The sequence below is a fragment of the Streptomyces sp. NPDC090442 genome, assembly GCF_044769405.1.
Taxonomy (GTDB): Bacteria; Actinomycetota; Actinomycetes; order Streptomycetales; family Streptomycetaceae; genus Streptomyces.
This window is the reverse complement of record NZ_JBIVXW010000008.1, coordinates 55,690-110,627: the sequence shown is the minus strand read 5'-3', so window position 1 is coordinate 110,627 and position 54,938 is coordinate 55,690. Positions and strand designations below refer to the sequence as shown.

At 71.2% G+C, this 54,938-nt stretch carries 56 protein-coding genes (1 of these 56 running past the window's edge); 25 read left to right on the top strand and 31 right to left on the bottom strand.

All coding sequences use genetic code 11. From position 1 onward, the window contains the following. Window positions 1–355: the 5' portion of a hypothetical protein gene (locus ACIQU6_RS08640; RefSeq protein WP_403480898.1), read on the bottom strand. Its footprint begins 128 nt before the window's first position; only the first 355 of its 483 coding nucleotides appear in the window; it begins with the start codon at window positions 353–355; the stop codon falls past the left edge of the window. 197 nt (window positions 356–552) lie between these two features. Between ACIQU6_RS08640 and ACIQU6_RS08635 the strand changes: the two genes are divergently transcribed. Then, entirely contained in the window at window positions 553–2,397 is a 1,845-nt protein-coding gene (locus ACIQU6_RS08635) for a glycoside hydrolase family 15 protein (RefSeq protein ID WP_403480897.1), read from the top strand. Window positions 2,398–2,482: 85 nt separating this feature from the next. Next, entirely contained in the window at window positions 2,483–3,076 is a 594-nt protein-coding gene (locus tag ACIQU6_RS08630; RefSeq protein WP_403480896.1) for a YbhB/YbcL family Raf kinase inhibitor-like protein, read from the top strand. A 575-nt stretch (window positions 3,077–3,651) separates the two neighbouring features. On the opposite strand, the gene ppk2 is transcribed toward ACIQU6_RS08630, so the two are convergent. Continuing rightward, a complete protein-coding gene (gene ppk2 / locus ACIQU6_RS08625) occupies window positions 3,652–4,479 on the bottom strand; it encodes a polyphosphate kinase 2 (protein ID WP_403480895.1) in 828 nt (275 codons plus the stop codon). A 216-nt stretch (window positions 4,480–4,695) separates the two neighbouring features. On the opposite strand from ppk2, the gene ACIQU6_RS08620 reads away from it, so the two are divergent. After that, entirely contained in the window at window positions 4,696–5,379 is a 684-nt protein-coding gene (locus tag ACIQU6_RS08620; RefSeq protein ID WP_403480894.1) for a CBS domain-containing protein, read from the top strand. A gap of 25 nt (window positions 5,380–5,404) precedes the next feature. Here the strand turns inward: ACIQU6_RS08620 and ACIQU6_RS08615 are convergent, their stop codons facing one another. Continuing rightward, window positions 5,405–6,382, bottom strand: a complete 978-nt coding sequence (locus ACIQU6_RS08615) for a universal stress protein (RefSeq protein WP_403480893.1) — start codon at window positions 6,380–6,382, stop codon at window positions 5,405–5,407. Window positions 6,383–6,624: 242 nt separating this feature from the next. Here ACIQU6_RS08615 and ACIQU6_RS08610 point away from each other — a divergent pair, with 242 nt between their 5' ends. After that, window positions 6,625–7,302 carry a CBS domain-containing protein gene (locus tag ACIQU6_RS08610; RefSeq protein WP_403480892.1) on the top strand — a complete coding sequence of 226 codons (678 nt, stop codon included), beginning with the start codon at window positions 6,625–6,627 and terminating at the stop codon, window positions 7,300–7,302. A gap of 121 nt (window positions 7,303–7,423) precedes the next feature. Here the strand turns inward: ACIQU6_RS08610 and ACIQU6_RS08605 are convergent, their stop codons facing one another. Beyond that, window positions 7,424–7,939, bottom strand: a complete 516-nt coding sequence (locus ACIQU6_RS08605; RefSeq protein ID WP_403480891.1) for a hypothetical protein — start codon at window positions 7,937–7,939, stop codon at window positions 7,424–7,426. 247 nt (window positions 7,940–8,186) lie between these two features. Between ACIQU6_RS08605 and ACIQU6_RS08600 the strand changes: the two genes are divergently transcribed. Continuing rightward, entirely contained in the window at window positions 8,187–8,888 is a 702-nt protein-coding gene (locus ACIQU6_RS08600; RefSeq protein WP_403480890.1) for a response regulator, read from the top strand. 59 nt (window positions 8,889–8,947) lie between these two features. On the opposite strand, the gene ACIQU6_RS08595 is transcribed toward ACIQU6_RS08600, so the two are convergent. From ACIQU6_RS08595 to ACIQU6_RS08585, 3 genes are all read right to left on the bottom strand, one after another. Further along, a complete protein-coding gene (locus ACIQU6_RS08595; protein ID WP_403480889.1) occupies window positions 8,948–9,676 on the bottom strand; it encodes a helix-turn-helix domain-containing protein in 729 nt (242 codons plus the stop codon). 102 nt (window positions 9,677–9,778) lie between these two features. Then, window positions 9,779–10,645 (bottom strand): universal stress protein, encoded by an 867-nt coding sequence (locus ACIQU6_RS08590; RefSeq protein WP_403480888.1) that lies wholly within the window; start codon window positions 10,643–10,645, stop codon window positions 9,779–9,781. Further along, complete coding sequence (locus ACIQU6_RS08585) at window positions 10,642–11,310, bottom strand: CBS domain-containing protein (RefSeq protein ID WP_403480887.1); 669 nt, start codon at window positions 11,308–11,310, stop codon at window positions 10,642–10,644. The genes ACIQU6_RS08590 and ACIQU6_RS08585 overlap by 4 nt, the downstream gene beginning before the upstream one ends. Before the next feature lie 220 nt (window positions 11,311–11,530). Between ACIQU6_RS08585 and ACIQU6_RS08580 the strand changes: the two genes are divergently transcribed. After that, window positions 11,531–12,523, top strand: a complete 993-nt coding sequence (locus ACIQU6_RS08580; RefSeq protein WP_403480886.1) for an Acg family FMN-binding oxidoreductase — start codon at window positions 11,531–11,533, stop codon at window positions 12,521–12,523. On the opposite strand, the gene ACIQU6_RS08575 is transcribed toward ACIQU6_RS08580, so the two are convergent. Both ACIQU6_RS08575 and ACIQU6_RS08570 read right to left on the bottom strand, forming a co-directional pair. Continuing rightward, a complete protein-coding gene (locus ACIQU6_RS08575) occupies window positions 12,513–12,767 on the bottom strand; it encodes a hypothetical protein (protein ID WP_403480885.1) in 255 nt (84 codons plus the stop codon). The two genes, ACIQU6_RS08580 and ACIQU6_RS08575, sit on opposite strands and share 11 nt — an antisense overlap. A gap of 114 nt (window positions 12,768–12,881) precedes the next feature. Next, window positions 12,882–14,594 carry a GAF domain-containing protein gene (locus ACIQU6_RS08570; protein ID WP_403480884.1) on the bottom strand — a complete coding sequence of 571 codons (1,713 nt, stop codon included), beginning with the start codon at window positions 14,592–14,594 and terminating at the stop codon, window positions 12,882–12,884. 245 nt (window positions 14,595–14,839) lie between these two features. Here ACIQU6_RS08570 and ACIQU6_RS08565 point away from each other — a divergent pair, with 245 nt between their 5' ends. Next, window positions 14,840–15,298, top strand: coding sequence for a pyridoxamine 5'-phosphate oxidase family protein (locus tag ACIQU6_RS08565; RefSeq protein WP_403480883.1), 459 nt, complete (start codon window positions 14,840–14,842; stop codon window positions 15,296–15,298). A 144-nt stretch (window positions 15,299–15,442) separates the two neighbouring features. After that, window positions 15,443–16,300: a universal stress protein gene (locus ACIQU6_RS08560; RefSeq protein WP_403480882.1), complete on the top strand. Its 858-nt coding sequence runs from the start codon at window positions 15,443–15,445 to the stop codon at window positions 16,298–16,300. 38 nt (window positions 16,301–16,338) lie between these two features. Here ACIQU6_RS08560 and ACIQU6_RS08555 read toward each other — a convergent pair whose 3' ends face one another. Then, on the bottom strand, window positions 16,339–17,295 hold the full coding sequence (locus ACIQU6_RS08555) for a ferritin family protein (RefSeq protein WP_403480881.1): 957 nt from the start codon (window positions 17,293–17,295) through the stop codon (window positions 16,339–16,341). Window positions 17,296–17,709: 414 nt separating this feature from the next. Between ACIQU6_RS08555 and ACIQU6_RS08550 the strand changes: the two genes are divergently transcribed. The 3 genes from ACIQU6_RS08550 (at window position 17,710) to ACIQU6_RS08540 (ending at window position 22,459) form a co-directional block, all read left to right on the top strand. Then, on the top strand, window positions 17,710–20,631 hold the full coding sequence (locus ACIQU6_RS08550) for a LuxR C-terminal-related transcriptional regulator (RefSeq protein ID WP_403480880.1): 2,922 nt from the start codon (window positions 17,710–17,712) through the stop codon (window positions 20,629–20,631). Between the two features lie 284 nt (window positions 20,632–20,915). Continuing rightward, entirely contained in the window at window positions 20,916–21,563 is a 648-nt protein-coding gene (locus ACIQU6_RS08545; RefSeq protein ID WP_403480879.1) for a papain-like cysteine protease family protein, read from the top strand. Window positions 21,564–21,568: 5 nt separating this feature from the next. Continuing rightward, the gene (locus ACIQU6_RS08540) at window positions 21,569–22,459 is read left to right on the top strand and encodes a hypothetical protein (RefSeq protein ID WP_403480878.1); all 891 of its coding nucleotides are present in this window, start codon (window positions 21,569–21,571) and stop codon (window positions 22,457–22,459) included. Window positions 22,460–22,936: 477 nt separating this feature from the next. Here ACIQU6_RS08540 and ACIQU6_RS08535 read toward each other — a convergent pair whose 3' ends face one another. After that, window positions 22,937–23,380, bottom strand: a complete 444-nt coding sequence (locus ACIQU6_RS08535) for a MerR family transcriptional regulator (RefSeq protein ID WP_403480877.1) — start codon at window positions 23,378–23,380, stop codon at window positions 22,937–22,939. Window positions 23,381–23,466: 86 nt separating this feature from the next. Between ACIQU6_RS08535 and ACIQU6_RS08530 the strand changes: the two genes are divergently transcribed. Next, on the top strand, window positions 23,467–24,345 hold the full coding sequence (locus ACIQU6_RS08530; RefSeq protein ID WP_403480876.1) for an alpha/beta fold hydrolase: 879 nt from the start codon (window positions 23,467–23,469) through the stop codon (window positions 24,343–24,345). Between the two features lie 169 nt (window positions 24,346–24,514). After that, window positions 24,515–25,417 carry an NADP-dependent oxidoreductase gene (locus tag ACIQU6_RS08525; protein ID WP_403480951.1) on the top strand — a complete coding sequence of 301 codons (903 nt, stop codon included), beginning with the start codon at window positions 24,515–24,517 and terminating at the stop codon, window positions 25,415–25,417. A gap of 171 nt (window positions 25,418–25,588) precedes the next feature. Here ACIQU6_RS08525 and ACIQU6_RS08520 read toward each other — a convergent pair whose 3' ends face one another. After that, window positions 25,589–26,398: an MgtC/SapB family protein gene (locus ACIQU6_RS08520; protein WP_403480875.1), complete on the bottom strand. Its 810-nt coding sequence runs from the start codon at window positions 26,396–26,398 to the stop codon at window positions 25,589–25,591. A gap of 191 nt (window positions 26,399–26,589) precedes the next feature. Then, window positions 26,590–27,324, bottom strand: coding sequence for a S1 family peptidase (locus ACIQU6_RS08515; RefSeq protein WP_403480950.1), 735 nt, complete (start codon window positions 27,322–27,324; stop codon window positions 26,590–26,592). A gap of 390 nt (window positions 27,325–27,714) precedes the next feature. Between ACIQU6_RS08515 and ACIQU6_RS08510 the strand changes: the two genes are divergently transcribed. Continuing rightward, entirely contained in the window at window positions 27,715–28,593 is an 879-nt protein-coding gene (locus ACIQU6_RS08510) for a serine protease (protein WP_403480874.1), read from the top strand. A 432-nt stretch (window positions 28,594–29,025) separates the two neighbouring features. After that, window positions 29,026–30,138 carry a glutamate--cysteine ligase gene (locus ACIQU6_RS08505; RefSeq protein ID WP_403480873.1) on the top strand — a complete coding sequence of 371 codons (1,113 nt, stop codon included), beginning with the start codon at window positions 29,026–29,028 and terminating at the stop codon, window positions 30,136–30,138. 72 nt (window positions 30,139–30,210) lie between these two features. On the opposite strand, the gene ACIQU6_RS08500 is transcribed toward ACIQU6_RS08505, so the two are convergent. Next, window positions 30,211–30,438, bottom strand: coding sequence for a hypothetical protein (locus ACIQU6_RS08500; RefSeq protein WP_403480872.1), 228 nt, complete (start codon window positions 30,436–30,438; stop codon window positions 30,211–30,213). 425 nt (window positions 30,439–30,863) lie between these two features. Here ACIQU6_RS08500 and ACIQU6_RS08495 point away from each other — a divergent pair, with 425 nt between their 5' ends. From ACIQU6_RS08495 to ACIQU6_RS08485, 3 genes are all read left to right on the top strand, one after another. Next, the gene (locus tag ACIQU6_RS08495; RefSeq protein WP_403480871.1) at window positions 30,864–32,291 is read left to right on the top strand and encodes a family 2B encapsulin nanocompartment shell protein; all 1,428 of its coding nucleotides are present in this window, start codon (window positions 30,864–30,866) and stop codon (window positions 32,289–32,291) included. Between the two features lie 134 nt (window positions 32,292–32,425). Further along, on the top strand, window positions 32,426–33,388 hold the full coding sequence (locus ACIQU6_RS08490) for a Camphene synthase (RefSeq protein ID WP_403480870.1): 963 nt from the start codon (window positions 32,426–32,428) through the stop codon (window positions 33,386–33,388). Further along, the gene (locus tag ACIQU6_RS08485) at window positions 33,372–34,235 is read left to right on the top strand and encodes a geranyl diphosphate 2-C-methyltransferase (RefSeq protein ID WP_403480869.1); all 864 of its coding nucleotides are present in this window, start codon (window positions 33,372–33,374) and stop codon (window positions 34,233–34,235) included. Before ACIQU6_RS08490 ends, ACIQU6_RS08485 begins: the two co-directional genes overlap by 17 nt. Window positions 34,236–34,269: 34 nt before the next feature. Here ACIQU6_RS08485 and ACIQU6_RS08480 read toward each other — a convergent pair whose 3' ends face one another. Both ACIQU6_RS08480 and ACIQU6_RS08475 read right to left on the bottom strand, forming a co-directional pair. Then, window positions 34,270–34,974 (bottom strand): SDR family NAD(P)-dependent oxidoreductase, encoded by a 705-nt coding sequence (locus ACIQU6_RS08480; protein ID WP_403480868.1) that lies wholly within the window; start codon window positions 34,972–34,974, stop codon window positions 34,270–34,272. After that, window positions 34,971–36,020, bottom strand: a complete 1,050-nt coding sequence (locus tag ACIQU6_RS08475) for an amidohydrolase family protein (RefSeq protein WP_403480867.1) — start codon at window positions 36,018–36,020, stop codon at window positions 34,971–34,973. The genes ACIQU6_RS08480 and ACIQU6_RS08475 overlap by 4 nt, the downstream gene beginning before the upstream one ends. 161 nt (window positions 36,021–36,181) lie before the next feature. Between ACIQU6_RS08475 and ACIQU6_RS08470 the strand changes: the two genes are divergently transcribed. Next, window positions 36,182–37,261, top strand: coding sequence for an Lrp/AsnC family transcriptional regulator (locus tag ACIQU6_RS08470; protein WP_403480866.1), 1,080 nt, complete (start codon window positions 36,182–36,184; stop codon window positions 37,259–37,261). A gap of 30 nt (window positions 37,262–37,291) precedes the next feature. Here ACIQU6_RS08470 and ACIQU6_RS08465 read toward each other — a convergent pair whose 3' ends face one another. Then, window positions 37,292–38,677 (bottom strand): FAD-dependent monooxygenase, encoded by a 1,386-nt coding sequence (locus tag ACIQU6_RS08465; protein ID WP_403480865.1) that lies wholly within the window; start codon window positions 38,675–38,677, stop codon window positions 37,292–37,294. 83 nt (window positions 38,678–38,760) lie between these two features. On the opposite strand from ACIQU6_RS08465, the gene ACIQU6_RS08460 reads away from it, so the two are divergent. Further along, window positions 38,761–39,357 (top strand): TetR/AcrR family transcriptional regulator, encoded by a 597-nt coding sequence (locus ACIQU6_RS08460; RefSeq protein WP_403480864.1) that lies wholly within the window; start codon window positions 38,761–38,763, stop codon window positions 39,355–39,357. Window positions 39,358–39,600: 243 nt separating this feature from the next. Here ACIQU6_RS08460 and ACIQU6_RS08455 read toward each other — a convergent pair whose 3' ends face one another. The 7 genes from ACIQU6_RS08455 to ACIQU6_RS08425 all read right to left on the bottom strand — a co-directional run bounded on the left by ACIQU6_RS08455 (window position 39,601) and on the right by ACIQU6_RS08425 (window position 45,543). Continuing rightward, window positions 39,601–40,458, bottom strand: a complete 858-nt coding sequence (locus tag ACIQU6_RS08455; protein WP_403480863.1) for an alpha/beta fold hydrolase — start codon at window positions 40,456–40,458, stop codon at window positions 39,601–39,603. Continuing rightward, window positions 40,455–41,048 carry a TetR/AcrR family transcriptional regulator gene (locus ACIQU6_RS08450; RefSeq protein WP_403480862.1) on the bottom strand — a complete coding sequence of 198 codons (594 nt, stop codon included), beginning with the start codon at window positions 41,046–41,048 and terminating at the stop codon, window positions 40,455–40,457. The genes ACIQU6_RS08455 and ACIQU6_RS08450 overlap by 4 nt, the downstream gene beginning before the upstream one ends. Before the next feature lie 129 nt (window positions 41,049–41,177). Next, the gene (locus ACIQU6_RS08445) at window positions 41,178–41,432 is read right to left on the bottom strand and encodes a hypothetical protein (protein WP_403480861.1); all 255 of its coding nucleotides are present in this window, start codon (window positions 41,430–41,432) and stop codon (window positions 41,178–41,180) included. Between the two features lie 67 nt (window positions 41,433–41,499). After that, window positions 41,500–41,865 carry a hypothetical protein gene (locus tag ACIQU6_RS08440; protein WP_403480860.1) on the bottom strand — a complete coding sequence of 122 codons (366 nt, stop codon included), beginning with the start codon at window positions 41,863–41,865 and terminating at the stop codon, window positions 41,500–41,502. Between the two features lie 318 nt (window positions 41,866–42,183). Then, window positions 42,184–43,191, bottom strand: a complete 1,008-nt coding sequence (locus ACIQU6_RS08435) for a hypothetical protein (RefSeq protein WP_403480859.1) — start codon at window positions 43,189–43,191, stop codon at window positions 42,184–42,186. 59 nt (window positions 43,192–43,250) lie between these two features. Then, window positions 43,251–44,378, bottom strand: a complete 1,128-nt coding sequence (locus tag ACIQU6_RS08430) for a polyprenyl synthetase family protein (protein ID WP_403480858.1) — start codon at window positions 44,376–44,378, stop codon at window positions 43,251–43,253. 283 nt (window positions 44,379–44,661) lie between these two features. Next, window positions 44,662–45,543 (bottom strand): alpha/beta fold hydrolase, encoded by an 882-nt coding sequence (locus ACIQU6_RS08425; RefSeq protein ID WP_403480857.1) that lies wholly within the window; start codon window positions 45,541–45,543, stop codon window positions 44,662–44,664. 82 nt (window positions 45,544–45,625) lie between these two features. Here ACIQU6_RS08425 and ACIQU6_RS08420 point away from each other — a divergent pair, with 82 nt between their 5' ends. Further along, window positions 45,626–46,123 (top strand): CGNR zinc finger domain-containing protein, encoded by a 498-nt coding sequence (locus tag ACIQU6_RS08420; RefSeq protein ID WP_403480856.1) that lies wholly within the window; start codon window positions 45,626–45,628, stop codon window positions 46,121–46,123. Window positions 46,124–46,201: 78 nt separating this feature from the next. Here ACIQU6_RS08420 and ACIQU6_RS08415 read toward each other — a convergent pair whose 3' ends face one another. Beyond that, window positions 46,202–46,933: a dienelactone hydrolase family protein gene (locus ACIQU6_RS08415; protein WP_403480855.1), complete on the bottom strand. Its 732-nt coding sequence runs from the start codon at window positions 46,931–46,933 to the stop codon at window positions 46,202–46,204. 120 nt (window positions 46,934–47,053) lie between these two features. Here ACIQU6_RS08415 and ACIQU6_RS08410 point away from each other — a divergent pair, with 120 nt between their 5' ends. Beyond that, complete coding sequence (locus ACIQU6_RS08410) at window positions 47,054–47,545, top strand: MarR family winged helix-turn-helix transcriptional regulator (RefSeq protein WP_403480854.1); 492 nt, start codon at window positions 47,054–47,056, stop codon at window positions 47,543–47,545. 152 nt (window positions 47,546–47,697) lie between these two features. Continuing rightward, on the top strand, window positions 47,698–48,213 hold the full coding sequence (locus tag ACIQU6_RS08405; RefSeq protein ID WP_403480853.1) for a DUF6879 family protein: 516 nt from the start codon (window positions 47,698–47,700) through the stop codon (window positions 48,211–48,213). 72 nt (window positions 48,214–48,285) lie between these two features. Here the strand turns inward: ACIQU6_RS08405 and ACIQU6_RS08400 are convergent, their stop codons facing one another. Further along, window positions 48,286–49,434, bottom strand: a complete 1,149-nt coding sequence (locus tag ACIQU6_RS08400; protein WP_403480852.1) for an FAD-dependent oxidoreductase — start codon at window positions 49,432–49,434, stop codon at window positions 48,286–48,288. Between the two features lie 108 nt (window positions 49,435–49,542). Then, window positions 49,543–50,436, bottom strand: coding sequence for an NADP-dependent oxidoreductase (locus ACIQU6_RS08395; protein ID WP_403480851.1), 894 nt, complete (start codon window positions 50,434–50,436; stop codon window positions 49,543–49,545). Between the two features lie 71 nt (window positions 50,437–50,507). On the opposite strand from ACIQU6_RS08395, the gene ACIQU6_RS08390 reads away from it, so the two are divergent. Further along, window positions 50,508–51,077: a TetR/AcrR family transcriptional regulator gene (locus ACIQU6_RS08390; RefSeq protein ID WP_403480850.1), complete on the top strand. Its 570-nt coding sequence runs from the start codon at window positions 50,508–50,510 to the stop codon at window positions 51,075–51,077. A 136-nt stretch (window positions 51,078–51,213) separates the two neighbouring features. Then, window positions 51,214–51,627 carry a VOC family protein gene (locus ACIQU6_RS08385; RefSeq protein WP_403480849.1) on the top strand — a complete coding sequence of 138 codons (414 nt, stop codon included), beginning with the start codon at window positions 51,214–51,216 and terminating at the stop codon, window positions 51,625–51,627. 131 nt (window positions 51,628–51,758) lie between these two features. On the opposite strand, the gene ACIQU6_RS08380 is transcribed toward ACIQU6_RS08385, so the two are convergent. The 4 genes from ACIQU6_RS08380 to ACIQU6_RS08365 form a co-directional block, all read right to left on the bottom strand. Next, window positions 51,759–52,628 (bottom strand): GyrI-like domain-containing protein, encoded by an 870-nt coding sequence (locus ACIQU6_RS08380; RefSeq protein WP_403480848.1) that lies wholly within the window; start codon window positions 52,626–52,628, stop codon window positions 51,759–51,761. Between the two features lie 213 nt (window positions 52,629–52,841). Further along, complete coding sequence (locus ACIQU6_RS08375) at window positions 52,842–53,513, bottom strand: hypothetical protein (RefSeq protein ID WP_403480847.1); 672 nt, start codon at window positions 53,511–53,513, stop codon at window positions 52,842–52,844. A 20-nt stretch (window positions 53,514–53,533) separates the two neighbouring features. Then, window positions 53,534–53,929 carry a hypothetical protein gene (locus ACIQU6_RS08370; protein ID WP_403480846.1) on the bottom strand — a complete coding sequence of 132 codons (396 nt, stop codon included), beginning with the start codon at window positions 53,927–53,929 and terminating at the stop codon, window positions 53,534–53,536. A gap of 246 nt (window positions 53,930–54,175) precedes the next feature. Then, the gene (locus tag ACIQU6_RS08365; RefSeq protein ID WP_403480845.1) at window positions 54,176–54,934 is read right to left on the bottom strand and encodes a PE-PPE domain-containing protein; all 759 of its coding nucleotides are present in this window, start codon (window positions 54,932–54,934) and stop codon (window positions 54,176–54,178) included. Window positions 54,935–54,938: the final 4 nt, after the last annotated feature.

Here is a 54,938-nt window from a genome sequence, read left to right as displayed (position 1 = left end):
CGGACCGGTCAGAGGTGCCCGCGATCGGGCGGTGAGTGAGAGGCCGTGCGTGTGTCACGTCCGTAGCAGGACCGGCCAGTGCGGCGATCGCGTAGGCGCGGACCCGGTCGCGCAGTTCGTCCGCGTCCCAGGCCGCCTTCGCCCGGAAGCCCTGCAGCCGGTCAGGGTTGGGATGGTCCGTGAACTCAGCCAGCTGCCGCGTGTTCTTGCGCGGAACCTCGCTCTGCGGCCCGTGCACCATCGCGGTCAGGTTCTCCCGCGCCGCCGGACGCGCGAACATATCGTCCACCGAGGCGCACAGAGCCTCCAACTCCCCACCCAGCGCCCGGATCTCGGCCTCGTTCAGCTCGCCCATCGGCACCGCCCCCGGCGGCGGCATCAATCCCGCGGGCGGAGCAACGAGCCAACCGCCGTCACGGTATGTGAACAACGGGCTGTAGCACCAGGCAGGGAGGCTGTGATGGATGACCGACCGGCACCTGAGGTGGGCCTGCTCCCCCGGAGGTCGCTCACACCGTCCAGGCCGAGCCCGGGGCAGACGGGCCGCGGCCGGTGAGCGCGCGACCGATCGGTGACCATGCGCTGCTGTCCGACTGCCGCTCGGCTGCCCTGGTCACCTCCGACGGCTCGGTGGACTGGCTGTGCCTTCCCCGCTTCGACAGCCCGGCGATCTTCGCCCGGCTCCTCGATGACGACGCCGGCCACTGGTCCATCCGTCCCGCCGGACCCGCCGACACCAGCCGCCGCTACGTCGAGGAGACCCTCGTACTGGAGACGACCTTCCGCGCATGCGGAGGCACGGCCGTGGTGCGGGACGCGCTCGCACTGGGACGGCACGAGCGCGGACACGCACTCGGCGAGGCTTCCCCCGGAATTCTGCTGCGCCAGGTCACCTGCACCGAAGGACAGGTGACCTGCGACATCGCCTACGCGCCACGCCCGGAGTTCGGACTGATCCACCCGCTCCTCTCACCGGTCCCAGGCGGGCTTGCCGCATACGGGGGCGCTCACGTGCTCCTGTTGTCCAGCCCCGTCGACCTGACGGTCAGCGGTTCCACCGCACACGGCCGGTTCACCCTGCGGGCATCGGACCGCCTCGGCTTCGCGTTGCATGTCGGGCCGGCGTGGGGAAGCAAGCCGGTGCGCTGGCGAGCGGGGCGTATCAGGCGGCGCCTGAACGACACGGCCGAGGGCTGGCGCTCGTGGTCCCGGCTCCACCGCCGCTACGTCGGCCCCTGGCAGGACGAGGTAGCACACAGCGGACGCGTGCTGCGAGCACTAACCTTCGCCCCTACGGGGGCCATCGTCGCCGCCCCCACCACCTCACTGCCCGAGTGCGCCGGCGGCACACGCAACTGGGACTACCGCTACACCTGGGTCCGCGACGCGAGCTTCACCCTGCAGGCACTCGCCACCGCCGCCTGCGAGAAGGAGAAGGACAAGTTCTTCGGCTTCCTCGCCCGGGCCGCGGCGACCCAGCTCCACCGCGGGGTGAGCCTGCAGATCATGTACGGCGTCGGGGGTGAACGCGATCTGAGTGAGCGGCTGCTTCCCCACCTGGCCGGCTGGCGCGACAGTACTCCGGTACGAACCGGCAACGACGCCTGGAGCCAACGCCAGCTCGATGTCTACGGCGAACTCCTCGACGCCGCCCACGAGAGCCTCCCACCCGGAGAGCTCCTGGACCCGCCCACCCGCACCTTCCTGGTCCAGGCGGCCGACACAGCCGCCCGCCGCTGGACCGAGCCCGACCAGGGCATCTGGGAGAGACGCGGACCGAGCAGACACTTCCTGCACTCGAAACTGATGTGCTGGGTCGCCCTGGACCGCGCCATCTCCATGGCCACCGCCCTCCAGGCCCACGAACACGTACCCCGCTGGCGCCACGAGCGAGAGAACGTCCGTCAAGCCATCGAAGAGCGCGGCTGGAGCTCCCGTTCGGGAGCCTTCACCCAGGCGTTCGGCAGTGACGAACTGGACGCCTCGGCGCTGATGTTGCCCATCGTCGGCTTCCTGCCACCGCAGGACCCTCGCATCCGGTCCACCGTGCTGGCCGTCACCACCCACCTCACCGACCCCGACGGCCTGGTCCGCCGCTACCTCGGCGACGAGATCGAGGAAGCGGAAGGAGCCTTCCTGCTCTGCACCTTCTGGCTCGCCCACGCTCTCGCCCTGACCGGTCATCCCGTCCGTGCACGACAGGTATTCCAGGCAGCCCTCACACACGCCAACGACGTCGGCCTGTTCGCCGAGGAGTCGGACCCCGCCACGGGAGAAGCCCTCGGCAACTACCCCCAAGCTTTCAGCCACATCGGACTCATCAACGCAGCCCGCGCCATCCGCGACGCCGAGCAGCAACCCCCATCGCAAGGAGCCGAAGACCGGTTCCCGGCATGAATCGGGACTGCCGTCCGTACGCCGTCAGAGGGCGGGCCAGCGTGGATGCCTCATCCTGCGCGCCCGTCTCCCTACAGTGGGCGGCATGCGAGGACACCCAACGCCGGCAACCGCCGCGGCCACGGCGGTGCTGCTGGCGTGCGTTTCCTGCTCCGGCACATCAGAGCCCACCCCCGGCACCCGAACGTCCTCCACGGCCACCACACGCACCACCACTGCGCCCGCCGGACCCCTCACCCTCACCCGAGGGCAGGGATTCGACCGTACCGGAGCATTCACCTCGCTCATGACCTGCGACGATCCAAGGGACTACTCGCCAGGTCTGAACTTCGCGAACGTGCCGACCGGAACACGGGAACTCGCCCTGACCATGGTCGACCTCAACGTCCACAAAATTCACTGGCTCCAGCTTGCCATCCCCCCAACTGCCCACGGAATCAGCGCCCACCACCTCCTCCCAGGTGCCCGCGAGGCACTCAACGACTTCGGGGAGGCCACCTACGACGGACCATGCCCGCCCCACGGCGCCACCCACAGGTACCAGCTGACGCTGTACGCGCTCCACGAGCCGATGCCCACCTCCTTCGACGGCAGCACACCGCCCACCCGGACCCTGCAGGAGATCAAGCGACGAGCCTTCGCCTCAGCTCAGCTCGTGGCCCCCTACACACGCCACTGACACAGGACCCGATCGCCATCGACCGAACGGCGAGGACCGCGGACCGAATGTGTCTGAAAGATCGGGTAAGTCCGTGAGGTGGCGGGTTGGCTGGGACCCGGACCCGGGCCTCTGCTATCCGGGACGGACTGGGCGTGTACGAGAGGGAGCTGTCGGCTGTCGAGCCGGCCGAGGACAAGCGGGTGGACGAGGTCGTCGAGCGGCTGATGGACCGTGCCGACGCCTCAGGCGCCGGCGCTGCCGGGCGAGGGCGGGCTGCTGACGGAGGTCACCCGGGCCGTGCTGGAACGGGCCCGGGACGCGGAGATGACCGAGCACCTCGGCTCCGAGAAGCACGAGCGAGGTACGCGGCTACGACGGCGACCGACTTCTGGCACCCGAACTGCCTTCGGCGGCCGTGCGGCCGCGCGGACGGACGCGTTGGCCCGCGGTCTGACTCCGAGGCGGAAGTTTGTGACGGAGGATCAATTCGGTGCAGGGAACGGAGAGTTGCCGATACCGTTGCCGCTTCGCTGATGATGCCGTGCCGTTCGTGCCGTTCGTGCCGGGCGGTGCCGATTCGCCGAACTGCGGCGTCACTTCTCCAACTGGGCGGCGTGGTCGGGGACATAGGACTGGAGGTCGCGTGGTGGTCGACGGTAGCCGGTGGACGGCGGCCGGGCCGGCAGTTCCAACACCGGTGGTGGGACCTCGTGGTAGGGCACGGTCGACAGCAGATGGGCGATCATGTTGAGCCGGGCCCGGCGTTTGTCGTCGCTCTCGACGACGTACCACGGTGCCTCGGGGATGTCGGTGTGGATGAACATGTCGTCCTTGGCCCGGGAGTAGTCCTCCCAGCGGGTCAGCGATTCGAGGTCGATCGGGGAGAGTTTCCAGCGGCGGGTGGGGTCGTCCAGGCGTTGGCGGAAGCGTTGTTCCTGCACGTCGTCGCCGACCGAGAACCAGTATTTGCGGAGCAGGATCCCGTCCTCGACCAGCATCCGCTCGAAGACCGGGCACTGGTGGAGGAAGCGCTGGTACTCGGTTGGGGTGCAGAAGCCCATGACCCGTTCGACGCCGGCCCGGTTGTACCAACTGCGGTCGAACAGCACGATCTCGCCGGCTGCGGGCAGGTGCTCCACATAGCGTTGGAAGTACCACTGGGTGCGTTGGCGTTCGGTGGGGCGGGGGAGCGCGACGATGCGCGCCACCCGGGGGTTGAGGTAGGCGGTGACGCGCTTGATGGTGCTGCCCTTGCCCGCCGCGTCGCGCCCCTCGAAGACCACGACGAGCCGGGCGCCCTCGGCGCGGACCCACTCCTGGAGCTTCACCAGCTCCGTCTGCAACCGGTACAACTCGCGCTCGTACCGGGCCTTCGGCAGCTTCCCCAGTGCGCGGGGGCCGCCTTCCTGGTCGTCCGTCATGCCTCGACGGTACGAAGGGTTGCGCGGGTGCGGGCGGGCGGGGGAGCCGAACGAGGGGCACCGCAGTGTCGGCATCGCCATGGCGCGGGGAAAGGGCCGGACGGCCCTGTCTGGCGCGCGCGGCACGTCGCAGGCTGGTGAGTGATGCCGGACAGGGACGCCGCATGGCCCGGCGGCGACCGTGCGGCGCGGGGTCGCTTCCGAGGAGGCACGACCATGCCGAACATCCCGCGCAGGGTCAGCGACGTCATGACGCAGCCCGTGGCGGCCGTCGCTCGGGCGGCCGGTTTCAAGGAGATCGTCGAGACCCTGCGGCGGTGGCGGGTGAGCGCTCTGCCGGTGGTCTCGGCCGAACACCGGGTGGTGGGTGTGGTGTCCGAGGCCGATCTGCTGCCCAAGGAAGGGTTTCGGGAGGCGGATCCGGAACGGCTGGAGCGGCTGCGCGCGCTCGATGACGTACGCCGGGCGGAGGCCGTGACGGCCGGCGAGCTGATGACCAGCCCTGCCGTCACGGTGCGCGGCGACGCCACCCTCGCTCAGGCGGCGCGCACGATGGCCCGGGCGTCCGTCAAACGACTGCCGGTGGTGGACGGGAACGGGGTGCTGGTGGGCATCGTCAGCCGCGCCGACCTGCTGAAGGTGTTCCTGCGGTCCGACGACGAGATCGCGGCGGAGGCCCGGCAGGTGCTCGCCAAGCTGTTCGCCGCGCCCGCGAAGGACCTGCGCGTCGCGGTCGCCGACGGGGTGGTCACACTCAGCGGTCGGTTCCGCGACCGGTCGCTGGTGCCGGTGGTGGCCCGTCTGGTGCGCGGAATCGAGGGGGTGGTGGATGTGGAGTACGACGTGACGGGTGTGGCGACGGTCCCCGGACTCGCGTCGGCGGAGACCCCGTCCCTGTGATGCCGTGCGGCGCTCGGCCGGCGGATCACGGCCCTGCGCACGTGGGTTGAGCCCCAGGGCGGCGGCCGTTCGACGGTGGGCGTCGTGCATGCCCCTGGCCGTGCGGGACGACGGCGACCGGGGTGGGGCAGTGGCGCAGCACGGCGTGGGCGATGTGTCCGATGCGTGGGACCGAGGGCAGTGCCGTGAGGCGGTGGCGGCCGATGACGACGAGGGCGGCGTGACCGGCGGCGTCGAGGAGGTGGCGGGCGGGCTCGCCGATGACGACCTGTGCCGTCACCGCCACGCCCGGGTACCTCTCCCGCCACGGTCGCAGCGCCTGGTGCACGGATTCCCGCTTGTCGGCCGAGAGGTCGGTGCCGAACTTCAGCGCCGCGCCGAGCCCGTAGACGTAGTACGGCGGTGGGTTCCAGCCGTGCACCACCACCAGGGGCGCGGTGTGCACCGCCGCGGCCTCGAAGGCGAAGGTGATCACCTCGTCGCAGGGGCGACCGAGATCCAGTCCGAGGACGACGGGCGAGGCCGCACCGGCAGCCGGGTCGGGCGAGGGCAGCTCCGACTCCTCGCCCGGAACCGGATGTTCTGTCGAGGCGGGGGCGCGTACGAGGATCACGGGGCCCTCGGCGTGGGCGACGACGGCCATGGCCACCGAGCCGAGCAGGAACCCGGCGACCCGGCCCACCCCGACCGTGCCGATGACCAGTGCTTCGGCGTACTTGGCTGCCTGGCACAGCACGTCCCGCGGCAGCCCGATGACGTGGTCCGCCGTGATGTCGAGGCCCGGGTAGTGGCGTCGCAGTCGGTCGGTCACCTCCTGGGGCACCCCCTCCGACCAGCGCCGGGCGGCTTCCTCGCCGGCGGGTGGGGCGGAGGAGCAGGGCCACTCCCAGGCGTGGACCAGACGCAGGGGCAGCTCCCGCAGCAGGGCCTCGCGGGCGCCCCAGTCCGCTGCTGCCAGACTCGCCGGCGAGCCGTCCACACCGACGAACACGGGGTGCGCCATGGCCACCTCCCAGGGGACGGAGCTGCGAGCCGCGTCTCCCACACTGCGCGGCGCGCACGGTGCGCAGCAGGGGCCGCTGGTCCCGGAGGAAGGCCGGTCGGCCCAACCGGGCCGGGGGCGGTGGCGGGTGCCCCGGTCGGCGGGAGGAAGGGCCGGACGGCCCCTGCCCGGTCACGGGCGGGCCACCACACGCTGAAGGTGTCGCAGCCCCGTCGCGACAGCCGCCGGTAGGAGGAGGCGTCATGGTGCACGGTCCGCACACGGTCGGCGACGTGATGACTCAGACGGTGGTGGCCGTCGGCCAGGCGGCGCGGTTCAAGGAGATCGTCGAGACCATGGAGCAGTGGAAGGTCAGTGCGTTGCCGGTGCTCGCGGGGGAGGGGCGGGTGATCGGCGTGGTCTCCGAGGCCGATCTGCTGCCGAAGGAGGAGTTCCGCAGCGCCGACCCGGACCGGCTGGAGCAGCGGCAGCGGCTGGGCGACCTGCGGAAGGCCGGTGGTCTGACGGCGGGCGAGTTGATGAGCGCCCCGGCGTTGACGGTGCACGCCGACGACACCCTTGCCCAGGCGGCGCGCACGATGGTGCACAGGTCGGTCAAGCGGCTGCCCGTGGTTGACGGTCACGGGATGCTCCAGGGCATCGTCAGTCGCGCGGACCTGCTGAAGGTTTTCCTGCGCTCCGACGAGGAACTGGCGGAGGAGGTGCGGACGGAGATCGTCGACCGGCTGTTCACCGGAAGCGCCAGGGACGTCGAGGTGAGCGTCAAGGACGGCGTCGTGGCACTGCACGGTCCGATCCACGACAGCGCGCTGCCGCCCGTCGTGGCCCGTCTGGTGCGGGCGGTGGAGGGGGTGGTGGACGTGACGTTCGACGACGTGCACGTCGGACGGGGAACGGCGGAACACCGGGCGGCCCGCTGAGACGGATGTCGGGCGCGTATCCGCCCAGTTGGCAGGCAGGGCGCGCGTTTCCGGACGGGCGGCGGACTGTGGTGGACCTGCGGTGGGCGGAACGGGAGACCCGGAACGGGCGTTGGTACGTTCACTGCTGGTGGCGCCGCAGCCGCGCATCCAGCGCTTCCCACTCCTCCTCCCACTGGGCGTCACGCCTGCGGTCCAACAGATGCACGCCCGTCTTCTGCGCGCCGAGAAGCAGCAACCCGGTGCCGGCGGCGCTCACCGTGCCGACCACCACGCTCCGGGCGAGGGAGTCCGTCGGGGTGCTGGGGTCCGCAACCAGCGCTCCGCGCCGGTCCAGCCAGACGGTCGTCGGGTCGCCGACGTGCGCGCCGGGTGCCACGGCCGCCTCTCCCGTCCGCACCGTGCGGTCCGCGGCGGTCCAACGCACGGTCGTGTGCGCCGGGCCGCCCGGACCCGCCCCGGCGTCCAGGCCGATGCGGGCGGGCGCATCCCTCGTCACGACGGCCGAGACGCGATGCCAATCGGCCTGCTGCTGCCCGAACGCCGCGTCCACCGCATGGCCCGCCGCGACGCCCGCGGTCGGGACCCCCACGACGATCAACACCCAGGTGGCCAGGGCCAACCACGACTGCGCCACATCTGTGCCCCGCCGTAGCGGACCGGGGCGCCACGGTCGGTGCGCCTTCTTCCGAGACATCACACACCCCCATCACCTGCTGTTTCGACGCTCCCACGGGCAGGGCGGAGGGGAGGAGGGCCGAACGGGCACGATCAAGGGCCGGGGGGATGTCCGGGCCGGCCGGGCGGGGACCGTTCGGCCCTGGCACGTCGTCGCCGCCGGCGCCACCATGGACAGGGGCTCGGATTCACCGTCGGAGGGCCTCATGAGCGAGACGGACGCGTGCTCGGCGCAGCGGCCGATCCGGGTCTTCCTCGTCGACGACCACGAAGTCGTCCGGCGCGGGGTCCAGGACCTGCTCGACGCCGAACCCGACATCGAGGTGGTGGGCGACGCCGGTACGGCCGACCACGCGCTGGCCCGTGGACCGGCGCTGCGGCCGGACGTCGCGGTCCTCGACGTTCGACTGCCGGACGGGGACGGCGTCACGGTGTGCCGGGAACTGCGCTCGCGGATGCCGGGGTTGGCCTGTCTGATCCTGACCTCGTTCGACGACGATGACGCGCTGCTCGACGCGATCATGGCCGGGGCCGCCGGCTATGTGCTGAAGGAGATCAAGGGAGCGGACCTGGTCGCCGCCGTACGGACGGTGGCGACGGGACGATCGATGCTCGACCCGGCAACCACGGCGCGGCTGATGCGTCGCCTGCGAGCCGTCGAGGAGGCGCCTCCCGAGGAGGGGGTGCTGTCCAGCCTGTCGGCGCGGGAGCGGCAGATCCTGGAGCTGATCGGCGCGGGAATGACGAACCGTCAGATCGGTGCGCGGCTCTACCTGTCGGAGAAGACGGTCAAGAACCACATCTCCCGCATGCTGGCCAAACTCGGCGTCGAGCGACGCATCCAGGCCGCGGTGCTCGCCACGCGGAGCGTTCCGTCGACCGCCACGGAAGCGGGGCACGGTCGGTAGCCGGGAACCAGAGCGCCGGTGCCCGGCACCGGGTCCGGGCGCCTTGCCAGCCGCGGCGGTCACGCGTTCAAGTCGCCCCCGGCACCTGCGGTCGGCGGCACCGGCGCCCCCGGCACCCGGATGCGCCGTCCGCTGATGTGGGTCGGTCGGATGGCGATCCACTGATACCGGCCGCTGCCCACCCAAGGGGCCGAGTACGCCTGCTCCTCGAACCTGCGGGTTTCGTAGAAGCCGGTGACCACTTCGGCCGGCCCCACGGCGAGCACGCTCCACCCCTGGCTGAAGGCGTCGTCGAGGTGGTCCACCTCCAGCGCGGCCTGGTGGTCGGCCGCGGCGGACGGGCCGGAGCCCGCCTGGGTGCGGTAGACGATCACGTCGTCGATGACGGAGTAGTTGACGGGGAAGACGGCGGGGCTGCCGTCGAGGGTGACGGCCACCCGGCCGACGCCGTGCGTGGAGAGCAACTCCCGGCATTCGGTGGGGCCGAGCGCGAGCACCTCCGGACGCGCGCCGGCCTTGCCGAAGCCCGGGGGGAGATCGACGGTTCCGCCGGTCAACTCGGCGACCGTCGTGTTGAGCGCGCCGGCGAGGCGCAGCAGGAACCCGATGCCCGGCTCGGCCGGCTGCTCCTCGACGTACTCCAGGTAGCCGGGCGACGCGCCGGCCCGGGCCGCGACGTCCTCGCGGGTCAGCCCCAACTGCTGCCGGCGCAGCGCCACACGCCGCCCCAGATCGCTGCGCGGTCGCGCCGGCTCGGGACCGGAGCCGGATGCCTGGTCGGTCGTCATCGGGCACACCTTCCTTCGGCGAACGATTGCGTTCCCGTCCCCAACAGGTCCTCGCCCCCGCCGAGTTCGCGTGTCTGCCACGTTCCCGTCTTCGCCGTGGGCTCATTCGTGCGGCACGATCGCCACGGGGCACGGCGCGTGGTGGACGGCCGCATGGACGACATGGCCGATGCGCGGGGCCGGGCGGCCGAGGTGCGGGCGGCCGACGATCAGCAACTGGCATCCCGCCGCACCGTGCAACAGGGCCGGCGCGGGGCTCTCCAGCACCACCTGCTCCTCCACCCGCACGTCCCGGAACTTCTCCCGCCACGGGCGCAGCGCCTCGGACAGCTCCTCCCGCGCACATCGAGCCGTCTCCTCGGCGCCGGCCCGCTCCGCGGCGCCGTCCCGGTCGTGGCCGAACGGGGAAAGGCTCCGACCATGCACGGCACGGAGCGGGACGGCCCGCCGGGCGGCGGTCTCGAAGGCGAAGGCCAGCAGCCCCCCGCCGGCGTCGTGCAGGCTGACGCCGACGCCGATGCTGCCCGCCTCCTCGGCTGCCGCACTGTCCTGTTGGGCCCTCACCAGGACGATCGGGACCGCGACCCGCGGCACCAGGTCCAGACCGGTTTCACCCAGAGCGAACCGCGCCACCGGGCCGAGCCCGCGGGACCCCAAGGCCAGCAGGTCCGCCCGCCCGGCGGCCTCGGCCAGGGCGTCCAGCGGCAGCTCGCGCACCAGAACCTCCTCGACCGGTAGCCCCGGCTCCACCACCTCGACCGCGGACCTGGCCTCCTCGATGATGCGGTCGGGCCAGTGCGGCATCTCCCGCGCCCACGGGGCGGCACCGCGCGGTCGCGCCGGCAGCGGTTGCCAGGCGGCCAGGAGCCGCAGCCGGGACTGCCTCAGCCGCGCCTCGTGCGCCGCCCACTGCGCCGCGGCCAGGGCGTGCGGCGTGCCGTCCACGCCGACGGTGACGACGTTCTTCATCCCGGGGACCCGTCTTCCTCGGACGGGGCCGGCTTCAGGTCTTCGGCCACCGACACCACCCCGTCGACGCTCTCGCACATCCGCACCAGCACGGGAACCAGCAGCGGGTCCGCCACACTGCCGTGCAGGGCCACCTGCCCCCGCTGCACGTCGACGGTCACGCCCGACGCACCCAGGCGTGCCGTGCGCCCGATGACCTCCCGCCGGATCTCCTCCCGGATCGCCCCGTCCTTGCGCAGGAACACCCGCAGCAGGTCGGCGCGGCTGACGATGCCCAGCAGGGCGTCCGTCTCGTCGACCACGGGGAGCCGCTTGACGTGCTGCACCTCCATCAGGCGCGCCGCCTCCACCACGGTCCATTCCGGACGGGCGCACACCGCCGGAGCGGACATCAGCTCTCCGGCGGTGCGCCCCTCCGCCCGGGCCCGTTCCCACGCCTCCAGATGAGGCAGCGCCGTCAGTCCGGACAGATCGGGCCGGTCCGCCGCCTTCCGCAGCAGATCGGCCTCCGAGACGACGCCGGCCGGCCTGCCCAGCCCGTCGAGCACCGGCACGGCGCTCACCGCGTTGTCCGCGAGCGTCTGCACGATCTCCTTGAAGGGAGTGTCGATCCGCACGCTCGCGACCTTCCTGGTCATCAGCTCACCTATCGTGCGGTGCTCCATCTCCGGCTCCTTCCACGCGGTGACCGGCGGTGCGGCCGTATCTCCAGCGTGGCCGGTACGGTGCGCGGTCCGGCATGAGCCACTCGGCCCCATCGACCGGCCGGCCGTCCCCCGCGGGCCGACCGGCACCCGGTCAGGGCCCTATGGCCCCTGACCCCGACGAGGGCGCTCCGCGACGCTGGAGAGGACCCTGCCGATCTCCCCGCCCGGGAGGTTCCCGGTGCTCACTCACTCCACCCTCGACGACACGGCAGTCAGGTCGCTGGTGGCCGACGCGGTCACGGCGCCCTCGATGCACAACGCCCAGCCGTGGCTCTTCGAGTACGCGCGGGCGTCGCGCACCATGGTGCTCCTGGCCGACCTGGACCGGGCGATGCCGCTGGCCGATCCCACCACCCGCGCGCTCCATCTCGGTTGCGGCGCCGCCCTGTTGAACCTCCGCGCCGCCGCGGCGCACGCCGGCCACCGCACCGTCACCACGCTGCTGCCGGCCCCGCACACCCCCACACTCCTGGCCTCCGTGCGGTTCGACGTGCCGCACGGCCCCCTGGAGGTGGGCCTGGCCGGCCTCCACGACGCGATCCGCGTCCGGCACACCAGCCGCCTGCCCTTCACCGAGCGACGCATCCCGGCCGGCCTCCGCGCCGCCCTGGTCGACGCGGCGGCCGGGGAAGGCGCGGCGCTCACGTTCCCGACCGCCCCGCACCGTGAGGCGGTGCTCGACCTCATCCTGCACGCGGAGGGTTACGACCGCATGGACGACGGTCGCGAGGTCGAACAACGCAGTTGGACCCGCGACGCCTCCGCCGCAACGTCGGCGGACGGGATCCCAAAGTACGCCTTCGGTCCCGCCAAACGTGGCGGCGCGGCCCCGATGCGGGACTTCGCCGGCCGCCGCCCGATCCCCGAACGCCCCTACGCCGACTTCGAGAAGAGCCCGCAACTGGCCTTGCTCAGCACCACCCACGACACCCCGGCCGACTGGCTGCGCGCGGGCCAGGCACTCCAACGCGTCCTGCTCCTCGCCACCCGTCAAGGGCTCGCCAGCTCCTTCGCCACCCAGCCCCTGGAATGGTCCGACCTGCGCTGGCTGCTGCGCGACCCACGCTCCGGCGCCGGCCACGTCCAGATGATCCTGCGCCTTGGCTACGGACCCGACGGCCCGAGCACACCGCGCCGACCGGTGGACGAGGTCCTGACGATCACGCCATGAGCCCCGGGGCGCCGAGCAGTTCGGCCCAGCCGCGCTCCTCCTGACGGAAGCGGAGCCCCAGCACGGCGTGCGGGCCGTACAACGGCGGCTGCATTTGGCCGAGTTGTTCCATCGGCGGGGCGTCCGGCTCGTCGGTGAGGGCGAGTTGTGCGGCCGTGAGACGGGGCGCGTCGTCGTGGGGGCCGGGGCCGTGGCTAGGGCGCTTCTGACGGATCTCCGCGGCGTCGCGGCGTCTGGCACGCACGCTCGCTGCGTTGCCGAAATGTCCCCATAGCTCCGCTATGAAGACATCCCGGCGCCTTGCGATCGCACGCACCAGACGCCGCTCCTTCCTCCACGGAGATCCGTCAGAAGCGCCCTAGTCGGGGACGGGCGCCGACCAGACGAGGCGGGTGCCGCCGTCGTCCCGTGCGTCGACGGCCATGGCGCCGCCGACCTCCTCGGCCCGTTCGGCGAGGTTGCGCAGACCACTGTGTCGACTGGTGTGCTCGGGGATGCCCACCCCGTTGTCCGCGACGGTGAGGGTCAGCCGTCGGTTGCGGAGGACCAGGGACACGTCCGCCGCGCTGGCGCGGGCGTGCCGGGCGACGTTGCTGAGCGCTTCGCCGAGCGCGGCCAGGACCTGCTCGGCGAGCGCGTCCGGTACGTCGGTGTCCAGCAGCCCCGTCATGTGGAGGGAGGGGGTGAAGTCGAGGGTGCGGGAGGCTTCTTCCACTGCCGTGACGGTGCGTGCGCGTAGTCCCTGCCTGCCGGGTGTCGGGTCGCGGGGGCGGAGTCCGAAGATGGTGGAGCGGATGATCTTGATGGTCTCGTCGAGGTCGTCGACCGCGCGCAGCAGGCGCTCGCTCGCCTCGGGGTGATCGACGAAGCGGACGGCGCTCTGGAGGGTCATCCCGATGGCGAAGAGCCGTTGGATCGCCAGGTCGTGCAGGTCGCGGGCGATCCGGTCGTGGTCCCTGAGCAGGGTCACCTGCTCCGCGGCGCTGCGTTGCTCGTCGAGTTCCAGGGCGAGGGCGGCCTGGCCGGCGAACGTGAGCAGCGGTGTGGTCTCCGGGGCGGTGAACGGCGCGCGTCCGCGCAGCCGGGCCAGGAGGAGGACGCCGCGGAGCCGGGCGCGACTGGTCATGGGGACGGCGACCGCGGGTCCCAGTCCCTGCCAGCGGGGCGGGCCGGTCGTGACCCGCGGGTCGTGCTCGATGTCGGTGCTGATCAAAGGGCGTTCGGCGTCCAGCGCGGCGCCCGAGAACGAGCCGTGGCGGGGGAGGACCAGACCGCGGTGGGCGTCGGCGTCCACCCCGGACGCCACCTCCATGCGCAGGCGGTCGTTCCCTACCGGGAGGGCCAGGACCGCCAGGTCTGCGGAGAGGATGCGGGCGGCGTGGTCGACGATCGTCGAGAGCACGTCCTTCTTCCGGGCGCCTGGGAGCAGTTGGGACACGATGTCGCCGTTGGCCTCCAACCACTCCTGGCGGTGGTGGGCTTCCTCGTAGAGCCGGGCGTGTTCGACGGCAACTCCGGCGGCCACCGCCAGCGTTGCCAGCACCGTCTCGTCCTCGTCGGTGAAGGGTCCGCCGCCGCGCTTCTCGGTGAGGTACAGGTTGCCGAAGACCTCGTCCCGGATCCGTATGGGCACTCCCAGGAACGTGTGCATCGCCGGGTGGTTCGGTGGGAAGCCGTAGGACGCGGGATGCTTGCCCAGTTCTGCCAGTCGTAGCGGAACGGGACGGCGGATCAGCTCGCCGAGGATTCCGTGTCCCGCCGGCAGGGCGCCGATCGCCGCGAACTGCTCGTCGGTGAGACCGACCGGCAGGAACTGACCGAGCCTGCCGTCCGCACCGATCACCCCCAGCGCGCCATAGCGTGCGTCGGTGACGACGGCGGCGGCCTCGACGATCTGGCGCAGGACCTGCTGCACGTCCAACCCCGTGCCCACCGACAGAATGGCTTCGAGCAGGAGGTGGTGGGGCCCACCGGCCGTCGCCTGCACGGTGTGCAGGCGTTCCAGCAGGTCCTGCGGCAGCGTGTGCCCCAGCGCACGCAACCCGTTCGTCCGGCCGGATCGCTCTCCCACGACAATGCTCCGCTGTGCCGGATCCGGCTGACCCGGCCACACCACTCACGGTAGTGCGACGAGGTCCCACCGGGCATCCGCAGGGAAGGGGCTGGCCGGAAGGGCGGCCCTCCACCACCGGCTCGGGCCGGGGCGGCGACGTCCCGGCGGGCGGCGAGAGGCCCCACCAGGCGGGCCCGATCTGCCCAACGGCCGAGGTCCACCGGCCCTATGCCGCGCCGACGCGCTCCGCGGACGATGCGGGCATGGAGCGGGAGAACGGCTTGCGAATGCTGGATCGCCAGGAGTGTCTGCGGCGTCTGACGCTGGTGCCCATCGGACGCCTGGTCTACACGCACGAGGCGTTGCCCGCGGTCCTGCCGGTCAACTTCTCCCTGGACCAGGAGCACGCCGTGGTCCTGCGGACGTCCGCCGTGTCGCGCCTGGCGCACGCCGTCGACGGGGCCGTCGTGGCGTTCGAGGCGGACTGGTTCGACGAGGCGGCGCGGTCGGGGTGGAGCGTGAGCGTGATCGGACGGGCCGCGGTGGTGACCGATCCGAAGGAGCAGGAACGGCTGCGTGCGGTCGGGCTCCGCTCGTGGCTGGCGGTGGCGCAGGACACCTTCATCCGGATTCCCCCGGAGCTGGTGACCGGTCGCCTTCTGGAAGGACATCCGCGAGGCGGTGAGGGGCGGGGCGCGGCGTGGTTGGCCGATGTCTCCTGACGCGGCGGGGCCGACGCGTCGAGGGCGAGCCCGGACACGCCACCGCCCCTCTGCCGGCGTTCGCCCCGGGCACCCCGCCGGCGCCGACGGACCGGGCCACCGCGGCCCGGGCCCGCCCGACGAACGACTCCTTGGAGGTGCGACATGGACGGCCCGGTCGTGGTCGGGTTGGACGGTACCGGCAACAGCGCGCCGGCCGTGCGCTGGGGCGTTGCGGAGGCAACCGCCCGGAAGCTGCCCCTGCACCTCCTGCATTCCTGGTCCGCCGCACACTGGCCGGCCGCGCTCGCACGGGAGGAGACCGATCTGCGCCGGCACGGCACCGAGGTACTGGTGCGGGCCGAAGCGGTGGTGGAGGAGCTGCACCCGGGAATGCACGTCGTGCCCGAACTGGTCGGCGAGGAGGCGCCCGACGCGCTGGCCGAACGCAGCGGTACGGCCTCCCTCTTGGTGCTCGGCTCCCGCAGACACGACGCGATAGCGGGCTTCCTGTTGGGCTCGGTCAGCCTGCGGGTCCTCGGACGAGCGGAGTGCCCGGTGGTCACCGTCCGTGAGGACGAGCGGTCCCCGGTTCCCGCCCGGGAGATCGTCGTCGGCGTGCAGGAACCAGGCACCGACGAAGCCGTGCTGGACTACGCGTTCACCGCGGCCGAGGCCCATCGCGTGGGCCTCTGCGCCGTCCATGCCTGGACGCCCGGCACCGCTCTCGGCGGACTGGTCGCTCCCCCCGCCGACCACCGGGAGGACGTCGTGCGTGCCGCGGACGAGCGCGAACTGCTCCGGGCCGAACTGGTCCCGTGGCGGGAGAAGTTCCCCGAGGTCCACGTGGCCGAGCGGGCAGTCGAAGGGCGGACCGCCCCCGTCCTGTTGAGGGCTTGTTCGCGGGCCGGCCTGCTGGTCGTCGGCCGTCAACCACACCGTTCGCCCATGCCTCTCGGCCCGGCCGTGCTGGCCCTGCTCCACCACTCCTGCTGCCCGGTCGCCGTCGTGCCGCGGAGGTGAGCCGCCGTGCGTGCCGTGGACGTCAAGTCGTAGGAATGTCAGGGGAGTTGGGTGCGGGCGGTTTCGAAGGCGCGGGCGTGGTCGGCCTCCGTCTTGGCGTTGTGGGTGAACAGCTCCGCTGCCTTGGCGTCGCCCGCTGCCCTGGCCTGGCGGGCATAGGCGGGGTACATGATGCGGGACTCGTACTGTTCGATGTTGAGTGCGGTGCCGAGGTTCTCGCGGGCGGAGCCGACGGCGCCGGCCAGTTGCGCCTCGCCGGCGAAGTGCTCGCGCAGTGCGGTGTCGGCCGTGACACTGAACAGGCGGGCCAGCGCCGGGTTGCCGTGTGCGGTCGCCGCCTTGGCGAACTGTGCGTACCTGGCCGACGCCATGGCCTCGCTGTGCTGTGCGGTGCTGAGGCTCTGCCTGGTTCGGGCCGCGCGGACCTTGGGCGCTCCCGCCCGGACGGTCACGGGCCTGACGCTGGGGGGCGCCGGGATGGTGCCCCTGCCGGTACGGATGACCTCCAACGCCCGGGCGGACGCGGCCTGTTGGGCGCTCTGGTCCCGGGCGATCTCCTCGAAGAGCCGGGCGGCGATGAGGTCACCGTCCTGCCGGGCCTGACGGGCGAAACCGGGGTACATCGTATGCGATGCGGACTCCTCGTCCTTCATCGCGGATCGCAGGTTGGCCGTGTTGCCGCCGATCACCTCGCGGAGCTCGGCCTCCTTCGCGAAGTGCTCCCACAGTGCCGCCGCCGCAGTGCGCTGGAACAGTTGCTGTACCGAGGGCAGCCCTTGGGCGCGTGCCTGGTCGGCGAAGAGGGAGTAGGTGGCGTAGGCGTACGCCTCGCCCTGCATCGACGCATCGAGGTCGGCACGGGACTGCGCGTGCAGCCCGGGAGCCAGCTCAGGGGTCAACAGCGCGGCGGCGCCCGCGGGCACGCTGACCGCCACCGCCAGGGCGCCCGTCGACATCGCACGCATGGACACGGCGCGCATCGAGAAAGGGATCATGCGGACCTCCACACTCGGGCCGGAGAGCTCCCCAAGGCATCACACCAACGAGTGGCACCCCGGGCTATCGCGATGCGGCGATCGGGTGACGCGCATCGTTACCTACCGTGACAAAACCCAGGTGAGAAGGGTGCTGCCGCGCGCCGGAGCCCGCTGGCGCCGAAAACCGTGTGCCTGGGCCGATTGCCGGATCCCCTTGAGCCGTTGATCGCGCCGCCCGCGGTGCTTCCCCGGTGGCGGGGGAGTGGGGCGGGGCGGCCGGGGCGGGTGTCGTCCCGTGAATGTTGACTTCTGAACAACATGGCATGAACATGATGGAGCTGTTGGGTCGGTGGATCGACGGGTCGGTTTCCGGCAGAGGGTGCGAGGGGCGCTGCTTCCCGGGCTCTCGGAACCCTGTGAGGATCGCCTGTGGTGGGAAATGATCCCGGGGATCCGGGCGATCCCGGGGCGCGGCAGGACATGGAGCGCGCCGCCCGTCTGCACCTCGCGGACGGTGGCAGCGCCGTTCTGCACGGCCCCACCGGCATCGGTACCTCACATATCCTGGGCGGCCTCGTCGACGCCGCCCGCGCCCGCGCCGAGACCGTGCTGTACGCCCAACCCGCCGCGCCCGAAGGTGGGTTGCCATACGCGACGCTCGCCGATCTGCTCGACCCGCTGGCCGACGAGGAGTTGGCGCGGCTGTCCGCGCCGCAACGGTCCGCGCTGCGCGTCGTGCTGCGCCGCGAGCCCCCGGTGGCGGATGCGCCGGACCCGCTCGCCCTGCGGCTGGGCGCGCTCGCGCTGCTCCGCGGACTGGCCCGCGGCGGCCCGGTGCTCCTCGCCGTCGACGGTGCGCACTGGGTGGACCGCCCGAGCGCCGAAGTCCTCTGGTACACCGCGCGCCGCCTGCGCGCGTCCGGGGTGCGGGTGCTCACGGCGGAGACCTCCGTTCGCGGGCAGGGGGCGCTGGTGGGTACGGCCTTCTGTCCCGACCCCGTGCGGGAGTTCGAGGTGCCGCCGGCGGGCCTGTCGGAACTGCGGGAGATGCTCGGCGACCGGGACGGCCCCGCGCTCCCCGGGTGGCTGGTCCGCCGGGTGCACGAGGCGTGCTCGGGGAACCCCGGCGAAGCCCTGGAGATCGTCCGGGCGATGGACGGTCAAGCCCAACTTCCCGCCCGTGAACGACCGTTGCCCGTACCGGCCCGCATCCGCCGCGAGCTCGCGAAGCGGCTGGCGGGCATCGGACCGGAAGGCCGGGAGGTGTTGCTGACGGCCGCCTGCACCCCGCGGTTCAGCGCCGGCCTGCTGCGTTGCGCCGCCGCCGCAGGCACCGCGCGGCCCGCGCTCGACGGCGGGCGGGGCGACGACACGGCTGTCACGTCGGGCGGCCGTCCCGCGGGGCGGTCCGCCCGTGACCCGGTGACCCGCGCGGTCGAGCACGCCCTCGCCGCCGGTGTGCTCGTCGCGGACGAGGACGGCGACTGTCTCCGGTTCGCCCACCCGCTGTTCGCCTGCGCCGTGTACGGCGGCGCCACCGTGGCCGAACGGCGGGCCGCACACGCGAGGTTGGGGGTGGTGAGCACCGACCGTGCCGAGCGCGCCCGCCACCTGGCGCTGGCCGGTACGGAACCCGACGAGGAGGTGGCGGCGTTCGTGGCCGACGTCGCCGAAGAGGCCGCCAGGCACGGCGCACCCGAGGCGGCGGCCGCCCTGGCCCGCCTCGCGGCGGCGCGTACCCCGGCACGGTTCGCCGGTCGCCGCTGCGAACGCCTGCTGGTCGGCGCAGCGCACGCGTACGCGGCGGGGGACCACGAACTCTGCCGGGAACTGGCCCTGGGTGCCGCGACCGACGCCGACACCCCGGGCCGTCACGTACGCGCCCGCATCCTCCTCATCACCGCCGCCGACCAGGCACTTTCGGGCCTGGACGAGGTCTTCGCGGAAGCCTTCGCGCACGCCGGCGGTGCACCCCGCGACCGGGCCCGCCTGCACTACCTGCGTGCCTGCAAGGCCCATATCGCCGACGGGGACGCCGGCGTCACCTGGGCGGAGGCCGACCGGGCCGCGTCCTGGGCGCGGCGTGCCGGCGACCGCTGGACCGAGGTGTTGGCCCTGGGGCTCCAGGCGTTCGTCGGGACACTGTTGGGCCGCACCGACGCCCCCGAACCACTGGCCCGCGCGCTGGCCCTGCCGCAGGACATCAGTTGGTTCGGCAGCCACAACGGGCCCCGGGCGATCAAGGCCAGGTTGGACTTCTTCGCCGACCGGCTCGCCGAAGCGGGCGCGGAACTCGACGCGTTGCTGCTCCGCGCGAAGACGTCGAGCGACGCCGAGGGGAGGATCTTCCTGCTGTGCGCGGCCGTCGACGTGGAGGTGCGGGCCGGTCACTGCGGACGGGCGACGGCCGTCGCGCGCGAAGCGCTCGGACGGGCCCGCGAGTTGGGCGCACACCTCGGGCAGGCATGCTATTCGGCGGCCGTCGCCGAGGCCGCGGGCGGCGACCTCAACCGGGCCGCCGCGTTGGCGCAGGAGAGCGTCCGGGTGGCGGACGCCGAGCGGGACCTGATCTATCTCCCGCTCGCCCTCTGCCTGTTGGGGCAGGTCCGGATGCGGGCGGGGGACGCCTGGGCGGCCGTGGACTGCCTGGGTCGGGCGCGGACCATCGCCCGCCGCCGCGGCATCGTCGATCCCGTCCCGGTGCCGTGGACGGCGGACCTCGCCGAGGCGCTCATCGCGGCCGGCGAGCACGACCGGGCCGCCGCGGTCGTCGACGAGGTGCGCGACACCGCACTCCGACTGGGGCGGACCGGCGCCGCCATGTCACTGCTGCGGGCCGAGGCGCTGGTGCGCGCCGGTTCCGGCGATCTGGCCGGGGCGGTGTCGGCCCTGCGGGAGGCGGCCGAACGCCATCAGGGCCTGGGGCTGCCGTTGGAACACGGCCGCGATCTGCTGGCGTTGGGCAGCGTGGAGCGGCGTCGACGGCATGTCACGGCGGCCCTGACCTGCTGGCAGGACGCGGCGGCCGTGTTCGAGCGGGCCGAGGCGCACCCCTGGCTCGACGGGGCCCGTGCCGAGCTGCACCGGATCACGGGCAGTGCGGAGGCGGCGGGCGGTGGCGCGGCACCGACGCCGTGGTGGCGGGCGCTGACACCGGCCGAGCGGCGGGTGGCGCAGATGGCCGGCGACGGTGCCACCAACCGTGAGATCGCCGCTCAACTGTTCCTGTCCGCCAAGACGATCGAGTCGACGCTCACCCGCGTCTACCGCAAGCTGGGCATCCGCTCGCGCGCCGAGCTGATCGGACTGTGCCGGCACACCGCACACGCACCGGAGAACGCCCCGCTGCGGTGAAACCGGCGACAGCACCCGCTGGACTCCGGCTCCCCAACAGCCCCAACCATCAGTCAAGTTGGCTGTTCCTGGCGCCATAAGGGGGATACCGGAGATCCCCTTGCTCTGAGGTCAAGGGGGTTCCCGGCCGGGTCCCGGCGACCCCACCGTGGCCTCGTTCGTCTCCAGTCGGCCGACGAGTTCCCGCCCACACCGGAGGTGCGGTGCGGCCCCACGACACGACCTCGACGGCCCCTCCCCTCATCGTGGCCCCGGCGTCATCAGCCGGGCGAGAAGGAGTCTCCATGATTCTGCGGAATCGCCGGACACCGCTGAGAGCCACCCAAGCGCCCCCGACGCCGCGGCGGTGTCGCCCCAAGGCGCTCGCCGGGCTCGCGGCCGCCGCCTGCCTGGCCCTGCCGCTGGCCGGGACGGCCGCGGCCGCGGCCGCGCCCGCCGAACAAGCACGGAGCCACGACTCCAAGCTCGACTTCACCGAGCTGACCCAGGAGCAGGACGAGTGGTGCTGGGTGGCGACGGGCCTGTCGGTGGCCCAACACCTGGGCTATGGAAAGGACACCGACCAGAACACGTTCTGCAACCTCGCGCACGGACAGGACGGCGGTTCTTCCTGCCCCAACCAGCCCGGCGAGCTCACCGACGTGCAGAACGCCTGGTCCGGCCTCGGCATGAGCCCCGGCAACGTCACGGGCGTCGTCCCCTTCTCCACGGTCACCTCGTCCATCGACGCCAACTCCCCGGTGGAGGTGGGCATTTACTGGACCGCGGGCGGTGGCCACGCAAACGTCCTGTACGGCTACGACTCCGCCAGCAACACGATGCTGTACGCCGACCCCTGGCCCTCCAACCCCCGCTACGGCGAGATGGACTACTCGACCTACGTCAGCAACGGCCAGTTCAACTGGGCCGAGTCCCTGTACGGAGAGAAGTGAGTGCGATGACCGACAACTCCCCCTCTCGCCCCCACCGCATCGGCGGCGCGGCACTCGCCGCCGGTCTCTGCGCGCTCACGCTGCTACCCGCCACCACCGCCTTCGCCGCCGACAACTCCAACTCGCCTTCCACACTGGCTGGTTCAGTGAGCGCGGCCGACCGTGCCGCGGTCGATCGGACGCTCGGCAGCCGAGCCACCACGGACAGACTGGCCTCCTTCTTCGTCCACCTGCGCGAGCACCTGGCATCGAAGCGCGGCACCATAGCCGACGCGAAGGTGACGCCGCAGGACGCCGCGGCACAGGCACCGGAACTGGTCGGCTCCGCGATGCCCGTCTACTCCTTGGACCCCGGCTTCGTCCGCGGTGACCAGGCAGCGGCGCCGGTCGCCCGCTTCTCCTACCTGGCCGCCGAGGCCCGTTCGGCGACCGGCCAGGAGGCGACGGTGTGGACCGTGCGCGACGCCCGCACGCACAAGTGGGTCGTCGCCAACATCCTCTCCGGCGCCGACGAGTTGACGTACACGCACCGGGCCGGGGGCGCCGCGGTCTTCACCGAACCGCAGATCGCCGCCTGGTACAAGCTGTCGGGGAACCGGGTACTGCCGCTCAACGACAGCGCCCGGCAGTCGGTCGGCACCCATGGGGTGACGGCGCAGGCGTACCGGAAGCTCGTCCACACCCGGTACGCGGACAAGTTGGCCGGTTCGGAGTACCAACGCTCCGGGAAGCTCGGCGGTTTCTCCCCGCGCACGGGGTCCGTCGCGGCCGCCGCGCCGAACTCGGCGCCCGACTCCGCCGTCGCGGCGACCGCCGCGGCGGCAGGCGGCGGCCTCCTCCTCGGCGGTGGCGCCTACCTCCTCCACCGCCGCCGTCGCGGAGCAACTCCCGCGTAACATCCGCGCGCAACGCTCCTGCTCACCAGCCCGTGCCCGGCCCGCCTACCCTTCCCCACCCGCCGGCGGACCGGGCGCGGGCGTGGTGCGGCGGGCGCGGCGGACCCCAGGCTCCGCCGCGCCCCCTCCGATTGGCCATCAGGAGGGTGGTCAGCATGACCGCTGCGGGGCCGATTGGACAAACCGGGTCCGGAGCCGATACCGCGCCCGACAACATCCGGGCAAGCTCTACCCAACACGCTCTACCACGCGCCCAGTTCGACCCACCGGCCCGTCCGGTCCCGCGAAAGGACTGACGAAGACTTCGCTCGGTCAGGTGATGTTCCGACACTTTGATAGGAGTACGGCGGTTAGGGCTGTGGCAGTGCGCAGTGAGCGCCCGTGGACTGGGGCCTCCGGAGGTGCGAGGGGTCGCGCCGCCGCCGGTGAGCGCGGCGATAGCGTCGGCGCCCCACAGCCCGGGGCGCCGTACGCATTTCAGGGCCCGAACGTCTCACCGGCATCGGGTGGCAGGGGAGTTGCTCGCGGCGTCACGTGCTTCCCCTCGCGCAGGGGGACGCTCACGGCGTATCTCGTGCAGGCATCGCACCGGGTGAGGAGCGTGTGCTCGCAGTTGATCACGTGTACGAGGAAGCGCTCGGCATCCTCAAGTCGCGTGCGTTGCGCCCGGATCCGGTGGAGTTGCCGCGCGATGGCGTCCCCTCTCTCGGGTTCGGCTCGATGCAGAACCTGTCGGATCTCCGGCAGGCTCATGCCGACGCTCTGGCACGCCCGCAGGACCCGCAGGCGGTGGAGCTGCTCCTCGCTGTATTCGCGCTGGCCCGACGGCGTGCGGTCGGGCACCACAACACCCATGTCGTCCCAGTGCCGCAGCACATGCACCGCCACTCCGAGACGGTTTGCGGCCTCTCCGATCTTCATGAGGCCATCATCGCTCCCTCCCTGCTTGACCTCAGGTCGACCTGAGGTTCTAGCTTCCTCGCATGAGTACGAGGAGGAGCATGGGGATGAGCAAGAGCACGTGGGAATCGCGGCTGCCGGAACCCGTCCACGTCACCGTCGACGGGGCGAGCATCGCCACCTACGTACTGGCTCCCGAGGGCCGGGATCCCGTCGGGGACGTGGTGTTGTGCCACGGCACGCCGTGGTCGGCGGAGGTATGGGCGGAGGCCGCACGACACCTCAGCGGCGACCACCGGGTGTTCATGTGGGACATGCCTGGCTACGGCCGGTCGACGAGGGACCCGTCGGTGCCGGTGGACCTCGCCTCCCAGATGTCGCGGTTCGCCCGGCTGCTCGCGCACTGGCGCTTGGACCGGCCACACGTCGTCGCACACGACATCGGAGGGGCCGTGGCCCTCGGGGCGCACCTGCTCCACGACGCCGAATACGCCGGCCTGTTCCTCTGGGACGTGGTGACACTCGACCCATGGGGGTCGCCGTTCTTCCGACTGGTCGCCGACCACGCAGACGTGTTCACGAAGCTCCCCGCCGCGCTCCATGCGGCCCTGGTCAAGGAGTACATCGCCGGAGCGGCGCGCCACCAGTTGGCCCCTGCCCGGGTGGACGCACTGAGCCAGCCGTGGCGGGGAACGTCGGGCCAGCCGGCCTTCTACCGCCAGATCGCTGCCCTCCGGCCTGTCCACACCCGGCCGGTCGTGGAACGCCTGCGGCAGGTGCGCTGCGCGGTGACGATCGGCTGGGGCGAGCAGGACCCCTGGATTCCCGTCGACCAGGCAACCCGGTTGCAGGACCTGCTCCCCGGAAGCCCACCCGTGGTCACGCTGGACGAGGTGGGACACCTCGCCCCGGTCGAAACGCCGTCGCGGGTGTGCCTGGCTCTCGGCGACTGGCTCGCCCGATCGACCCATGCACGTCCCTCGTAGGGGAGTTGTGCGGCGGGCGAGCCGGCTCCCTTGACGCGTACGCGAGCCCGCCCGGCAAACGGTTACGAAAAACGATCGTCCGTTACGTACGGTGTTGGTAGCGGAATGAGCAGCGTTCGCCGTGGGCGCGCGGCACGTGCGACACCCGGGGGCGAGATCGGAGCGGATGATGAAGGCAGCGTGTTTCCACCGGTTCGGGGGCCCGGAGGTCCTGCAGATCGTGGAGCTCCCCGATCCGCATCCGGGGCCCGGCCAGGTCCGGATCGCGGTGCGTGCGGCCGGCGTCAACCCCAGTGACTGGAAGAAGCGCAGGGGCCTGATGGATGAGGGGCTCCCGCAGACACTGGGCCACGAGGCGGCGGGCGTCGTCGACGCACTCGGTGAGGGCGTGGCGGACGTGGCCGTCGGGGATCGGGTATTCGGCTTCTCCGCCGAGGGGGCGGCCCAGGCCGAGTTGGCTGTGCTGTCCCACTATGCGCCGATCCCCCGGTCGCTGGGCTTCGCCGATGCGGCCGCGCTGCCGGCCGCCATCGAGACGGCCACGCGCGCGCTTGACCAACTCGGCGTCGCGAGCGGCGGCACGCTGCTCGTCAACGGGGCCTCCGGAAGCGTCGGTAGCGCCGCGGTGCAACTCGCCGTGGTGCGCGGGGCCCGCGTGATCGGCACCGCCAGCCCGGCAAACCACGACTACCTCCGCTCTCTGGGGGCCGACCCCGTCGCCTACGGGGAGGGCCTCGTCCAGCGGGTTCGCGCGCTCGCTCCCGAGGGCGTTGCGAGGGCGCTCGACGTCGCCGGGAGCGGTGTGCTGCCCGAGCTCATCGAGCTCGCGGGCGGACCGGAGCGGGTCGTGACGATCGCCGACTTCGCCGGTGCGCGGGAGCACGGGGTGACGTTCAGCCGCGGGGACGCCGGCCGCGCGGTCCATGTGCTCGCCGAGATCGGCGAGTTGGTCGAGGCCGGGCGCTTCTCGCTCCCGGCCGCACAGACCTTCCCGCTCGCCGAGATCGCGGAGGCACATCGCGCCGGTGAGGACGGCCATGCGCGCGGGAAGCTGGTGCTGCTGGTGGGCTGACGCGTCCGTGGTGGGGTGATCCGGCCAGGGAATGCGGGAGGCGCGAGCAAGACGGCGTGACGACGAAGCCCTCTCCCCCCGGCGCCATCCTGCGGGCCCCGGCCCGCTCCTTCGCCAAGCGCCCTACCACCGTGCTGGCCCGGCCCTGAAAGGCACGCCCCTGCTCGACGGCTACCGTTCCGTCTCCCCGCGCCCGCGCCGCGTGAGCCAGACCCGGAAGCGGTGCCGGGACGCGTCGTCCGAGCCGTAGGAGCGGTCGTCCTCGTCCGGCTGGCCCACCACCGTCCAACTCACCGCGGAGACCGCCGGCTCCAACGAGAGCCGGCTGAGGGCCGCTTCGAGCAGGGAGTCGTCACGCCGCTCGGTGGTGAGCTCCGCGGCGACCGTGACCTTCCCCTCCTCCGCGTCGCGGCTGAACACCGAACGCAACAGGAAGCCGGGCCGCGCAACGGACTGCACGAGCAAGGCCCTGATGTGCGCCTCCTCTGGTTCGGCGCACACCGCCTCGAAGTAGTAGTCGGTGGTGACCTCGGCACCGCCGCGCGGCTCACGGTCCAAGTGCCGGCCCAGCGGCCGCAGCAGCAGGTTGGCGCCCACCACCGCGGCCGTGCCGAGCCCCGCCACCACATACAGCCCCGAACCGGCCAGGGCGCCCACCGCGGCCGAACACCACAACGTGGCCGCGGTGTTGAGCCCCCGCACGCTCAGCCCGTCCCGGATGATCACACCGGCGCCGAGGAAGCCGATGCCGGAGACGATCTGGGCCGCGACCCGCGAACCGTCGTACCCCACAGCACTGGTGGCCTGCGCGAAGCCGTAGTTGGACAACAGGACGAAGAGCGCGGACCCGGCGGCCACCAGCGCGTTCGTCCGCAGCCCCGCCATCCGGGCCCGCCACTGCCGCTCCAGCCCGATCGCGGCGCCGAAGCCGAGCCCGGCAGTGATGTTCTCCACCAGCAGCCATTCGTCGATGACGGCCATGGTCCGCGCTCCTCGTCCGTTGTCGCTCTTGTTCCCTTTCCCGTGCCGGCTCTTGTATCGGCAGTCCGCAGGCGGGTGCTGAACCGCCGGACGTGTCGTAGAGTCCACCTCCGCACGGGAGGCGCACCGCGGTGCCGGGCGTCGGCGGCGTCGCGCCCGCCCCGCCCTGCCTCACCCCGCCCCGCTCCGGGCTACCGCCGAGTGACCGAGCGGATCCAGGCGAGCTGCTGGGAGACCTCCCCGGCCTCGGCGATCTGCTCGCGGTCGGAGCCGTCGAAGACGCCGAGCAGGGTTTCGGCGCCGTTGCGGGCGATGCTCATCACCGGCCCCCCGGAGTCGCCGCCGGCGGGAATACCGGACACCTTTTCCATACAGAAGTCCGAGCCGCCCGGCGCGGTGTGACCCGCGCACCGCGGGTCGTCCTGCCGCACGACCCGCAGGTCCGACTGCTTGAGCACGGGGGACTGGCAGGAGTTCTCGTCGCCGGCGCAGGTGGCGCCCCACCCGTACTGGCGCACGACCTGGCCGGGATGGACGCCGGACGTGGCCAGGGGCGCCGTGCGGATCTTCATCGGGGGGACCTTGATGAGCATCATGTCGGCGTGCGCGCTTCCCACGCGTTTGCCGGGAACCGGGCGGACCGTGGTGCCCTTGCGCATGTCGAGGTTGCCGACCCGGAACGAGATCCGCTTGTCGGCGACCGGCTGCGCCTGCTCGAAGAAGCAGTGCGAGGCGCTGATGATCCACTGGGGCGCGACCGCCGTCCCCGTGCACGCCGGTTTGCCGTCAACGAGCATGCGCACCGCCCACGGCCCGTAGGTGCTCTTCGACCCGCCGATGACGGCGGAGGCCGGCGCGGACGACATCACCGCGCCTGTCACCAGAAGTAAGGCGGCCAGTAGCGACACGCGTACGCGACCGGTCATGTGCAACAACTCCTCCTGTCGGAACATGTATTGGAGGAGATGCCCCGCCGCGCCGAAAAGTTCCGGACGCATCGAACGGAGCGACCCGGTGGGGGTGGAGGCGCTGAAGCAGGCGGGCCGGGTGGCCCCTCTCGGTGAGCCCCGTGGGGTCGCGGGCCCGTACGGGGCGGTGTCGAGGGCGTCGGGGCGCGTAGTTGGCTGGGCGGGAATGGGGATCCTGACGCGGGAAGCCCGGTGGGATCGGCGTTCCTCGAACCGCATCGATTTCTCATCGATTCACGAAGGTCATTGCCGTGGGGCACGCTTCGGCACACAATGCGCATGTCAAAACCGGAGTGGCGGAGGCGACCGCCTCCGTGGAACTCCGGACCAGAGTTGAGAGGACCCCACATGTCTCGACCTCTCGTCGGCGCCCTGGCCACCACCGTGTTGGGCGCTGCCGCCCTGGTCACCGCCGCAACCCCGGCGGGCGCCGCCCCGGTCGGCGCCGCCGCCCACAAGCCGAAGCCCCCGCACACCAAGGCGGTTGACTTCGCCGGCACCGTGGCGCTGGACGACTGCTCCGGCTCGATCGTCAAGATGCCCAGCTCGCAGCCGAACGACCCGGCGTTGGTGATGACCAACGGTCACTGTCTGGAGAGCGGGATGCCGTCCGCGGGCCAGGTGATAGTCGACCAGCCCTCCAGCCGCGACTTCACCGTGCTGGACAAGTCGGCGGGTGACCTCGGCTCGCTGCAGGCGACCAAGGTCGTCTACTCCACGATGACCGACACCGACGTGACGCTGTATCAAACCAGCTCCACCTACGCGCAGATCGAGCAGAAGTACGGCATCAAGCCGCTGGAGATCTCCACCGACCACCCCACCAAGGGCGCCGGCATCACCGTCGTCTCCGGTTACTGGAAGAAGACGTACACCTGCGGCATCGACGGGTTCGTCCCCACCCTCAAGGAGGGTGACTGGACCTGGAAGGACTCGGTCCGTTACACCGCGGAGTGCAAGGTGATCGGCGGCACCTCCGGGTCGCCGGTGGTCGACAACAGCACCGGCAAGATCACCGCCATCAACAACACCACCAACGAGAGCGGCGAGCGCTGCACCCTCAACAACCCGTGTGAGGTGGACGCGAACGGCAACGTCACGATCCACCAGGGCACCGGTTACGCCGAGGAGGTCTACACCATCCCCAAGTGCTTCGGCGCCGGCAACACGTTGGATCTGAACGGCGCGGGCTGCACCCTGCCCAAGCCGTCGGGCGTCCGCCGCTGAGGACGCCGACTGACGGTCGGTGAACGCCGCTCGGCAGGCGGCCGGGTCCCGTGCACGGTGTGCGCGGGACCCGGCCTTGGGCGCGGCGGTCGGCGGCGCGACCGGGCCGGGTCAGCGCACCAGAAGCCACATGCCGGGCGCACTGTCCTTGTTCGGCCCCCTCAACGCCGCCCGACGTCAGACGGCGCGAGGCCGATGCCCGTAGCGGGGCACAACACCGCTACGACAGGGCGGGTTTCGAGCGCGGGTTTCGTCCGGACGAGGCGGCTCACCGGTCCCGCACCGCCACCAACAGATCTGTGGCAAGTTGAATACTGTGTCTTCCGGGACATTGATGGGACATTGAACCCTGTGTCTTCGGAGATGAAGCCAGTCACCGGTGAACTGACCGCTCCTGACGTCGCCCCCGCGCCCGGGTGTCGCGGAGGCCCCATGACCGTCGGGGTCGAGGAGGAATTCCTCCTGATCGACCCCGAGACGCGCACCCTGGCACCCGTCGCGGAAGCCGTCATCGCCAAGGCGTCGCCACTCCTCGGCGACCGCGTCACCCCCGAACTGACGCTATATCAAGTCGAATCCCGCTCCGAACCACACACCAGCCTGGCCGACCTCGCCGAGCAACTACACGCCATGCGACTGCACTTGGCCCAGGCCGCGACCGCCAGCGGCGCGCGGCTGATCTCCAGCGGTGCCCCCGTCCTCCTCCCGGCCGGCCCCCCGCCGCTGTCGTCCGGCGAACGGTACGTCCGCAGTGCCGCCCAGTTCGCCGCCCTCGACGACGAACAGGTCTCCTGCGCCTGCCACATCCACATCGGCTTCGAGAACCGCGACCAGGCCCTGCACGTCAGCAACCACCTGCGCCTCTGGCTGCCCGCACTCATCACCGTGGCCGCGAACTCCCCGTTCTGGGGCGGCCGCGACACCGGATACGCGAGCTGGCGCACCATCGCGTGGAACCGGTGGCCGGTCGCCGGCCCTCCGCCGTACTTCGCCTCCACCAGTCACTACGACGATCTGGTCGCCACGCTGATCAGCACGGGCGCCATCTTGGACCACCGAGGCGTCTACTGGGACATCCGTCCCTCCCACCACCTGCCCACCCTGGAAGTCCGGGTCGCCGACGCCGCACTGACCGTCAACCACACCGTCCTGCTCGCCGCCCTCGTGCGCGCCGCGGCAGGGACGGCCCTGAATGCCGTGCGCCGTCGCGAGCCCGTGGCCCGGCCCGAGCCGCACCTCATGCGGGCCGCCCACTGGCGAGCGGCCCGCGACGGCCTCGCCGGCCAAACCGTCAACCTCAGCCACCCTCACCACCGTCTGGAGCCCGCCCAGCACCATCTGCGCGACTTCCTGACGTGGCTACGCACCGCCCTGCACCGTCACAACGACCTACGACACCTCGAAGCCCTGGCATGCCACCTGCAACACCACGGCACGGGCGCATCGCACCAACGCCGCGCCTACCAAAGACGCCACCGCTTCACCGACGTCGTCGACGACCTCGTGACCCGCACCCTCACCCCACCCGTTTCCCGACAGTCCTAGCGGCACGGGCGAGTCATGACGCTGGGCCCGCCGGAGGTCGACGCCTGAAAGTCCCTGCTGCACAGGCGAGTTCTACAGGGCCTTGCCGAGCACATCGTTGATCGCCGTATACACCTCTAGCCGGGTGTACTCCGTCGTGGTCCGAGGGTTCTCGGCGTATTTCGCGGCCTGTTGCGCGGCGTAGTCCCTGGCTTCCTTGAGTTTCGACTTCGGTACGACTTCGCTCTCCGTGAGGTCGGGGCACGCTCCTTCAGGGGCGCCTTTTCCCGACCCCGCGATGTCGCTGGATTCTTCGGGCACGTTCGGATCTCCTCTTGAGTGGCTTCGATGCTGCCACGTGAACGTTTGCCGGGCGCGAGTCCTCGCAAGCGCGGCACCGCTCATGTGGGTGCTGCCGTATCGATCCCCCGCCTCTTTGTTCGGCACGAGCTTGCGCATGCCGCCCGGCGCCGAGCCACGGCGAACGCCGCAATGCGATCGTCAGCAGCAGGCCACGGGTCCGCAACCGCAACGCGACCGGGAGTTGCGCCGGGCACGGGGGCGGCATCGCGATACGCCGAATGGCCCGTATCCCGTTGCCGCGCGCCCCGGGTCTGCCTTGACTGGTAATCACTGGGCCAGGCCCGCAGTGCCGTTCTCCGCGTCGACGCCATCAGGTCGCTCACGCTCTGCCGCGCCGGATGTCACGAGGCGGCCAACACCCGTGCCGAGAAGGGGAATTAACCATGCCGGAATCCATATCGGGGACAGAAGACCCTCCGGTCGCGCCATCGGCGCTGGGCATTGCGGCCGCCCGGAATCTCGCCCACACGGCCAAGTCCGTTCCGCAGATGCAGGGCATTTCTTCCCGATGGTTGTTGCGCATCCTTCCCTGGGTGAATGTTCCCGGCGGTACGTACCGGGTCAACCGGCGCCTCGCCTATACGATCGGCGACGGCAGGGTGAAGTTCGACAACGCGGGGCTTCGCGCCCATGTGATACCGCAGACGCTGCGCGAGATCGCACTGTTCCGGGACTTCCCTGAGGAAGCGATATCGATACTCGGTGCCCTGTCCGATGCCTTCGAGCAGCAAGAGGTGGAACCTGGAACGGTGTTGGCCCGGGCGGGAGGCAAAGGGGACCAACTGGTCCTCATCGTCCGCGGCAAGGTCGAGCGCATCGGCGCCGGCAACTACACGGAGTCGGTCTCGCACGGCGTACTCGCCGAAGGTTCCTACTTCGGCGATCAGTACCTCACCGGAAAAGGGTCCTGGGAGTTCACCTACCGGGCCATGACCGCCTGCACCCTCCTGACCCTCCCGCGACGCGCCTTCCGGCAGCTGCGTTCCGCCGCACCGGAGTTGAGCGCCCACGTCGACGCGTACCTCTCCCGACCCCGGCCGGCGATGACGCGGCGGGGCGAGGCGGACATCGCGCTCGCGTCCGGCCACCACGGAGAGGCGCCGGTGCCCAGTACGTTCGTGGACTACGAGGCGTCACCCCGGGAGTACCCGCTGAGCGTCGCCCAGACCGTGCTGCGGATCAACACCCGGGTCGCCGACCTCTACAACGGACCACAGGACCAGACCGATCAGCAGTTGCGGCTGACCATCGAGGCCCTGCGCGAGCGGCAGGAGCACGAGATGGTCAACCACCCCGACTTCGGGCTGCTCCACAACGCCGACCCCCAGCAGCGGATCTCGACCCGGCACGGGCCGCCGACGCCGGACGATCTGGACGAACTGATCTCCATGCGACGGCAGACCAGGTTCCTGCTCGCACACCGCCGTACGATCGCGGCCTTCGCGCGGGAGTGCACCCGCGCCAAGATCTGCCCGCCGGGCACCGAATTCCACGGTCACCATGTGGTTGCCTGGCGCGGCATCCCGTTCCTGCCCTGCAACAAGATCCCCATCTCCGCGAACCTCACCAGCTCGGTGCTCGCACTGCGCACCGGCGAGGACAACGGCGGGGTGATCGCCCTCCACCAGACCGGTCTCGCCGACGAGTACGAACCGGGCCTGTCCGCCCGCTTCATGGGGATCGACGACCGGGCGACGCTCTCCTACCTCGTCAGCACCTACTACTCGGTGGCCGTCCTCCTGCCCAGCGCACTGGGCATCCTGGAGAACGCCGAAGTCGGCCACTACAACGAACCCCCGGACGCACTGTGAGTCCGCTGGGCGGCCCCACCGGCTTGGGCACCTCGGCCGCCCGCCGATTCGCGCCACGCCCGTCAACTTCCCTCGACGGTAAGGTTGTTGAGTCGCTCGACCTCCACTGCCCACCCCCACGCCGCCACGATCCGGTGACCGCGGACAGGATCAACGAACGCCTCGTGGCCTGGGCCGACCGCATCGGCCTCTACCACGGCCGGCTCGAACGGGTACGCGCGGCGGACTTCGGCAGCCTGGCCACCCTGTGCTACCCCAGCACCGACGACCTGGACCGGCTCACGGTACCGGCCCGCTGCGCGCTCGCCATCTGGGCCATGGACGACCACTACTGCGACGACCCCGGCCTGGGAGCCGAGCCCAGCCTCCTCGGTTCCCGCCTGGCGACCGCCGCCGCGGTCCTCGGCAAGGTCCGCCTCCCGGACCGCCACGAGGGCGAGTTCGACGACGCCACCCGCACCGACCCCGTCCTGGTCGCGCTCCGATCCGCCGTCACCTACCTGGGACACCTCACCACCCCCACCCAGCTCGACCGGACCCGTCACAGCCTCTGCTACCTGTTCACCGCGCTGGCCCAGGAAGCCTCCTGGCGCGCCACCCACCACCGGCCGCGGGTATGGGAATACCTGGTCAACCGCCAGGCCAACAGCTTCCTGCCGTGCATGACCGTGATCGACGCGATCGGCGGCTACCACCTCCCGGCCCATCTCTGGGCCGACCCACAGGTGTACGACACCGTCGGCATCGCCGGCCTGGCAAGCTGCGTGGCCAACGACATCTACTCCGTCGACGTCGAAGACCACGGCGCCGGCGAGGACTTCAACCTTCCCAGGGCCCTCGTCGAGGAGCGTCGCTGCACCCCGAAGGAAGCACTGGTCCTGAGCGCCGAACTCCACAACGACCTCATGCAGCGCTTCCACGAGCAGTCCGACGCCCTGCGGCGCCGCGGCGAACCCGAACTGCGCAGCTACCTCGACGGCGTACGCGACTGGTGCGCCGGCAGCCTCGCCTGGCACCGCTCCAGCCCCCGCTACCACCCGCGAACGTCCCCGGACCGACCGCCTACGACAAGGACAGAGCATGGCCACCACACCTGACCGGAACGCCGCCGTCCTGCGCACCGACTACCAGAAGGCGGTCGCCGAGTACTGGGACACCCACCAGAACGACAGCGTCAACCTGCTGCTCGGCGACGTCGACGAGCTCTACCACCACCACTACGGCATCGGCCCCTACGACCCCGCCGTACTGGACGCGGCCCCGCCGGACCGGGAACAGCGGATCATCCGCGAACTCCACCGCATGGAAAGCGCACAGGCCGACCTGCTGCTCGACCAACTCGGCCCCGTGGCACCCGACCACCGCCTCCTGGACGCCGGATCCGGACGCGGAGGCACCTCGTTCATGGCCCACCGGCGCTTCGGCTGCCGGGTCGACGGCGTCTCGATCTCCCAGTACCAGGTCGACTTCGCCACCGCCCAGGCCGAACAGCACCACGTTGCCGACCGCGTGCGCTTCCACTTCCGCAACATGCTCGACACCGGACTGGCGAACGCCTCACAGCACGCGATATGGACCAACGAGACCACCATGTACGTCGAACTCGGCGAAGCCTTCGCCGAGTTCGCCCGCGTCCTCACACCCGGTGGACGCTATGTCTGCATCACCGGCTGCTCCAACGACCTCACGGGAGGGCGCTCCAAGGCCGTCAGCCACATCGACTCGCACTACACCTGCAACATCCATCCCCGGAGCGCCTACTTCAACGCCCTCGCCGCCCACGGCCTCGTCCCCATCGCGGTCACCGACCTCACCCCGTTGACCATTCCGTACTGGGAACTGCGCGCCCGCTCCTCCCTGGCCACCGGCATCGAGGACGCCTTCCTCACGGCTTACAAGGAGGGCAGCTTCCACTACCTCCTCATCGCGGCCGATCGCGCGTGACCCCGGAGGGGACGAGGCCGGACGCCTCGGCGCTTCACCAGGCGACTGTCCGGCCCCGGTAGTCGAGGTACTGCAGGCCGGCCCGGCCGCGTTGGGCGTCGACGACCGAGACGAGGTGGGGGACGCTCTCGTCGAGGGTGAGGCGGGCGTCGGGGCCGCCGAGTCCGGTCTTGACCCAACCAGGCGCCATCAGCAACAGCGTTCGGTGGTCGTCGCGGTGCCGGGCGGCGTAGCTGCGCATGAGTTGGTTGAGGGCGGACTTGCTCGCTCGGTAGATCTCGAAGCCACCGCGTTCGTTGTTGGCGACGCTGCCCTGGCCGGAGGACATGATGGCCACGGTGCCGTGGGAGTCGACGAGCCCACCGAGCGCCTCGATGACCCGCATCGGGCTCAACGCGTTGGTGACCATCAGGCGGGTGAACTCCTCCGTCGTGACGTCGGCGCTGGTCTCCTCCTGGCGGTTGGTGACGCCCGCGTTGACGAAGAGCAGATCGAAGCTGCGGGCAGCCAGTCGGTCGCGCAGTGCCCGGACCTGCTCGGGCGAGTTGATGTCCACCCGCTCGATCTCCAGCCGGCCACCGGCGGAGTCCTGCAACTCGTGCAGGGCGGTGCGGCCCGGGCCGCGGACGGTCGCCACGACGCGGGAACCCCGGTCGAGGTACTCCGCGGCGATCGCACACCCCAGGCCGCGCGAGGCGCCGATGAGGAGAACGGTGGGGTTCGGCGAGGCCGTGTTCATGGCCGCTCCTTGACGTGGTGCGCAATCCCCGTCGCCGGCTGGTTGTCCGCCTCGGAGGGAAGTCGGTCGAGGCGGTAGAGGGACTCGGCGTTGGCGTGGGCGATCTTGTGTCGATCGTCGGGGTGGGGAAGCGTGTGGAGGAAGTCGGCGAGGGTCGCGGCGTCGAACCGGTGGAACGGGTAGTCCCCGGAGAGCAGGATGCGGTCGACGCTCGTGTAGTCGAGCGCGTGGCGGAGCAGACGCGGGGTCAGCATGCCGCTGGTCGCGATGTGGATGGTGGTGGCGAAGTAGTCGGCGACCCGCCGCTCCAGGTGGGTTGCGACGTGGGAGAGACTGTCGACCCGGTCGAGCGCGAACAGGAGCGTCTCGCCCCAGTGCCCCAGGACGACCTGGAGGTCCGGATGGCGGTCGAAGGTGCCGCGCAGGATGAGACGCAGCGCCGCGAGTCCCGCTTCGATGTGCCATCCCCAACCGAACGTGGCCAACGCGAGGTCGAGGCTCGGGTCGAACCCGCGGTAGGAAGCCGCTCGGACCGCGTCCGGGGGAATCTGCGGATGGAGGAACACGGGACGCCCCAACTCGGCGGTAGCCGCCAGCAGTTCGTCGTTGGCGGGGTCGTCCAGCGGGCGCTCGCCGCTGCGGCCGTAGGACATGATCCCGACGTGTCCGGGCGCGTTCGCGGTCCGCCGGAGCTCGGCCACCGCCGCGTCCGGGTCTGACATCGGCAACGTCGTCATGGCCCTCAGGCGGGTCGGGTGGCGGCGAACGGCCTCGCTGGCGCGGTCGTTCGCCTCCTGACTCAGCGCCACCGCCTCCCGGGCCGGAAGCCCATGCGTCCCCGGCGGCGCGACCGACAGGATCTGGACATCGACGCCCGCCGCGTCCATCGCCTCAACTCGCCCCGCCTCGATGTCGAGCAGCCGCGCGGGGATGTCCCCGCGGTCGTTCAACGCCACGCTCTCGTCGCGCGCACCCACCGGCCGCGACCGCAGTGCCTGGTCGATGCCTGCGGTGGTCCAGTGCTCTTCGATGGCGACGACTCTCATCGCTTCACGCTCCTGTGCCCGGCTCCCCGCGGCAACCGTGTACGGCGCATCGTGCGCTCCTTCCGTTGTGTCTGTGCGCACCTTCCGTCGTGCACGTCCAAGCCTCGGCGATGCCCGGTGCACGGCGACCCGGAATCGGCGCCGTCTGTAACATCACGGCCATGGTGCGCCACGAGATCGCAGATTCCGTCACTCTCGATCCTGATGATGTGCGGATCCTTCGCTCGCTTCAGGTCGATCCCCGGGTCGGATTCGCGACCATGGCGACGGTCCTCGGGGTCTCCGAGCTGACCGTCGCCCGCCGCTACCGCCGCATGCGGCGGGCCGGGCTGATCCGGGTGATCGGGGTGGTGGACCCGGGGGCGCTCGGGCAGAGCCGGTGGATGGTGCGCCTGCGGTGCCGGCCGGGCAGCGGTGCGGCCATCGCCGAAGCGCTCGCGCAACGCGACGACATCGGTTGGGTCGCCCTGAGCGCGGCCGGTTCCGAGGTCACCTGCGCCGTGCGGTCACGCTCGGCGGAGCAGCGCGACGACCTCCTCGGCCGCCGGCTTCCCCGCACCGCCGCCGTGCTCGACCTCCAGGCATCCGTGATGCTCCGTCAGTTCCTCGGCGGACGTGGGCACTACTGGGCCGCGCTCACCGGCACGTTGAGCCCCGAGCAGGAGTCCGCCCTCGGATCCGGGGCCGGTTCCGGTGTCGGATCGGGCGATCGGCCGTTCACCGAGCAGCCGGTCGTGCGTGCGCATCCGTCACAGCTCGACACCCATGACGAGAGACTGCTCGCGACCCTCGCCGTCGACGGGCGGGCCAGCCACGTCGACCTCGCAGCCGCGGCCGACCTCACCCCGGGCCGAGCGTCAAGACGCCTACAGGCACTGCTCGCCAACGGGGTGGTCCACATCGACGTGGAGATCGCACCCATCGCCCTCGGATACCGAGCCCGAGCGAACCTCTGGATGCGGGTCCATCCGGCCGAGGTCAAGACCGTCGGGCGGGCGATGGCGCAGATGCCGGAGGTGGGCTTCGCCGCCGCGGTCTCCGGACCGCACAACCTCCACGCGGTCGTCCACTGTCACGACCTCGACAGACTCTTCGAGTTCAGCACCGAACGCGTGGGAACCCTGCCCGGCGTCGAAGGGATGGAGATCAGCCCGATCTCCCGTCAGATCAAGCAGGCCGGAACCCGACTGGACGGTGACCGCCTGAGCGAGGCGACCGGCGGCGACCAGGGGCGTCCCTGACGCCAGTCAGCCCCCGGTCCCGGCGTTCGTTCAGTGGCGTCGGCCGATGTAGCCGTCGGGGCGGATGAGGAGAGAGGTGCCGTCCGAGGCGTCGTAGGCGCTGTAGGCGTGCCCGTGGGTGTCGATGACATGAGGACTGGTCGAGGTCTGACCGGGACGCAGGACCGCGTAGGCGTGGGGTGTGTCCGGTGCGGGTGCGCCGAACGTCAGTTGGGTGGCGTGGGGGCCGCGATAGAGGTCGAAGAGTCGTATGGTGCGGCCGTCGGAGTCGGTGACGGGTGCGTCCGGTGCGCGGTCGCCCGCCACGATCCGGCCCTCGGTCGTCCGGTAGGAGATGTCCAACTGGCGGGTGTTCGCGCCGCGTTCATGGGCATCCGCGGCTCCCTCCCGGTGCTTGCGCAGGAGTTCGGAGCTGACCGCGAGGACGTTCTGAGCGGTCGCGCGCCGCTCGGCCTCGTAGCTGTCGAGCAGCTCGGGCGAGCCGTCGGCCAGCTTCCAGCCGAGGTTGTAGGCGTCCTGCACGCCCGTGTTGAGCCCCTGCCCGCCGGTGGGCGGATGCACATGGGCGGCGTCGCCCGCGAGGAAGACCCGGCCCACCCGGAAGCGCTCGGCCAGGCGGATGTTCGGCCGCCAGACGGTGGACCAGGTCAGCCGGGTCAGCCGGACGCCCGCGCCGCATGCGTCCAACTTGCCCTGGAGGGTGTCCAACGACGCCTCGTCGTCGTCCTCCAGGAGCGGCGCGTTGAACTGGAACAGTCCAGGCGTACCGGGCAGCGGGCTCAGGCCGACGCCGGCCCACGGGGTGTCCGCGCGGGCGAACCAGTAGCCCCAGGCGTGGTCCAGTCCGTCGGCGGCCACGTCCCCGAGCAGCATCCGGACGGTCTCGTCCGTCGTCCCCTGGAAGGGGACGCCCAGAGCCCTGCGGACGGTGCTGCGCCCGCCGTCGGCCCCCACCAGGTAGGAGGCGCGTACGGTCTCGCCGGTGGACAGGCGCGCCGTCACCCCGTCCTCGTCCTGGGTGAAGTCGACCAGCGCCGTGCCGAGTTCGACACGCACGCCGAACTCGGCGAGCCGGTCCCGCAGGACGCCCTCCGTCTGGGACTGGCCGAGCACCCAGGCGTTCGGGTACGGCACGTCGGGGGTCGCTTCCAGGCGTTCGGCCGTCCGCCGGTCCATCACGTGGGTGCCGTCGAGGTGTACGCGGACCGTTGCCACCGCGCGCCCTTGTGCGAGGACCGCGTCGAGAACGCCGAGGTCCTCGAAGACCTCCAGCGTGCGGGGTTGGAGGCCGTCGCCCCGCGAACCGGCGAAGTGCTCGCTCGCCTTGTCGATGACGCGTACGCCGAGCCCGCGCCGGGCGAGGTCGATGCCCAGGGTCAGGCCGGTGGGACCGGCACCCGCAATCAGAACGTCCATGATCGGACCTCGTTTCTGAATCAGAATTCAGTGAATGTGGATTCAGTATGTTCGTTGGTAGGGTTCCGAGTCAAGGAGGTGCCGTGAAGCGCAAGGAAAGGGCCGCGGAGACCGAGGCCGCACTGAAGGTGGCGGCCAAGCGGGTCTTCGCCGAACGCGGCTACCTGAACACCAAGATCACGGACATCACCGCCGAAGCCGGACGCGCGGCGGGCTCCTTCTACAACCACTTCGCCGGCAAGGAAGCGCTCCTGGAGGCGCTCATGGCCGACATGTCGGCCGAGAGCGACACCCTGGCCGGCGCTCCGGGACACCTGTCGGACTTCACCGATCCGGCGGCGGTCCGCGAACACGTCGCGATCTACGTGCGCCTCTACCGGGAGCACGCCGCGACGATGCGCGCCATGCAGGAGGCCGCATTGGTCAGCGAGGACTTCGCCGCGTCGCTGGCCAGGTTCGAGGCGGGCGAGATGGCCGACATCCTGGGCCACGTCACCTGTGTCACCGATGCCGGTCGCGCCCTGCCCGCCTCGCCGGAGACCTCCCTGCGCATGGCGTTCGACCTGATCCACGCCTTCTTGCGGGCCCGTCAGCAGCACGCCGACCAGGCCGGCGACGAGGAGGCGACCGAGGCTCTGACCCGTTTCGTCTACCGCGGGTTGAACGGCTGCGACTACTGACTGCTGGTCAGCCCCGGCGCGTTGCGGCCGGGGCTTGGCAGTTGACGGGCTAGGGCGCTTCTGACGGATCTCCGCGGCGTCGCGGCGTCTGGCACGCACTCCCCCACGCCTTAAGGGCGCGGGGGGACCCCCTGCGGCGTTGCCGAAATGTCCCCATAGCTCCGCTATGAAGACATCCCGGCGCCTTGCGATCGTACGCACCAGACGCCGCTCCTTCCTCCACGGAGATCCGTCAGAAGCGCCCTAGCGCCGGACGTCCGAGCGCCGGAAGGTCTCGCGCAGGCGCTCTTTGAACGGGGCCGGGTGGGTGGTCAGGCCCGTGTGGCCGCCGGGGAAGTGATGGGGTTGCGTGCCGAGTTGTTGGGCGAGGGCGGCGGCCGCCCGGTGGGGGAGTTCGCCGTGTGAGTCCTGGCCGCAGGCGAGTACGAGCCGGTCCGATGCCGCCTTGAGGCGGTGGATGTCGGGGACGTAGGCCATGAAGCCGGGAACGATGCGCTCGACGAAGTACGGGAGGTTGGCCATCGTTCGCTCGGCTCGGGCCGCTGCCTGGGGCGGCAGCTTCATCTCGGGTTGCGGCTCGGGGGCGTGGTCGTCGCCCTCCTTCTTCAACCCCGCGGCGAAGACCGCCATCGCCGGCATGAGCCCCTGCGCGCGGAACGTCTCCTTGACGCGGGCCAGGAGCGCGCGGTGCGTGGCGGCGTCGGGCAGGACCTCGACGACGGGGGGTTCGTGCGCGACGAGGCGTTCGATGCGTGCGGGGTGGGTGGTGAGCAGGTGCAGGGCGGCGATGGCGCCGGAGCTGGCGGCGAAGACCCGGGCCGGCTGGTTGGGGGAGAGCAGGTCCAGCAACCGGCGGGCGTCGTCGGCGTGTTCGGCCACGTGCTGCTCGGCGTCCGGGTCGTGCAGGGGGCTGTGGGATATGCCGCGCGGGTCGTAGGTGGCCACGGTGTAGTGCGCGGCCAGGTCGTCGGCGACGGCGTCGAAGGAGGCCGTGCCGCCGCTCCCGCCGGGGATCAGCAGCAACAACGGTCCCTGGCCGCGTACTTGGTAGGAGAGGGTCGCGCCGTCGACGGGCAGGGTGCCGGTGGTGGGGCTGGTCATGACAGGTCTTCTTCTTCCGGTGTGGGCCAGTTCTTCAGGAGGGTGTGGAGGGCGTCGAGGTTGCGCGCCCAGGAGCGCCGCGGCGGACGGGCATGGCCGAAGCCGCCGGTGGCCTCCAGGGCGACGAAGCCGTGGAAGGTGCTGCGCAGCAGCCGGACCGCGTCGGTCAGATCGGGCTCGGTCAGTCCGTAGCCGCGCAGCATGCCGTAGGTCAGCTCGATCGCGCGTCGCGGGCCGGGCGCCTGCTGCGCCAGCTCGGGGTCGATGGTGAGGGGGGCCTGCGTCGCCGTGTAGCGGCCCGGGTGCTGATGGGCGTACTCCCGCCAGGCGTTGGCGAACGCGACCAGCGCGTCCCTGCCTGACCGCCCGGCGGTCGCCTCCGCGATCCGCAACGTCTTCTCGTCCGCCGCCAGCAGCGCGATCCGGCCACGGAGGTCCTCCAGGCTGCGGACGTGCGTGTAGAGGCTCGCATCCCTCACACCGAGTCGTCGTGCCACCCGCGACATGGTCACCTGGTCGAAGCCGACCTCGTCCGCCAACTCGGCACCCGCGATGGTCACTCGCTCCGTCGTCAGTCCCGCCCGCGCCATGGATTCTCCTCACGTCCTAGGGCCCCTAGGTATAAGCTAGGGGCCCTAGGAAGCGCAAGCGGGAAGATCTTGACGGTCGCGGCCCCGGACGCGCGTCCGGGGCCGCGGGACCGCCTCAGGGGCGGTGGCTCAGTACCGGACCTGGCCGCGGTATCCGACGGGGCCTTCGTCGGGGAACTGGGCGGTTCCCGCGAAGCGGCTGCCGTCGTCGAAGAAGGTCACCGACCCGTTCCCCGCTTCGCTGCTCCACGTCACCGACGTTCCCTCGGCGGGACGGCCGTCTTCGGGGACGATGTGGTCACGGTTCCTGATCTTGATCGACAGCGGCGCGTCCGTCTGCCAGCCGCCGCCCTCGGTGTGGATTTCGGTGTCGTAGGTGGCCATGGTTCCTCCCATCTGTTGCGGGCGTTTGGCCCGCGTCTGGTCGTCTGTGCGGAGTACCGGTGGTGGCTCAGCCGCCGGAGGAGATCCGTCGGCAGTCTCGGCCTTGCGGCCACGTCGAACCTTCGACCCAGCCGGTCAGGCGGTAATACGCTGCGTCGTTGCCGCGGACAACGACGACATCGGAGAGCGGGCCCCGGCATCTGCTGTTGCACCGCTGCGCAAAGAGGTTGGGCAGTTCCGCCCGCGCCTCCTCGCAGACGATGACTTCTCGGGCCTGTAAGGAAGAGGCACCGGTCAGCGTGGGGGTGTGGGGTGCGGCGGCTGCCTGTGCGAGGGGTGTGCCGGCGATCTGGATGACTGCTAACGCACCTGCGGCGAGGGTCAGGGTTATGGCTCGCAGACAGGTGCGCAGGGGTTTTCGTGCCGTGCTCATTTCGGTCTCCTTCGGGGACAGGCGGGACACGATCACCTTCTCCGGACGCCTGCCGCGGAGGCCGTACTCGGGACTGCACGACGTTCAACGGTGAGCGATATCCAGGAGGTTCGATCACCCACGTCATCGGGAGACTCGCGCCGGAGACTTGACCCAAACCACTCCTGAGGTAGGCGCGTGACGCACGCGGTGGCGCGCGGCCGGTGGTACCTGTGGTGGCGGAAAGTCGGCCCTCCGTAGCGCTCGGTCAGAGGGAACCTCGCGCCCCGCGACAGCGGGCCGTGCCGTCCTACGCCGTGAGTTCCCCGGACCCGGGGTTCAACTGCCCTTCCGTGGCGCTCCGCTGGCATGCAGGACGCTCGTGTAGGGCGTGTTGTCCGGGCGGGTGTAGCGGGCGCTCCTCTGCTGCCACGACACCATGGAGGAGATCGGGTACATGATGTCGTGGGCGAACCGGAAGGCGCAGGCGGTCTCTTCGGGGGTGAGGCCGCGCCGGTGGCACGCCGTCCGCATCCGCGACTGCTGGAGGAGCATGTTGTCGCAGGCTTCGAGTACGACCTCGACGGTGCGCGCGACGGCCTCCCGGCGCGTGCAGCCGAGTTCCCGCTCGAAGACGAAGACGAGGTTGTGGTGGTCGCCAGCCGCTTCTTCCTTGGCCTGCGAGTAGAGGTCGTTGATGTAGCAGATGGCGTCGTTCGCCGAGTCGAAGAGCGACCGGAAGGCCGGGGCGGCGCGCACGCCGGCGGTCGTGTGGTAGCCGTTGGCCACCTCGATGAGATCGGTCATCAGGTGAACGGCCCCGGTCTTCCTCCGGAAGTCGCGGTATGCGCGGAAGCCCAGCGGTTTTCTGTTCGCCCGGTTGTCGGTCTCCTCCACGGTCGAGCTGAGGAAGACGGCCCAGTCCTGGGTCAGGCGGGCGTGGTGCTCCGTCGGGTAGAGCTCCTTCTCTCTGGTGATCACGTCATGGAGCGCCAGAAGGAAGGGGGAGGGGCGGGTGGGCACCACGCCGGTTTCCAGGTAGGCGAGCAGCGGCCCGCCGACTGACTGGGCGTAGCGGAAGTTGGTGGATTTCTCGCCTACGTGGAGATCGTCGTAGATGGTGCACCAGTTGAACGCGTTGACCGCGAGTTCCAGGCCGTCGGCCGGTGCGTCGGGCAGCCATCCCGCGACCAGCAGGGCGATGTCCCACGAACGGTAGCGCCGCTCGTCGTTCGGGGTCGGTATGAGCCCGGCCCGCCCGGCCCAGGCAAGATCCCGCTGTCTGGCCGTGGCGAGATGCGCGTTGATGCGCAGCGGGAAGGGAACGGTGATGTTCGGGCAGCTCACTTGCCTCTCCTATGCGGTGACTCGCACCCCGAGTCGTGGTCCTCAGGCGTGCGTTGCGTTCACGAGGCCCTCCGGGTGACGGTGTCGACCAGGCACCTCAGGTGCGGGAGGGCAGCGGGCGTGATGGCGGTGGCGGTGTCCAGGGTGTCGAGGGCGGCTTGTCGACGTTGGTCGATGAGGTCCTCGACGTGGGCGCGGGCACCGCAGGCGGTGAGGGCGCCGCGGATCTGCGCGGCCTCGGCCTCGGTGAGGTGGGGGTCGGCGAGCAGGCGGTGCAGCAGGTCCTTGTCGCCGGGTGCGACGTCGCGCAGGGCGAGGGCGATGAGCAGGGTGTGTTTGCCCTCGCGGAGGTCGTCCAGGCGGGACTTGCCCGTCACGTGGGGGTCGCCGAAGACGCCCAGGAGGTCGTCGCGGAGTTGGAAGGCTTCCCCCAGCGGCAGGGCGTAGGCGGAGAGGGCGTCCAGCAGTTGTGGGGGCGCTCCGGCGAGGGCGGCGCCGAAGTGCAGGGGGCGCTCGCAGGTGTACTTGGCGGTCTTGTAGCGGATGATCGCTCGGGCCCGCTCGATGTCGCCGCTGGGCCGTCCGGTGGCGTCCACGTCGAGGTACTGGCCGTAGAGCACTTCGGCGCGCATGGCGTCCAACAGGGGCAGTACGCGGAGCAGTTGGGGTGGGGAGAGGCGGGCGGTGTGGATGAGTTCGTCGCTCCAGGCCAGGGCGAAGTCCCCGACGAGGATCGCGGCGCTGGCGCCGAACCGATCGGCTGCCTGCCCGGGGTGGTCCTCGGCGTGACGGTCGGCGAAGGCGCGGTGGACGGTGGGCCGGCCGCGGCGGGTCGTGGAGTCGTCCATGACGTCGTCGTGGACCAGGCAGAAGGCGTGGAACATCTCCAACGCGGCGGCCACCTGCAGCACCGAACGCGGTGCGGGAGCGGCGCCGCCGGCGGCGTACCAGCCGAGCACGCAGAGCATCGGACGCAGCCGCTTGCCGCCCGCGTCGAAGAAGTCCCGTAAGGCCGCGGGCACTTCGCCGGGCAGGCCGCCTGCGGTGGCCTCGGTCCGCTTGTGGTCCAGGAACTCGGTCAGGAGCGCTTCGACGCGGTAGCGGGCCGCAGGCAGGTCGAGTTCGCCGGTCGCGGGGGTGGTCGAGGTCGTTGGGGAAACGGGAGGCATCGGAGGGACGAGCGTCATGTGTCATGGCCTTCCGTCGCGCTGGCCAGGGAGCTGAGCGCCCGGTCGTGGGACGACCGGGCGCGGGACGGGCGGTCGCCCAGGCTCCCGGCATCTCAGACAACTCGCACCGCGGCAGGGTGGCAACCCTTGACGATGGCACATGACGGCATGTCACAACATCTCCACACGCGGCCGGACCCAAGGCACGCGCCGCGCGCGGAACGGCCCCATGAGCGGCCTCTTCGGGGACCGCCGTTGGCGGAGCTCGCGTTGTCGAGCCGTTCCGGGGCCTGGCGCTCCGTCACCCTTGCGCTGGCGCACCCAGTACGCGCGGGCGGAATCCGATGACGGCCTCGGCAACCGCGTCGAGATGGCTCTCCAGGAGGAAGTGGCCGCCGTCGAGCAGGGCGATCTCCGCGTCCGGGGCGTCGCGCCGGAACGCCTCGGCGCCGGCCGGCGCGAAGATCTCGTCGTTGCGGCCCCAGATCGCGAGGACGGGGACACGGCTCGACCGCAGCCACTCCTGCACCGCCGGGTACAGGGTGCGGTTGCTGGCGTAGTCGCCGAACAGGGCGAGTTGGGCCCGGTCGACGCCGGGGCGGGCGAGCAGCGCCAGGTCGTGTTCCCAGGCATCGGGATCGACCAGGCTGGGGTCGGGGACACCGTGGGTGTACTGCCACTCGACGGCTTCGCGGCCCAAGGCGGGCCGCAGCCGTGCCTCGTTCTCCGGAGTGCGCTGCGCCCCGTAGGCCCAGATGGGTTCCCAGAAGTCCGGGACGAACCCTTCCTCGTAGGCGTTGCCGTTCTGCGAGATGACGGCGAGGACCGCTTCCGGGGACGCCAGCGCGAGTCGCCAGCCGATGGGGGCGCCGTAGTCCTGTACGTACATCGCGTAGCGGTGTACGCCGAGGCCGGCCAGGAAGTCGCGCGTCACCTCGGTGAGCGCGTCGAAGGTGTAGGGGAAGTCCGTCACGCTCGGCGCCGACGAGCGGCCGAAGCCGATGTGGTCGGGTGCGATCACCCGGTACGGACCGGCCAGTGTCGGGATCAGGTGGCGGAACATGTGGGAACTCGTCGGATAGCCGTGCAGCAGCAGGAGGACGGGGGCGTCCGAGGGGCCCGCCTCCCGGTAGAAGACGGTCAGGCCGTCGACGTCCGCGGTCCGGTGATGAACAGCAACCACAGTAACCCCTTAATTGGTTTTAACTGGTTAGGTTATGCTGAATCATGCGCGGGACCGGATGAGGTGTCAAGGAGGGTGGGCCGTGGTCGAGGACGAGGATCTGCTGCTCGCCGTGCTCAACAGCGCACCGGTGGTTGATGGTTCCCCCACGGATTTCCTGAGCGGGGAGGGGGCGGCCGACTGGATACGGGCGTTGGGAGGTCGCGGCACGAAGGAGGAGTGTGGTCGTCTGCGTCTTGTGCGCGACACGCTGCACCGGCTCGTCCGGCGGACGTCCTCGGATGTCGGCAATCTGGCGCTCGCCCTCGACGGGGCGCGGCTTCGCCCGGTCGTCTCGCCCGCGGGCGTGTCGTGGCAACTGGAGGCGGAGCCCGGGGAGGAGCTCGCCGTCCGCGTCGTACTCGCCTGGTCGCGCGTCGCCACGGAACTGCCGGGACGGCTGCGGGCCTGCGCCAACAAGGAATGCAATCTGTTCCTCGTCGATCACAGCCGTCCCGGGACCGCCCGCTGGTGTTCCATGGCGGCCTGCGGCAACCGGATGAAGGCGCGCACCCATGCGCGCAAGCGGCGCGTTGGGTAGCGAGCGTTCCGAACGGAAGTCGGATCAACGTCATCGCCGGCGCGCACGAGGGTGCCCCCGCCGCATCCGGTCGGCGTCTCAGCTGTTGGTCAGGCTGTCGCCGAGGAGGGGGAGCAGGCGGTCCCAATGGCGTTGCAGCGCAGCGGAGTTGAAGGCGTCCGTGTCGGACATGGTGAAGCCGTGGAGGGTGCCGGGGTAGATCTCTGAGGTGTGGTTGACGCGCGCGGCGTCCAGCGCCTGGTTGAGCTCGGCGAGGGTCGCGGGCGTCATGTCGGTTGCGGCGTGGCCGAGATGGACCCGGGCGGTGAGCTTGGCGAGGAGGTGCTCGTCGGCGTCCACGGGGCAGTGGAATCCGGCGACGGCGGCCACCCGCCCGGGGTGGGCCGCCGCGGTGCGCATCGCCAGGAGGCCGCCTATGCAGTAGCCGGTCACCGCGACCGGTCCGGCACTGACCTCGGGCTGGCCCGTGAGGAACCGGAGGTAGGCGTCGGCGTCGCGCAGGATGCGTTCGGCGGTGTGCGCCTTGACCAAGGGCATGAGCTGCTCGACGAGCGCGGGTCGGACGTCCTCGCCGATGTGCTCGGGGAGTTCGATCACCGGCGTCGGGCCGTGCCGGTAGAAGAAGTTGGGGACGAGCACGTAGTACCCGTGCCCGGCCAGTTCGCCGGCCAGCTCCCGTAGCACGGGCCGGATGCCGAAGGCGTCCGCGTACAGCAGCACCCCCGGGTGCCGCCCGTCGCCGTCGGGGAAGGCGGCGAACCCGTCGGCCCGGCCGTCCGTGGTGGGAATCTGAACTGTCTTGATGGGCAAGCTTTCCCTTTCTTGCTCTTCCGTGCTCTTCCTTGGTGTCCGCTCAACTGGCACGGGCCACAACGACGTTGTCGGCTCGGCCGAAGGTATATCGTTAGTTGGACTAACGCAATGGAGGGGATGAGCACCGTGAGCAGAGACGGAGCCGCGGACGCGCCCGACGGCGGTATGCCCAGGACGCCCGACAGGCTGCGTCGGCGGGCGAGCCGACTGTTGTCGCAGCTGACCGTGCGGTCGGACCGGCTGATCAACGACGGGCTGGCCCGGGTCGACGCCCGCAAGTGGCACTACGCCGTGCTCGCCTCGTTGCAGGATTTCGGGCCGGGCAGCCAGGCGACGCTGAGCGGGCGCACCGGCATCTACCGCAGCGACCTGGTCGGCGTGCTCAACGAACTGTCCGAGCGCGAACTGGTCGAGCGCGCACCGGATCCCGACGACCGGCGGCGCAACGTCATCACGATCTCCGTCGAGGGACGCCGTCGACTACGCCGCCTCGACAAGGAGTTGGACGACCTCCACGACGAGCTCCTCGCGCCGCTGGCCCCGGCCGAACGCGACCACCTCGTGCAGTTGCTCACCCGCTTGCTGGACCATCACACCCGGACCTCCTGACCCGGCGCGGTGCCGCCAGTGCGCCCGCGTGACCGAATTGGCACTCTTGACGATCGATTCCGGCCAGTTGATGGTCGTACCGGGCCACGAGTCGATCGTCCGGCTGCCGAGGCCCATGCGTCAGTACATTCCGTGGTGGGAGGACAACGCCGGTGACAAACCTGGCACTTGAAGGATTGGCCAGCGCTCAGCACTCCGCTGTCCACCTGGAGATGCGCGACGCCTACCAGCCCGGCGATCCCGATTTCATCGCGTGGCGGAACGGCAAGCGCCTCGACCCCACCGCGGACCGGTCAACGTGGTGGCGTCCGTTCCTGGACGCGGTCGCCGAGGCGACGGCACGCGGAGTCAGCATGCGGCGGGCGCGCGTCGTGTCCGAGCCCGTGACGGACTACATCAAGTACGAGTACGACATCAGCTTCTCCAACGTGGCGGCCGGGGAGTTGATTCGGTGGCTCCCTCGACGCAGAGCGGCGGACATACCGCTGCCCGGTGCTGACCTCTGGATGTTCGACGGGTCGTCCGTGCTGTTCACCCACTTCTCCGGAGTGGGTGAGGTGGTTGAGCGGGAGTGGTGTACCGAACCAGCCGTCGTGGAGCTGGCCAGCTCGGCGTTCGAGGCCGTGTGGAAGCGAGCGATCCCGCACGAGGAGTACCGGCCGGGCTGAGCCGAGACGGTCGAATCGGGGGCGGTCACCGAGGTGGTCGCCCCCGCGCTCCGCGTTCTCGGCGCCTCCGACTCAGGTGCGGGCGGTGCCTGTTGGGGCAGCGGGTCCCCGCTCGCCCCGGGTGAAGAAGTGGACCAGTTCCTCGGGCGTGGGGTGGTGGGGGGCTTCGGCTGCGGCCGCTGCGCTGCGGGGGAACAGCGCTCGTTCGTATGCGGTGAGGGCGGCTTCGACGTCGTTGGGGTGGGCGGCGAGGGCCTGGCCGAGCTCGGCGCCGTCCTGCATCGCCAGGTTGGCACCCTCGCCGTCGGGGGGCGAGAGGTGGGCGGCGTCACCGAGCAGGGTCACTCCCGGCACCCGGTCCCAGCGGTGCCCGATCGGCAGGGCGTGGAGGGGGCGCAGGACCGGTGCGGTCCCGCCGGCGGTGATCAGGGCGGTGAGTTCCGGTGCCCAGCCGTGGTACTCCTCCGCGATCCGTGCCGTCGCCGCGGCGGCGTTGGTGAAGTCGACGGAGGCGAACCAGTCCTGCGGCTTGGTCAGCGAGATGTGGGCGTGGAGGGCCCCGCCCTTCTCCCGGTGGGCCACGAACCACTTTCCCTTCTCGTGCGGGTCGAGCGCGACGAGCGTCCCGTCGCCGACCGCCTTCGCGGTGGCCGGGTGTCGGATGTCGGCGTCGTGCAGGTGGGTCTCGACGAAGGACCGGCCGACGTAGGCGGGTGCGGCGTCGGAGAGTAGCGGTCTGACGCGTGACCACGCGCCGTCCGCGCCGACCAACAGGCCCGCGATGACGGTGGTGCCGTTGGCGAAGGCCACCTCGTGACGGCCCTCGGCGACGGCGCGGACGCCGACGGCCCTGTGGTCCCATCGGACGGTGCCGGCGGGCAGCGCGTCGAGCAGGATCTGTCGCAGCTCGCCGCGCTGTACCTCGGGGCTGGTGCCCGTGCCGTCGTCGGCCTGGTCGAACAGGACGGTCCCGTTCCGGTCGAGGAGCCGTATCGCTTGGCGTCCCTCCAGGACGATGCTGCGGAACTCGTCCATCAGGTCGGCTGCCTGGAGGGCGAGTTGGCCGTTGTGGTCGTGGATGTCGAGCATCCCGCCCTGTGAACGCGCCGTCGGCGAAGGTTCCGCCTCGTAGACCGCGACCGGGATTCCACGGACGTGCAGGACGCGGGCCAGTACGAGGCCGCCGAGGCCGGCGCCGATGATCGTGACGGGGAGGTGCATGGGGCTCCTTACGTGGGGCACTTCTGCCGGGTGGGCCCGGCGGGGTCTCTGGGGGAACGCAACGCGGCTTGCCCGCTTGCCTGGCCGTGCGTCTGCGGGGGAAACGGCTCAGACGGTCAGGACCCGGCGCCCGCGCGTGTGACCGGCCTGGCTTTCGGCGTGCGCCGTCGCGGCCTCGGCGAGCGGGTACGACTTCTCGACCGGGATGTGGAGCCTGCCCCGCGAGATGAGGTCGACGGCCTCGGCGAGCGCTTCCGGCACGCTCCCGGCCACGCCGGAGAACCGGACGCCGAACTCCGGTGCGCCGAGGTCGGCGATGGAGAGCACCTTTCGCGGATCCCCGGTCAGTTCGACGAGTTCGCGGATCACGCCCGAGCCTGCCAGGTCGAGCGCCGCGTCGACGCGGCCGAGTTGCCGCACCCGCTCGGCCCAGCCCGCGCCGTACGTCGTGGCGAGGGCGCCGAGGCCGCGCAGATAGTCCTGGTTCGCGGCCCCGGCCGTGCCGATCGTCGCGATGCCCCGGTCGCGGGCGATCTGCAACACCGCCGATCCAACGCCCCCGGACGCGCCGCTGACCAGCAGCGTCTGTCCGGACCGCACACCGACCTCGCGGAGGATGCGCAGCGCGGTCTCCACCACGGACGGATACCCGGCCGCCTCCTGGAACGTCAGCCGCTCCGGCATGCGGGCCCAGGCCGACAACACGGCGAACTCGGCGTAGGTGTGGGTGCCTTCACCGAAAACGCGGTCGCCGACCGCGATCCCTTCGACGCCCTCGCCGACCTCGTCCACCACTCCGGAGGCGTCCTGCCCGACTCCGGCCGGCAACTCGATCGGATGGACTCTTTGGAACTGGCCTTCGCGGATCCGCCAGTCGACGGGGTTCACGCCCGCCGCGCGCACGGCGATCCGTACCTGGCCGGGGCCCGCGTGGGGCTCCTCGGCAGCCACGAGTTGCAGCACATCCGGACCGCCGAACTCGGCGAAGCTCACTCTCTTCATGCGGCGGACTGTAACACTAACGGTTAGTGTTTTGGAACTGTTCTGGTTTCGCATCTGATAGCTTTCGGGCCATGAACGAGCCGTCCGGACGCCGCGAGCGCAAGAAGGCCGCGACCCGTCAGAAGATCGCCGACACCGCCCTGCGGCTCTTCCTGGAACGCGGGTACGACGCGGTGGGCATCCGTGACGTGGCCGCCGAGGCCGACGTGGCCGTCACCACGCTCTTCTCCCACTTCGCCTCCAAGGAGGCCCTGGTGTTCGAGCGGGACCAGGACTTCGAGCGGCAACTCACGCGGGCGGTCACCGACCGGGCGCCGCGCGAGCCGCTCGTGCCCGCGCTGCGCCGTGAGATCCGGGCCATGGTGCGACATTGCACGGCGGACGGCGCCGCCCCGATCTGGCGGATGATCGACGCGTCGCCCGCCCTGCGGGAGTACGAGGAGTTGATGAGGCTGCGTCATGCGGAGTCGCTGGCGACGGCCATCGCCGCCGACCTCGACCTGTCGCAGACCACCACGGCCTGCCGGACGATCGCGAGGTTCGTGCTCGACGCCTACTCGCTGGCCCGCGAGGCGCCCGAACCGGAGGCCGCGGTGGACGAGATCTTCCGGATGATCGAGGCGGCCTGGGAAGTCGCCTGAGGCCGTGGGGCCTTGGGGCCGATGGGGCGGAAGCGTGAGTGGGTGGGCCTTGCCGGGAGGCGTCGTCCGGGCCGTTGTCAGTGGTCCCGCCTAGCCTTGGGGCATCCGATGGTTCGGTCCGACTCTGGAGGTTTCCATGGCTTCGCGTCTCAACCCCTACCTCACCTTCGGCGGCGACGCCCGACAGGCGATGGAGTTCTACCAGGAGGTCTTCGGCGGCACGTTGGAGCTGAAGACCTTCGGCGAGTTCGGTCAGGCCGGTGCACCGGAGGCCGACAAGGTCATGCACAGCGTGTTGGAAAGCCCGGGCGGCTTCACCCTGATGGCCAGCGACACCCCGCCGGGGATGACGTACACGTCGGGCGACAGCTTCGCGATCAGTCTCACCGGTGACGACGACGCCGAGTTGCGCGGCTACTGGGAGAGACTCTCCGCGGGCGGCTCCGTGGCCGTGCCCCTGGAGAAGCAGATGTGGGGCGACACGTTCGGCATGTGCACGGACCGGTTCGGTGTCCGCTGGTTGGTCAACATCGGGTCGGCGCAAGGCTGAACGGCCCTGCGCCGACCCGGGACGCCGGACGGTGAACCCGTCGACCGGCCAACTGGCCAACTGGCCAACTAGGCGCCTGGGCGCACCCTTTGGTGTCGTGGGAAATGCTGCGGTTGGATCCTCGGGGTCTGTTATGCCGGTTCGACGGGTAGCCACAGTTCGCAGGTGGCGGTGGTGAAGTCGTCCGCGCGTTCCAGGATCGTGAGGATGGAGGGGCCCGGGCGCAGGCGCCACGGGTTGGCGGGGAACCACTCGGTCGCGGTGGCGGCCCAAGTCGTCTGGAGGGTCTGCGGATACGGGCCGGCGCTGCGGAAGACCGCCCATCTGCCGGCCGGTATCCCGATGGCGTCGAGGTCGTCGGGGGCGGAGGTGTCCTGTGTGACGGCGACTCCGTGCAGGTAGGTCAGTTCGCTGCCCTCCGGGGCGTCCGGGGCCAGGTCGTCGGAGACCGCCAGCAGGCCCGCCGGTTCGGTGTTGCCGAGGGCCTTCAGCCGGGCGTGCTCCTGTTGGGGGAGTGCGGCGATGTGCTGCTGGATGTGCGGGTTGATGCCCTGATAGATGAGCGGGACCCGGGCCGCGTGTCCGATCAGCCGGAACGCGGGGCGTTCGACGACGCGCGTGTCCATGGGGGTGCTCCCTTCTACGGTCAGGCGGAACCTGAGCTGCGGTTGTGTGCGAAGGGGACCTCCGTCGCGGCGCACCGCACGGGGCGTGGCGCCGTGGACGGCTCGGAACGCACGGCCGAACGCCTCGGTCGAACCGTATCCGTGTCGGACGGCGATGCTCAGCAGATCGTCCTCGCCCCGGACGACGTCGGCGGCGGCGACGGTCATGCGGCGCCGGCGCACGTACTCCGACAGCGGCATGCCGGCCAACGACGAGAACATCCGGCGCAGGTGGTACTCGGTCGTGCCGAGCGCCGTGGCCGATGCCTTCACGTCGAGCTCCTCGGCGAGGTGTTCCTCGACGAGGGCGACGAGCTGGTTGAGGGCCGAGATCATGGGGCCTCCCTTCGCCCTCAACCCTGGCAGAGGGCGCCCGGCCGTACCCGATCGTTGCGATCCGATCCGATCGGGTGCCCGGCCGGACGCAGGGCCGCTGTCGTACGGCCGGGTCGCCGGGGCGGGGCGCTCGTTCAATGCCCCGCCCCACGGCGGCGTTTCACGCGGTCCGGGCATCCCGACCGATGGCGGCGCCGCGATTCCGCGCCGGTACTACCCCAAGGCGTCCCGGTGCTGCCCGAGGGCCGCTTCCACCCGGGTCGCGAAGTCCATCACCGCGGCGGCACGGAGGGACCAGGCGCGGTCGGTGGGGCGGTGCAGGGTCTGGACGAGCAGGACCGAACCCTCGGGGCTCTCGGGGAGCGGTTCGATCGCCAGCCGGCGGGCCACCTGCCAGGTGTGGTTGCGGTCGGGGCCGGCCGTGGTGGGGGTCAACGCGCGGGCCGCGTCCAGGAGACGGGTGTTCCGGTTCAGCCGGTCCGCGGTCGCGGGGTCTCCGTTGAAGTGGGCGGAGGTGGTACCGCTGGGCGTGTTCAGTTCGACGGCGGAGGGGACCGTCGGGGCCAGGGGCACCGCGTAGAGGAGGTGCCCCAGTCCCAGGCTCCGGCGGATGCCCGAGCGCCCGGTCAGGACCGAGGCGCGGAGTTCGAAGCGCCTGGGGGACCGGGCGTCGACATAGAGGAAGCAGTGCGTCGGCACCGGCATTCCGCTGAACCGAGCGCGCGGTGGGAGCAGGCTCCCGGCCGGTACGCCGGTGCTCTCGGCCGGCAGCGTCATGGCCAACGGTGGCGCGGTGAGGCCGAGTTCGTCCACCAGCGCGGTGGTGAGGTCGACGGCAGTCTGCTCGGGAGTGGCGTTCCGGCCGGACCAGATCGCGGCGGGCATGGGCGTTTCTCCTTGCTCGGTCAGGAAAGGCCGGTGGCTTCCTGGCGGACCCGGGCCGCCTGCTGGTCCTGCCCCTCGGCGTCCAGCAGTTCGCTCAGCCGGTGCAGCGCTTCCCGGTGTTCCGCCTGGAACCGTCCCGGCCGGGCCCGGGTGAGCGCGCGCCAGGCGTCGGCGGCCTCGCCGGCCCGGGCCAGCGCGTCTGCCTGTCGCCCCCGGATGGCCAACTCGTCGCGGCTGACGTCCAGTTGCTGGGCCTGCCGCAGCATGGCCTGGGTGGGGTCTTCGACGGGGGCCGGCGCGGCGGCTTCCTCGCGGGCGACCCGGCGCTTGCGCACGGTCATGCTGAGGTATCCCACCAGGGCGATCAGCCCGCCGGTGATGGCGCCGGAGACCAGCTTGTGCAGAAGATCGTTCATGGGGAACCCGTTCGCTCGCTGAGGGCGCGCACCCACGGAGAGGGGTGCGGGCGCGGCGGGCGCGCGACCGACGGTCCGACGCCCTGTTCGCACCACTGTCGTGGGCGGCGCTGAAATGGCGATGAAACCCTGCCGGGGTGCGGGCCGCGGGTGGTGCGGCCGAGGGGAAGTGCCGTGGCTGCGGGGCGGTTGACGAAGCAGGCCGGGTTTCTCGGTGGCCGCCCCGCAGCGCTGGCGGCCGACGTCCTACTGGGCGTCGTACCAGGTGACGCCGTCACCGCCGTCGTGGCCGATGGTCTGCGTCATGATGTTGCCGTCCTGCCAATACTTGGGGTGCTGCTTCAGGAATCCGGGGACGGACCGGATCGAGGTGGCGTCGCACGCCAGGTCGGTGTGGATGCAGAAGCGCCGCACCGGGACGCCGTCGTACTTCGCCGGGGCGGCCCCCGTGGAGGTGAACCCCAAGGCGCTCCACCCCTTTGGAACGCGCGCCCAGATGCCGGTGCCGGCCTGCATCGGATCGGCGTAGAGCATGCCGTTCACCTGCGCGCGGGGTATGGCGGTGCGGCCGGCGGCGATGGTCCGGAGCACCTGGTCCGCCACCTGGGCGCCCTGGGAGTAACCCACGATCGTGAAGCGGGCGTTGGGGTCGCGGTGGTAGGTCTGCTCGGCGGCGGCCAGCAGATTGCGGTAGCCCTCGCGGACGCTGGCGTCGTAGCTGAGGGCGTGGATGTCCGGGGCGTTGTGGCCGTTGAGCCAGGGGCCGGCGCTCGCCGGGTAGCAGACCGGCACCGGAATGCCGCCGTTGAGATGCTTGTTGGCGAACGCGTAGGTGGAGGTGCAGCCGGGCGCGGGCGCCGCCGAACCCGTGCCGCCGACCTCCAGGTAGTAGTGGTGCACCGGAGCGGCCTGGGCGACGGCGGGTGTGGCGGCGGTGAGGGCCACCGTGGCCGCCGCCGCTCCGGCGGCGCCGACGGCCTTCTTCCATCTGGTGCGCAGGGTCATCGCT

Coding starts and splice junctions, on each gene's coding strand:
- ACIQU6_RS08450 (WP_403480862.1), bottom strand. CDS start 41,048: ATGGCGCGGGCGGGACTGACGACGGAGCGAGTGACCATCGCGGGTGCC.
- ACIQU6_RS08375 (WP_403480847.1), bottom strand. CDS start 53,513: ATGCCCGCCGCGATCTGGTCCGGCCGGAACGCCACTCCCGAGCAGACT.
- ACIQU6_RS08560 (WP_403480882.1), top strand. CDS start 15,443: ATGGACGGCCCGGTCGTGGTCGGGTTGGACGGTACCGGCAACAGCGCG.
- ACIQU6_RS08590 (WP_403480888.1), bottom strand. CDS start 10,645: ATGAAGAACGTCGTCACCGTCGGCGTGGACGGCACGCCGCACGCCCTG.
- ACIQU6_RS08465 (WP_403480865.1), bottom strand. CDS start 38,677: ATGGACGTTCTGATTGCGGGTGCCGGTCCCACCGGCCTGACCCTGGGC.
- ACIQU6_RS08595 (WP_403480889.1), bottom strand. CDS start 9,676: ATGACGACCGACCAGGCATCCGGCTCCGGTCCCGAGCCGGCGCGACCG.
- ACIQU6_RS08395 (WP_403480851.1), bottom strand. CDS start 50,436: ATGAAGAGAGTGAGCTTCGCCGAGTTCGGCGGTCCGGATGTGCTGCAA.
- ACIQU6_RS08480 (WP_403480868.1), bottom strand. CDS start 34,974: ATGAACACGGCCTCGCCGAACCCCACCGTTCTCCTCATCGGCGCCTCG.
- ACIQU6_RS08615 (WP_403480893.1), bottom strand. CDS start 6,382: ATGGCGCACCCCGTGTTCGTCGGTGTGGACGGCTCGCCGGCGAGTCTG.
- ACIQU6_RS08630 (WP_403480896.1), top strand. CDS start 2,483: ATGCGAGGACACCCAACGCCGGCAACCGCCGCGGCCACGGCGGTGCTG.
- ACIQU6_RS08430 (WP_403480858.1), bottom strand. CDS start 44,378: ATGACGCTCGTCCCTCCGATGCCTCCCGTTTCCCCAACGACCTCGACC.
- ACIQU6_RS08440 (WP_403480860.1), bottom strand. CDS start 41,865: ATGAGCACGGCACGAAAACCCCTGCGCACCTGTCTGCGAGCCATAACC.
- ACIQU6_RS08600 (WP_403480890.1), top strand. CDS start 8,187: ATGAGCGAGACGGACGCGTGCTCGGCGCAGCGGCCGATCCGGGTCTTC.
- ACIQU6_RS08380 (WP_403480848.1), bottom strand. CDS start 52,628: ATGATCTCGGCCCTCAACCAGCTCGTCGCCCTCGTCGAGGAACACCTC.
- ACIQU6_RS08540 (WP_403480878.1), top strand. CDS start 21,569: ATGACCGACAACTCCCCCTCTCGCCCCCACCGCATCGGCGGCGCGGCA.
- ACIQU6_RS08455 (WP_403480863.1), bottom strand. CDS start 40,458: ATGACCAGCCCCACCACCGGCACCCTGCCCGTCGACGGCGCGACCCTC.
- ACIQU6_RS08400 (WP_403480852.1), bottom strand. CDS start 49,434: ATGCACCTCCCCGTCACGATCATCGGCGCCGGCCTCGGCGGCCTCGTA.
- ACIQU6_RS08475 (WP_403480867.1), bottom strand. CDS start 36,020: ATGAGAGTCGTCGCCATCGAAGAGCACTGGACCACCGCAGGCATCGAC.
- ACIQU6_RS08505 (WP_403480873.1), top strand. CDS start 29,026: ATGACCGTCGGGGTCGAGGAGGAATTCCTCCTGATCGACCCCGAGACG.
- ppk2 (WP_403480895.1), bottom strand. CDS start 4,479: ATGACGGACGACCAGGAAGGCGGCCCCCGCGCACTGGGGAAGCTGCCG.
- ACIQU6_RS08385 (WP_403480849.1), top strand. CDS start 51,214: ATGGCTTCGCGTCTCAACCCCTACCTCACCTTCGGCGGCGACGCCCGA.
- ACIQU6_RS08495 (WP_403480871.1), top strand. CDS start 30,864: ATGCCGGAATCCATATCGGGGACAGAAGACCCTCCGGTCGCGCCATCG.
- ACIQU6_RS08365 (WP_403480845.1), bottom strand. CDS start 54,934: ATGACCCTGCGCACCAGATGGAAGAAGGCCGTCGGCGCCGCCGGAGCG.
- ACIQU6_RS08535 (WP_403480877.1), bottom strand. CDS start 23,380: ATGAAGATCGGAGAGGCCGCAAACCGTCTCGGAGTGGCGGTGCATGTG.
- ACIQU6_RS08585 (WP_403480887.1), bottom strand. CDS start 11,310: ATGGAGCACCGCACGATAGGTGAGCTGATGACCAGGAAGGTCGCGAGC.
- ACIQU6_RS08555 (WP_403480881.1), bottom strand. CDS start 17,295: ATGATCCCTTTCTCGATGCGCGCCGTGTCCATGCGTGCGATGTCGACG.
- ACIQU6_RS08470 (WP_403480866.1), top strand. CDS start 36,182: ATGGTGCGCCACGAGATCGCAGATTCCGTCACTCTCGATCCTGATGAT.
- ACIQU6_RS08445 (WP_403480861.1), bottom strand. CDS start 41,432: ATGGCCACCTACGACACCGAAATCCACACCGAGGGCGGCGGCTGGCAG.
- ACIQU6_RS08565 (WP_403480883.1), top strand. CDS start 14,840: ATGGAGCGGGAGAACGGCTTGCGAATGCTGGATCGCCAGGAGTGTCTG.
- ACIQU6_RS08410 (WP_403480854.1), top strand. CDS start 47,054: ATGAGCACCGTGAGCAGAGACGGAGCCGCGGACGCGCCCGACGGCGGT.
- ACIQU6_RS08520 (WP_403480875.1), bottom strand. CDS start 26,398: ATGGCCGTCATCGACGAATGGCTGCTGGTGGAGAACATCACTGCCGGG.
- ACIQU6_RS08370 (WP_403480846.1), bottom strand. CDS start 53,929: ATGAACGATCTTCTGCACAAGCTGGTCTCCGGCGCCATCACCGGCGGG.
- ACIQU6_RS08390 (WP_403480850.1), top strand. CDS start 50,508: ATGAACGAGCCGTCCGGACGCCGCGAGCGCAAGAAGGCCGCGACCCGT.
- ACIQU6_RS08515 (WP_403480950.1), bottom strand. CDS start 27,324: ATGACCGGTCGCGTACGCGTGTCGCTACTGGCCGCCTTACTTCTGGTG.
- ACIQU6_RS08510 (WP_403480874.1), top strand. CDS start 27,715: ATGTCTCGACCTCTCGTCGGCGCCCTGGCCACCACCGTGTTGGGCGCT.
- ACIQU6_RS08485 (WP_403480869.1), top strand. CDS start 33,372: ATGGCCACCACACCTGACCGGAACGCCGCCGTCCTGCGCACCGACTAC.
- ACIQU6_RS08530 (WP_403480876.1), top strand. CDS start 23,467: ATGAGCAAGAGCACGTGGGAATCGCGGCTGCCGGAACCCGTCCACGTC.
- ACIQU6_RS08620 (WP_403480894.1), top strand. CDS start 4,696: ATGCCGAACATCCCGCGCAGGGTCAGCGACGTCATGACGCAGCCCGTG.
- ACIQU6_RS08525 (WP_403480951.1), top strand. CDS start 24,515: ATGAAGGCAGCGTGTTTCCACCGGTTCGGGGGCCCGGAGGTCCTGCAG.
- ACIQU6_RS08610 (WP_403480892.1), top strand. CDS start 6,625: ATGGTGCACGGTCCGCACACGGTCGGCGACGTGATGACTCAGACGGTG.
- ACIQU6_RS08545 (WP_403480879.1), top strand. CDS start 20,916: ATGATTCTGCGGAATCGCCGGACACCGCTGAGAGCCACCCAAGCGCCC.